44 protein-coding genes and 1 pseudogene (2 of these 45 running past the window's edge) are annotated in these 57,080 nt (G+C 73.3%); 16 read left to right on the top strand and 29 right to left on the bottom strand.

Going from position 1 to position 57,080, the window contains the following annotated elements; genetic code table 11:
* The 4 genes from glcF to P2H44_RS18890 all read right to left on the bottom strand — a co-directional run.
* On the bottom strand, positions 1 to 416 hold the beginning of the coding sequence (glcF, locus tag P2H44_RS18905) for a glycolate oxidase subunit GlcF (RefSeq protein ID WP_275765920.1). It extends 898 nt beyond the left edge of the window; only the first 416 of its 1,314 coding nucleotides appear in the window; the start codon lies at positions 414 to 416; its stop codon lies beyond the left edge, outside the window.
* A gap of 1 nt (position 417) precedes the next feature.
* Positions 418 to 1,575 (bottom strand): FAD-binding protein, encoded by a 1,158-nt coding sequence (locus P2H44_RS18900; protein WP_275766360.1) that lies wholly within the window; start codon positions 1,573 to 1,575, stop codon positions 418 to 420.
* Positions 1,576 to 1,720: 145 nt separating this feature from the next.
* Positions 1,721 to 3,154 (bottom strand): FAD-linked oxidase C-terminal domain-containing protein, encoded by a 1,434-nt coding sequence (locus tag P2H44_RS18895; protein ID WP_275765918.1) that lies wholly within the window; start codon positions 3,152 to 3,154, stop codon positions 1,721 to 1,723.
* 167 nt (positions 3,155 to 3,321) lie between these two features.
* Entirely contained in the window at positions 3,322 to 3,945 is a 624-nt protein-coding gene (locus P2H44_RS18890; protein WP_275765916.1) for a trimeric intracellular cation channel family protein, read from the bottom strand.
* A gap of 382 nt (positions 3,946 to 4,327) precedes the next feature.
* On the opposite strand from P2H44_RS18890, the gene P2H44_RS18885 reads away from it, so the two are divergent.
* Positions 4,328 to 5,053 carry a DUF599 domain-containing protein gene (locus P2H44_RS18885; protein ID WP_275765913.1) on the top strand — a complete coding sequence of 242 codons (726 nt, stop codon included), beginning with the start codon at positions 4,328 to 4,330 and terminating at the stop codon, positions 5,051 to 5,053.
* Between the two features lie 21 nt (positions 5,054 to 5,074).
* On the opposite strand, the gene P2H44_RS18880 is transcribed toward P2H44_RS18885, so the two are convergent.
* From P2H44_RS18880 to P2H44_RS18870, 3 genes are all read right to left on the bottom strand, one after another.
* The gene (locus tag P2H44_RS18880) at positions 5,075 to 5,965 is read right to left on the bottom strand and encodes a hypothetical protein (protein WP_275765910.1); all 891 of its coding nucleotides are present in this window, start codon (positions 5,963 to 5,965) and stop codon (positions 5,075 to 5,077) included.
* Positions 5,962 to 8,232, bottom strand: coding sequence for a phosphoenolpyruvate--protein phosphotransferase (gene ptsP, locus P2H44_RS18875; RefSeq protein WP_275765907.1), 2,271 nt, complete (start codon positions 8,230 to 8,232; stop codon positions 5,962 to 5,964). The genes P2H44_RS18880 and ptsP overlap by 4 nt, the downstream gene beginning before the upstream one ends.
* Before the next feature lie 181 nt (positions 8,233 to 8,413).
* Complete coding sequence (locus P2H44_RS18870; RefSeq protein WP_275765904.1) at positions 8,414 to 9,661, bottom strand: aspartate kinase; 1,248 nt, start codon at positions 9,659 to 9,661, stop codon at positions 8,414 to 8,416.
* Between the two features lie 511 nt (positions 9,662 to 10,172).
* Here P2H44_RS18870 and P2H44_RS18865 point away from each other — a divergent pair.
* A complete protein-coding gene (locus P2H44_RS18865) occupies positions 10,173 to 10,964 on the top strand; it encodes a hypothetical protein (protein WP_275765902.1) in 792 nt (263 codons plus the stop codon).
* A 376-nt stretch (positions 10,965 to 11,340) separates the two neighbouring features.
* On the opposite strand, the pseudogene P2H44_RS18860 reads toward P2H44_RS18865, so the two are convergent.
* Positions 11,341 to 12,210 (bottom strand): annotated as a pseudogene (locus P2H44_RS18860) (NAD(P)-dependent oxidoreductase); the annotation flags it as partial.
* Between the two features lie 268 nt (positions 12,211 to 12,478).
* Here P2H44_RS18860 and P2H44_RS18855 point away from each other — a divergent pair.
* Positions 12,479 to 15,001: a penicillin acylase family protein gene (locus P2H44_RS18855; RefSeq protein ID WP_275765899.1), complete on the top strand. Its 2,523-nt coding sequence runs from the start codon at positions 12,479 to 12,481 to the stop codon at positions 14,999 to 15,001.
* A gap of 279 nt (positions 15,002 to 15,280) precedes the next feature.
* On the opposite strand, the gene P2H44_RS18850 is transcribed toward P2H44_RS18855, so the two are convergent.
* Positions 15,281 to 16,225 (bottom strand): DMT family transporter, encoded by a 945-nt coding sequence (locus tag P2H44_RS18850; protein ID WP_275765896.1) that lies wholly within the window; start codon positions 16,223 to 16,225, stop codon positions 15,281 to 15,283.
* Positions 16,226 to 16,340: 115 nt separating this feature from the next.
* On the opposite strand from P2H44_RS18850, the gene purL reads away from it, so the two are divergent.
* From purL to grxD, 3 genes are all read left to right on the top strand, one after another.
* The gene (gene purL, locus P2H44_RS18845; RefSeq protein WP_275765893.1) at positions 16,341 to 18,536 is read left to right on the top strand and encodes a phosphoribosylformylglycinamidine synthase subunit PurL; all 2,196 of its coding nucleotides are present in this window, start codon (positions 16,341 to 16,343) and stop codon (positions 18,534 to 18,536) included.
* 124 nt (positions 18,537 to 18,660) lie between these two features.
* Positions 18,661 to 18,894, top strand: coding sequence for a BolA family protein (locus tag P2H44_RS18840; protein ID WP_275765890.1), 234 nt, complete (start codon positions 18,661 to 18,663; stop codon positions 18,892 to 18,894).
* 49 nt (positions 18,895 to 18,943) lie between these two features.
* Entirely contained in the window at positions 18,944 to 19,321 is a 378-nt protein-coding gene (grxD, locus tag P2H44_RS18835) for a Grx4 family monothiol glutaredoxin (RefSeq protein ID WP_275765887.1), read from the top strand.
* Positions 19,322 to 19,793: 472 nt separating this feature from the next.
* Here the strand turns inward: grxD and P2H44_RS18830 are convergent, their stop codons facing one another.
* The 4 genes from P2H44_RS18830 to secA form a co-directional block, all read right to left on the bottom strand.
* Entirely contained in the window at positions 19,794 to 20,987 is a 1,194-nt protein-coding gene (locus tag P2H44_RS18830; protein WP_275765884.1) for an LLM class flavin-dependent oxidoreductase, read from the bottom strand.
* Positions 20,988 to 21,113: 126 nt separating this feature from the next.
* Entirely contained in the window at positions 21,114 to 21,500 is a 387-nt protein-coding gene (locus tag P2H44_RS18825; protein ID WP_275765881.1) for a VOC family protein, read from the bottom strand.
* A 63-nt stretch (positions 21,501 to 21,563) separates the two neighbouring features.
* Positions 21,564 to 22,811 (bottom strand): multidrug effflux MFS transporter, encoded by a 1,248-nt coding sequence (locus tag P2H44_RS18820; RefSeq protein ID WP_275765878.1) that lies wholly within the window; start codon positions 22,809 to 22,811, stop codon positions 21,564 to 21,566.
* Positions 22,812 to 23,394: 583 nt separating this feature from the next.
* On the bottom strand, positions 23,395 to 26,286 hold the full coding sequence (gene secA / locus P2H44_RS18815) for a preprotein translocase subunit SecA (protein ID WP_275765874.1): 2,892 nt from the start codon (positions 26,284 to 26,286) through the stop codon (positions 23,395 to 23,397).
* Between the two features lie 552 nt (positions 26,287 to 26,838).
* Between secA and P2H44_RS18810 the strand changes: the two genes are divergently transcribed.
* The 3 genes from P2H44_RS18810 (at position 26,839) to mutT (ending at position 29,887) form a co-directional block, all read left to right on the top strand.
* Positions 26,839 to 27,768, top strand: a complete 930-nt coding sequence (locus P2H44_RS18810; protein WP_275765872.1) for a peptidylprolyl isomerase — start codon at positions 26,839 to 26,841, stop codon at positions 27,766 to 27,768.
* A 204-nt stretch (positions 27,769 to 27,972) separates the two neighbouring features.
* Positions 27,973 to 29,442 carry a bifunctional glutamate N-acetyltransferase/amino-acid acetyltransferase ArgJ gene (argJ, locus tag P2H44_RS18805; protein WP_275765869.1) on the top strand — a complete coding sequence of 490 codons (1,470 nt, stop codon included), beginning with the start codon at positions 27,973 to 27,975 and terminating at the stop codon, positions 29,440 to 29,442.
* 4 nt (positions 29,443 to 29,446) lie between these two features.
* Positions 29,447 to 29,887 carry an 8-oxo-dGTP diphosphatase MutT gene (gene mutT / locus P2H44_RS18800; RefSeq protein ID WP_275765866.1) on the top strand — a complete coding sequence of 147 codons (441 nt, stop codon included), beginning with the start codon at positions 29,447 to 29,449 and terminating at the stop codon, positions 29,885 to 29,887.
* A gap of 43 nt (positions 29,888 to 29,930) precedes the next feature.
* Here the strand turns inward: mutT and P2H44_RS18795 are convergent, their stop codons facing one another.
* The 5 genes from P2H44_RS18795 to P2H44_RS18775 all read right to left on the bottom strand — a co-directional run bounded on the left by P2H44_RS18795 (position 29,931) and on the right by P2H44_RS18775 (position 37,167).
* Entirely contained in the window at positions 29,931 to 30,674 is a 744-nt protein-coding gene (locus P2H44_RS18795; protein WP_275765863.1) for a hypothetical protein, read from the bottom strand.
* A 215-nt stretch (positions 30,675 to 30,889) separates the two neighbouring features.
* Positions 30,890 to 31,633: a cell wall hydrolase gene (locus tag P2H44_RS18790; protein ID WP_275765862.1), complete on the bottom strand. Its 744-nt coding sequence runs from the start codon at positions 31,631 to 31,633 to the stop codon at positions 30,890 to 30,892.
* Positions 31,634 to 31,859: 226 nt separating this feature from the next.
* The gene (locus P2H44_RS18785) at positions 31,860 to 32,852 is read right to left on the bottom strand and encodes an ArgK/MeaB family GTPase (protein WP_275765860.1); all 993 of its coding nucleotides are present in this window, start codon (positions 32,850 to 32,852) and stop codon (positions 31,860 to 31,862) included.
* Between the two features lie 5 nt (positions 32,853 to 32,857).
* On the bottom strand, positions 32,858 to 35,500 hold the full coding sequence (ppdK, locus tag P2H44_RS18780; protein ID WP_275765858.1) for a pyruvate, phosphate dikinase: 2,643 nt from the start codon (positions 35,498 to 35,500) through the stop codon (positions 32,858 to 32,860).
* Positions 35,501 to 35,967: 467 nt separating this feature from the next.
* Complete coding sequence (locus tag P2H44_RS18775) at positions 35,968 to 37,167, bottom strand: M24 family metallopeptidase (protein WP_275765855.1); 1,200 nt, start codon at positions 37,165 to 37,167, stop codon at positions 35,968 to 35,970.
* A gap of 415 nt (positions 37,168 to 37,582) precedes the next feature.
* Here P2H44_RS18775 and P2H44_RS18770 point away from each other — a divergent pair, with 415 nt between their 5' ends.
* On the top strand, positions 37,583 to 38,041 hold the full coding sequence (locus P2H44_RS18770; RefSeq protein WP_275765852.1) for a hypothetical protein: 459 nt from the start codon (positions 37,583 to 37,585) through the stop codon (positions 38,039 to 38,041).
* Between the two features lie 7 nt (positions 38,042 to 38,048).
* Here P2H44_RS18770 and P2H44_RS18765 read toward each other — a convergent pair whose 3' ends face one another.
* Together P2H44_RS18765 and purU are read right to left on the bottom strand one after the other, a co-directional pair.
* Positions 38,049 to 38,807 (bottom strand): SDR family NAD(P)-dependent oxidoreductase, encoded by a 759-nt coding sequence (locus P2H44_RS18765; RefSeq protein ID WP_275765849.1) that lies wholly within the window; start codon positions 38,805 to 38,807, stop codon positions 38,049 to 38,051.
* Between the two features lie 460 nt (positions 38,808 to 39,267).
* Positions 39,268 to 40,137: a formyltetrahydrofolate deformylase gene (purU, locus tag P2H44_RS18760; protein ID WP_275765847.1), complete on the bottom strand. Its 870-nt coding sequence runs from the start codon at positions 40,135 to 40,137 to the stop codon at positions 39,268 to 39,270.
* Positions 40,138 to 40,278: 141 nt separating this feature from the next.
* On the opposite strand from purU, the gene P2H44_RS18755 reads away from it, so the two are divergent.
* From P2H44_RS18755 to P2H44_RS18745, 3 genes are all read left to right on the top strand, one after another.
* On the top strand, positions 40,279 to 40,773 hold the full coding sequence (locus P2H44_RS18755) for an MOSC domain-containing protein (protein WP_275765844.1): 495 nt from the start codon (positions 40,279 to 40,281) through the stop codon (positions 40,771 to 40,773).
* Positions 40,774 to 40,912: 139 nt separating this feature from the next.
* Positions 40,913 to 41,173: a YjhX family toxin gene (locus tag P2H44_RS18750; protein WP_275765842.1), complete on the top strand. Its 261-nt coding sequence runs from the start codon at positions 40,913 to 40,915 to the stop codon at positions 41,171 to 41,173.
* Positions 41,174 to 41,575: 402 nt separating this feature from the next.
* Positions 41,576 to 42,535 (top strand): NADPH:quinone oxidoreductase family protein, encoded by a 960-nt coding sequence (locus tag P2H44_RS18745; RefSeq protein ID WP_275765839.1) that lies wholly within the window; start codon positions 41,576 to 41,578, stop codon positions 42,533 to 42,535.
* 78 nt (positions 42,536 to 42,613) lie between these two features.
* Here P2H44_RS18745 and P2H44_RS18740 read toward each other — a convergent pair whose 3' ends face one another.
* The gene (locus tag P2H44_RS18740) at positions 42,614 to 43,492 is read right to left on the bottom strand and encodes a LysR family transcriptional regulator (protein WP_275765836.1); all 879 of its coding nucleotides are present in this window, start codon (positions 43,490 to 43,492) and stop codon (positions 42,614 to 42,616) included.
* A gap of 125 nt (positions 43,493 to 43,617) precedes the next feature.
* Between P2H44_RS18740 and P2H44_RS18735 the strand changes: the two genes are divergently transcribed.
* Together P2H44_RS18735 and P2H44_RS18730 are read left to right on the top strand one after the other, a co-directional pair.
* Positions 43,618 to 43,842 carry a DUF1127 domain-containing protein gene (locus P2H44_RS18735; RefSeq protein ID WP_275765833.1) on the top strand — a complete coding sequence of 75 codons (225 nt, stop codon included), beginning with the start codon at positions 43,618 to 43,620 and terminating at the stop codon, positions 43,840 to 43,842.
* 193 nt (positions 43,843 to 44,035) lie between these two features.
* Positions 44,036 to 44,161, top strand: coding sequence for a hypothetical protein (locus P2H44_RS18730; RefSeq protein ID WP_275765830.1), 126 nt, complete (start codon positions 44,036 to 44,038; stop codon positions 44,159 to 44,161).
* A gap of 72 nt (positions 44,162 to 44,233) precedes the next feature.
* Here P2H44_RS18730 and thpR read toward each other — a convergent pair whose 3' ends face one another.
* The gene (gene thpR / locus P2H44_RS18725) at positions 44,234 to 44,773 is read right to left on the bottom strand and encodes an RNA 2',3'-cyclic phosphodiesterase (protein ID WP_275765825.1); all 540 of its coding nucleotides are present in this window, start codon (positions 44,771 to 44,773) and stop codon (positions 44,234 to 44,236) included.
* A gap of 234 nt (positions 44,774 to 45,007) precedes the next feature.
* Between thpR and P2H44_RS18720 the strand changes: the two genes are divergently transcribed.
* Entirely contained in the window at positions 45,008 to 46,159 is a 1,152-nt protein-coding gene (locus tag P2H44_RS18720) for an epoxide hydrolase family protein (protein ID WP_275765823.1), read from the top strand.
* Between the two features lie 34 nt (positions 46,160 to 46,193).
* Here the strand turns inward: P2H44_RS18720 and P2H44_RS18715 are convergent, their stop codons facing one another.
* The 7 genes from P2H44_RS18715 to P2H44_RS18685 all read right to left on the bottom strand — a co-directional run.
* Entirely contained in the window at positions 46,194 to 47,411 is a 1,218-nt protein-coding gene (locus tag P2H44_RS18715) for a cation:proton antiporter domain-containing protein (RefSeq protein WP_275765820.1), read from the bottom strand.
* 250 nt (positions 47,412 to 47,661) lie between these two features.
* Complete coding sequence (locus tag P2H44_RS18710; RefSeq protein WP_275765818.1) at positions 47,662 to 52,056, bottom strand: choice-of-anchor I family protein; 4,395 nt, start codon at positions 52,054 to 52,056, stop codon at positions 47,662 to 47,664.
* A gap of 316 nt (positions 52,057 to 52,372) precedes the next feature.
* Positions 52,373 to 53,143, bottom strand: a complete 771-nt coding sequence (locus tag P2H44_RS18705) for an SDR family NAD(P)-dependent oxidoreductase (protein WP_275765815.1) — start codon at positions 53,141 to 53,143, stop codon at positions 52,373 to 52,375.
* Complete coding sequence (locus tag P2H44_RS18700) at positions 53,140 to 54,609, bottom strand: FAD-binding oxidoreductase (RefSeq protein WP_275765812.1); 1,470 nt, start codon at positions 54,607 to 54,609, stop codon at positions 53,140 to 53,142. Before P2H44_RS18700 ends, P2H44_RS18705 begins: the two co-directional genes overlap by 4 nt.
* The gene (locus P2H44_RS18695; RefSeq protein WP_275765809.1) at positions 54,606 to 55,241 is read right to left on the bottom strand and encodes a GtrA family protein; all 636 of its coding nucleotides are present in this window, start codon (positions 55,239 to 55,241) and stop codon (positions 54,606 to 54,608) included. Before P2H44_RS18695 ends, P2H44_RS18700 begins: the two co-directional genes overlap by 4 nt.
* A 22-nt stretch (positions 55,242 to 55,263) precedes the next feature.
* Positions 55,264 to 56,847: a UbiA family prenyltransferase gene (locus P2H44_RS18690; protein ID WP_275765807.1), complete on the bottom strand. Its 1,584-nt coding sequence runs from the start codon at positions 56,845 to 56,847 to the stop codon at positions 55,264 to 55,266.
* A gap of 204 nt (positions 56,848 to 57,051) precedes the next feature.
* On the bottom strand, positions 57,052 to 57,080 hold the 3' portion of the coding sequence (locus P2H44_RS18685) for a C4-dicarboxylate TRAP transporter substrate-binding protein (protein WP_275765805.1). 1,093 nt of this gene lie beyond the right edge of the window; only the last 29 of its 1,122 coding nucleotides appear in the window; its start codon lies beyond the right edge, outside the window; it ends in the stop codon at positions 57,052 to 57,054.

The raw sequence follows: 57,080 nt of genomic DNA, 5'->3' as shown, positions 1-57,080 counted from the left end.
AGCTTCGCGCCAGCCAGCGCCAGGCGGAAGCGCTCGGGGTAGGGCAGGATCCGCGCCAGCAGCCAGCGCAGGGCGCGGTCGGCGAAGGGGCGCTTGTACGTCTTCTCGATATGCTCGCGGGCGTGGTCGACCAGGTGCATGTAATGCACGCCCGAGGGGCAGGTGGTCATGCAGGCGAGGCACGACAGGCACCGGTCGATGTGGCGCACGGTCTTCTCGTCCGCGGGGCGGCCCGACTCCAGCATCTCCTTGATCAGGTAGATGCGCCCGCGCGGGCTGTCGAGCTCGTCGCCCAGCACCTGGTAGGTGGGGCAGGTCGCGGTGCAGAAGCCGCAGTGCACGCAGCTGCGCAGGATCTTGTTGGAGCGGGCGACCAGCGGGTCGCTCAGCTGCTCGGGCGAGAAGGTCGTCTGCATCTCAGGCGCTCATCCTTCCGGGGTTCAGCACGCCGCGGGGGTCGAACTTCGACCGCAGCCCGGCGGAGAGGGCGGCGAGCGCCGGGGCCTCGGGCTGGAAGGCCCCTTCGGAGGCGCGCAGCGAGGCCGGGGCGCGGACCAGCGTGGCGTGGCCGCGCAGGCGCGCGGTCTCGGCGCGCACGGTCGACGCGGCGGCGTCCGTCTCCCCGGTCAGGAGCCACAGGAGCCCGCCGCCCCAGTCGTAGCGCACGGCCTGCGCGCCCGAGGCCGCGGCCAGCGCCGGCCCGTCCGAGGGCCTGACCGAGACGCGCCAGACCACGCCGGGGCGGTCGGCGAAGCCGCGCACGTCGCGCACGTCGGCCCACAGGTCCGCGGCGGCGGCGGGATCGTCGAGGATCTCGATCTCGCCGCGGGTCTGGGCGGTCAGCAGGTCGCGCAGGCGCCGGGCGCGATAGGCGACCGAGCCCGCGAAACCCTCGATCCGCACCAGCGTGCGGGCGGCGGCGGGATCGGCGGCGTCGGGCAGGTGCGCGGCGCCGGTGACGTCGTAGGGCGAGCCCAGCGCCGCGGTCATCGCGGCGACGGCGGAAGCGTCGTCGAGCCCGCGCGCGACCAGCGTCGCCGTCGCCTCGGGCATCGGCAGGACCTTGAAGGCGATCTCGGTCAGCACGCCCAGCGTGCCGTAGGCGCCGGCCATCAGCTTCACCAGGTCGTAGCCGGTGACGTTCTTCATCACCCGCCCGCCGTTCTTCACCACGCGCCCGGCGCCGTCGACGAAGCGCACGCCCAGCATCGCGTCGCGGCAGGCGCCCGCCTGCACCCGGCGGGGGCCCGAGACGTTGCAGGCGGCGACGCCCCCGATCGTGGGCTCCCCGCCCGAGCCCAGCAGGGGGCGATGATCCATCGGCTCGAAGGCGAGGCGCTGGCTCTCGGCGGCGAGCGCGGCCTCGATCTCGGCCAGCGGCGTGCCGGCGGCGGCGACCAGCGTCAGCGCGCCGGGCTCGTAGAGGGAGATGCCGCGGAGACCCCCGGTCGAGAGGGTCTGCGCCGCCTGCACCGGGCGGCCCAGGGCGGCGCGGGTGCCCCCGCCCTTCACCTCGACGGGGGCGGTCAGGGCGGCGACGGCCTCGGCCAGGTCGGTCTCGGAGCCCGGTTCGATCATCGCGCAACCCTCCGCCCCGGGCGCCCGCCGGCGGCAGGCCGGCGCGCCCGCGGGGCTCCCCCCGCCTGCGGGGGGAGACGGGTCCCGCGGGCGACGCGCCCGCCGGTTTCGCGCCCGGCCCGGGTCATGCGCCGCGGGCCGGTCATGCCCCGCGCCCCGCGCTGGCGGCGAGCGGAAACACCTTGGCGGGGTTCAGCAGCCATTTCGGGTCGAACACGTCCTTCACCCCCATCTGCGCGTCGAGGTCGACGGGGGCGTACTGGTGGACCATCAGGTCGCGCTTCTCGACGCCCACCCCGTGCTCGCCGGTCAGGCAGCCGCCCTGCTCGACGCACAGGCGCAGGATGTCGGCGCCCAGCGCCTCGGCCTTGCGCAGCTCCTCGGGGTCGTTGGCGTCGAACATGATCAGCGGGTGCAGGTTGCCGTCGCCGGCGTGGAAGACGTTCGCCACCCGCAGGCCGTAGTCGGCGGCGAGCTGGGTCATCCGCCCCAGCGTCTCGGGCAGGGCCGAGGTGGGGATGGTGCCGTCCATGCACAGGTAGTCCGCCACCTGCCCCGTCGCCCCGAAGGCCGCCTTGCGCCCGGCCCAGATCGCCTTGGACTGGGCCTCCGAGGCGCTCTCGCGCAGGGTGGTGGGGTTGTGGGTCCGGGCGATGGCCTTGATCTTGTCGAGCTGCTCCTCGATCTCGGCGGGGGAGCCCTCGACCTCGATGATCAGCAGCGCCTCGGCGTCCATCGGGTAGCCGGCGCCGACGAAATTCTCGGTCAGGTGGATGATCGGCTTGTCCATGAACTCGATCGCCACCGGCAGGACGCCGGCGCGGATGATGTCCGAGACGCAGGCGCCCGCGGTGACGGCCGAGTCGAAGGCCGCGAGGATCGGGCGCGCCCCCTCGGGCTTGGGCAGGATGCGCAGGGTCGCCTCGGTGACCACGCCGAGCTGCCCTTCCGAGCCGCAGATCACGCCCAGCAGGTCGTAGCCGGCGGGGTCCATGGCCGGGCCCCCGATCTCGACCACCTCGCCGTCGGCCATGACCATGGTCACGCCCAGCAGGTTGTTGGTGGTGACCCCGTATTTCAGGCAATGCGCCCCGCCGGAGTTCATCGCGATGTTGCCCGCGATGGCGCAGGCGAGCTGGGAGGAGGGGTCGGGCGCGTAGAAGAACCCGTCGGGCTCCACCGCCCCGGTGACCGAGAGGTTGGTGCGCCCGGTCTGCACGCGCACGTAGCGGTCGGCGTAGCTGGTCTCGAGCACCGCGTTCATCCGCGCGACCCCCAGCACCACCGCGTCCGCCGTGGGCAGCGCGCCGCCGGCGAGGCCGGTGCCCGAGCCGCGGGGGATCACCGGCACGCCCTCCTCGTGGCAGATCCTGAGGATCGTCGAGACCTCCTGCGTGGTGCGCGGCAGGCACACGGCCAGCGGCGGGCAGGAGTAGACGGTCAGCGCGTCGCAGTCGTAGGCGCGGGTCTCGCGCGGGTCGTCCACCAGCGCGTCGGCCGGCAGGGCGGCGGCGAGGCGGTCGACGATGGCCTGGCGACGGCCGAGGATCTCGGGGTTCGGCTGGGGCATCTGCATGGCGGTCTCCCTGGCGCGCCGCGCGGCCATGGCCCCTCCCGGCCGGACGCCGCGCGACAGCCGCACCATGCGCGCCCGCGCGGCCTTTGCCAACCGCCGGACGGCGCCGCAGGGGGCGTGCGGGTTCCACCCCTTGGAAAAGGCGGGGAGGCGAAGCCCCAGGCGCTTCAGCGCTTCGGGGGGCGGCTCCTGTATTCGGGCAGGCGCCAGCCGAAGCGCATCGAGCCGGCGCGAAGGCCGAAGGCGACGACGCCGCAGACCGCGGAGGCGAGCGCCGTGCCCAGCCCGAGCTCGAGCGCGACGGCCCCCGCCGCGGCGCCCGCGGCGGCGGCGGTGACGTAGAGCTCGCGGCGGCGCAGGACCATCGGCTGCTCGTTGCAGACCACGTCGCGCAGGATGCCGCCGAGGCAGCCGGTCATCACGCCCATGATGACGGTGACGGTGGGGCCCGCCCCCTCCCACCGCGCGGCGGTGATGCCGGCGCCGACCGCGACGGCGAGCGCCACGGCGTCGAGCCATTCCAGCGTCATGCGCCGCGATTCCAGCCGCGGCGCCCAGACGAAGCAGATCAGGCCGGCGGCGGCCGCGACGAGGATGTTGGAAGGCTCGCCCACCCAGAACACCGGCTGGCGGTCGAGGATCACGTCGCGCGCGGTGCCGCCGCCGACGGCGGTGATGGTGGCGAGGAACAGGAACCCCACCAGGTCGAGCTGCGCCCGGCTCGCCGCCAGCCCCCCGGTCAGGCCGAAGACGAAGACGGAGGCGAAGTCGAGCGCCTGGGCGGTGGTCATGGGGCGGCTCCTGCAAGGTCGCGCGCAGGATGCCGGGGCGGCCGGCGGGGGACAAGGCGGGGCGGAGCGGGATTGCGGCGGCGGGCCGACGTCGGCGGTTCGGCCGATCCGCCCTCCACCGCTCCGCCGCCCGGACCACGACCCTGCCCGGCGCCGGCCGGACCAGCCCCCTGCCTGACCCAGGCCGGAAGCCCCGCGCCCGCCGGCGCGGGAGGGCGCCGCAGCCGGCCGCGCCCCGCGCCGGGGTCGGCGGGCGGGCGCCTCGCGGGCGCAGCCCGCGACAGAGCCGTCCCGCCGGCGGCGGTGCGCGCTTGGAATGCCGCGGCGCGGGCGCCAGTGTAGGCGAGGATCGGCGACCGGCGCCGCGGGAGGGGAGATCGCGATGGAGACGGCCGTGGAGCTGCTGCCCCGGTTCTTCGGCTGGATGGACTTCGCGGCCTTCGGGCTGTTCCTCGTCGCCTGGCACGGGATGACCTGGCTGGTCGAGAGCCCGCCCCCCGGCCGCCCCTCGGTCCACACGATCATGGCCGCGCACCGGCTGAAGTGGATGATGGCGATGCTGCATCGCGAGCCGCGGATCATGGACGCCTCGCTGCTCAACGCCCTGCGCTCGGGCTGCGCCTTTTTCGCCTCGGGCTGCATGATCGCCATCGGCGGCGTGGTGGCGCTGCTGGGCCAGGCCGACCGGCTGGTGACGGTGGCCCACGACCTGCGGCTCGACACCGCGACCACCCGCGCGGGGTGGGAGGCGAAGCTGCTGGTGCTGGCGCTGGTGCTGGTCTCGGCCTTCATGAAGTTCGTCTGGGCGCATCGCCTGTTCGGCTACTGCGCGGTGCTGATGGGGACCATCGGCAGCGACGCCGAGGACCCCGAGAACCAGGCGCTGGCGCGCAAGGCCGCGGCGATCAACGTCAACGCCGCGCGCAACTTCAACCGCGGGATGCGCACCACCTATTTCTCGATGGCGCTGCTGACCTGGCTGCTGGGGGCGGTTCCGCTGGCGCTGGCGACGCTGGCCACCGCCCTGACCCTATACCGGCGGGAGTTCCGCTCCGCCTCCCGCGACGCGCTGCTGGCGAAGGACGAGCCGCCGGTGCCCGACAGCTGACGCGCCGCCGCCGCCCGGCCCTCAGAGCCGGCAGTCGCGCTTCAGGCGCTTGCGCACGAGGGGCATCGCCTCGGCCGCGGTCATGCCGGAGCGAAGCTCGGGCAGGTAGAGCAGGCGCAGGAGCGCGAGGTCCCGCTCGTTCACCGAGCGCGACAGGGCCGACAGCCCCTCGGCCGGGTTCGCGGCGGCGGGGACGCGCCGCCAGGCGTCGTCGAAGAAGCTGGCGTCGCCGTCGGGATCGGTCAGGCCGAGGGCGTTCCAGGTCTCCTCCATCATGCACAGCCCGGTGAGGTCGGGGTCGAGGTCGTCGCGCACCAACACCACGGCGGCGCGCACGTCGCCCCCTTCGTCCAGGATCGGGCGCACCCAGCAGGGGTTCTCGAGCAGCGCCATGCCATGGTCGCCCTGGCTGAGCAGGCCGCTCACCGCGTCGTCCTTCGCGGGCGCCTGCGAGCCGTCGAGGACCGCCAGCGGCCGCACGAAGATCAGGAACGGGGCGAAGCGCTCGCCGCTCTCGAATTCCCCCAGCGAGACCTCGAGCCCCACCCGCGTCGCCGCCTTGCCCGTCTGCATCAGCCCGGCGCCGACGGCGAGGCGGCGGGGATCGTCGGGGCCGAGGGTGGGGGCGCTGAGCACCGCGCGGACCTTGCGCTCGACCCGCCGCAGCTTCATCTCGCAGCGCCCGCCGGTCGCGAAGCAGAACTCCTCGTGGAAGACGACGTCCTCGAACAGGTCGAGGAAATCGTCCTTCTCCGGGCGCGCGTCGTAGGCGGCCACGGTCTCGCACAGCCAGGGTTCGAGCCGGGCGGCGGGATCGACCTCGGGCGAGAGCGTGATCGGGTCCGCGGCGCCGGCCGCGACCGGGGCGAGCGCCGCGAAGGCGGCGGCGAAGACGAGGCCCGCGCGCCTCACAGCAGCTCGCTCAGCCCCGCATCGCGCGCCCAGCCGGCCAGCGCGCCGCGCAGGTTCACGTCGCCGCGCGCGATGCCCGCGTCGATCACGCCCCGCGCCTCGCGCAGGTCGGCCGAACGCAGCAGGCGCTTCACCGGACCGATGGAGGCCGGGCGCATCGAGAGCGTGCGCAGCCCCATCGCCGACAGCGCCAGCGCCTCCAGCGGGCGGCCCGAGTCCTCGCCGCAGTAGCTCAGCGGCGTGCCGTGGCCGTCGCAGCGCTGCACGATCATCTCGATGAAGCGCAGGTAGGAGGCGTTGAACATGTCGTAGCGCTTGCGCACCCGCTCGTTCTCGCGGTCGGCGGCGAAGAAGAACTGCTTGAGGTCGTTGCCGCCGATCGAGATGAAGTCGGCCTCGCGGAAGAAGCGGTCGGGCGCGAAGGCGAGGCTGGGCGTCTCCAGCATCGCGCCGATCTCGAGCCGGTGGGGCGCGGGCCAGCCGTTGCGGATGTGCCGCTCGAGCTGTTCGAGCACCACGTCGCGCGCGATGGTGAACTCGGTGGCCTGGGCGATCATCGGGAACATGATCGCGAAGGGCCGCCCCGCCGCGCCGCGCAGCAGCGACTGGACCTGCATCTTCAGTATATTGGGCCGGTCGAGGCTGATGCGGATCGCCCTCCAGCCCAGCGCCGGGTTCGGCTCGTCCTGCTTCTTCATGTAGGGCAGGACCTTGTCCGACCCGATGTCGAGCGTGCGGAACACCACCCGCTTCCCGCGGGAGTGGCTGAGCACCCGGTCGTAGAGCGCCGCCTGCTCGGAGCGCATGGGCACGCGGGCGCGGATCAGGAACTGGAGCTCGGTGCGGTAGAGGCCCACGCCCTCGGCGCCCGAGCCCTCGAGCGAGGGCAGGTCGGTCAAGAGGCCGGCGTTCATGTGCAGGCCGATGCGGTGGCCGTCGAGGGTCAGGGCCGGCTCGTCGCGCAGCGCCCGCCAGGCCTCGGCGGCCTGGGCGCGCATGTCGAGCTTCTCGCGGAAGGCGCCCAGCACGGTCTCGTCGGGGCGCAGGTGCACCGCGCCGACGTCGCCGTCGACCAGGATGCGGTCGCCGTTGCGCGCCTCCATGGTGATGCGGTCGGCCTGGATCACCAGCGGGATCGCGAGCGCCCGCGCCACGATGGCGGCGTGGGAGCCGATGGCGCCTTCCTGCAGCACCACGCCCTTGAGCTGGTCGCCGTAGTCCAGCAGCTCGCCGGGGCCGATGTTGCGCGCGACCAGCACCGCGTTCTCGGGCACCTGGCGGGGGCCGCGGTCGCCCTGCAGGTGGCGCATCAGCCGGTTGCCGAGATCGTCGAGGTCGTGGGCCCGCTCGCGCAGATAGGGATCGGCGATGCGCGACAGGCGCGCGCGCACCGCGGTCTGCTCGCGCTCGACCGCCACCTCGGCCGCGAGGCCGCTGTCGACCGAGGCCAGCATCCGCTTCAGCCAGCCCTTGTCGTGGGCGAACATCCGGTAGGCCTCGAGCACGTCGCGATGCTCGCCCGTGCCGCCCAGCAGCTCGCCCGAGAGCATGCCGTCGACCTCGCCGCGCAGGGATTCGATGGCCTCCAGCAGGCGGCGGCGCTCCTCCTCCACGTCCTCGGCGACGGGGTTGGGGGTGGCCTCGCGCGGCTCGTGCAGGTGCACCACGCCCTCGGCCGCGCCCTCCTGGGCCGAGAGGCCGCGGGCGTAGAACGGGCGCACATGGGCGCCGGCCAGTTCCGCGTCGCCCTCGCTCAGGAAGGCGCCCAGCTCGGTCATCTCGGCGAGCAGCATCGCCACGACCTCGAGGCCGTGGACGTCGTCCTCGGAATAGTCGCGGGCGTCGCGGTTCTGCACGACGAGCACGCCCATCACCTCGCCCAGGCGCTGGATGGGCACGCCGAGGAAGGCGTTGAACACCTCCTCGTCGGTGCCGGGGATGTACTGGAAGCCGCGGGTGCGCTGGGCGTCTGCGGTGTTGATCGGCTCGGAGCGCAGCGCGATCTGGCCGACCAGGCCCTGCCCGACCCGCAGGCGGGCGTTGTGCACGGCGGCGGGGTTGAGGCCCTCGGTCGCGCAGAGCTCCAGCGTGCGGTCGCCGCGGCGCAGGTAGATCGAGCAGACCTCGGCGTTCATCGAGCGCGAGATCAGGGTGACGATGCGGTCTAGGCGCTGCTGGCCGTCGCCGGCCTCGGCCATCACCCCCGCCAGCCGCCGGAGCAGGAGGCGCGACCCGCCGCCCTGATCGATGCTGCCCGCCTGGTTCATGGCCGCCGTTCCGTCCCTCGCCCTCGCCCGGCGGCGCGACGTCGCGCGGCCCGGCCCTCCCTCTCTAGCACGGCGTCCGGCCGCTCAACGACCCCCCGCGACGCGGGTTCCGCTGCGTCTTCGGCCGCGCGGCGGCCGCCCCCCGCGCGCCGGCCCCTCCCCGGCCGGCGCGCGGACGGGCTCAGTCCTTCTCGAGCTCGAAGGCGTCGTGCAGCGCCTGGACGGCGAGCTCCATGTACTTGCGGTCGACCAGCACCGAGATCTTGATCTCGGAGGTGGCGACGACCTTGAGGTTCACGCCCTCTTTCGCCAGCGCCTCGAACATCTTCTTGGCGACGCCCGCGTGGGAGCGCATGCCGATGCCCACGACCGAGACCTTGGAGACGTCGGTGTCGGCGATCAGGGTGCGGAACTTCAGCGACCCCGACTCCTGCGCCGCCTCCAGCGCCTTGCGCGCCTTGGCGATGTCGTCGGTGGGCAGCGAGAAGGTCATGTCCGTCAGACCCTCGGCCGAGATGTTCTGGACGATCATGTCCACGTTGATGCCGGCCTCGGCGAGCGGGCCGAAGATCGCGGCGGCGACGCCGGGGCGATCCTCGACGCCCGCCACCGTCACCTTGGCCTCGTCGCGCGAGAAGGCGACGCCGCTGACCACCTTGGATTCCATGATCTCCTCCTCGTCGCAGACGAGCGTGCCGGGTTCGTCGTTGAAGCTGGACCGCACCATCAGGCGGACCTTGTAGCGAAGCGCCAGTTCGACCGAGCGGGTCTGGAGCACCTTGGCGCCCAGCGACGCGAGCTCCAGCATCTCCTCGTAGGCGATGCGGTCGAGCTTGCGGGCCTTGCGCTCGACCCGCGGGTCGGTGGTGTAGACGCCGTCGACGTCGGTGTAGATGTCGCAGCGCTCGGCCCCGAGCGCGGCCGCGAAGGCCACGGCGGAGGTGTCCGAGCCGCCCCGGCCCAGCGTCGAGATGCGCCCGTCCGGCCCGATCCCCTGGAAGCCCGCGATCACCGCGTGCAGCCCTTCGGCGAACTTCTGGTCGAGCTTGGTGGTGTCGATGTCCTCGATCCGCGCGGCGCCATGGGCGCCGGTGGTCTTCAGCGGCACCTGCCAGCCCTGCCAGGAGCGCGCGGGCACGCCCAGCTCCTGCAGCGCCAGCGCCATCAGGCCGGAGGTCACCTGCTCGCCCGACGCCACGACGGCGTCGTATTCGCGCGCGTCGTAGAAGCCGCCGCCGTTGGCGCCGGGCGGGTTGGCGGCGTCGCGCACCCAGGCGACCAGCTCGTTGGTCTTGCCGGACATGGCGGAGACCACGACGGCGACCTCGTAGCCGGCGTCGACCTCGCGTTTCACCTTGAGGGCGGCCGCGCGGATGCGGTCGAGGTCGGCGACGGAGGTGCCGCCGAATTTCATCACGAGCCTGGGCATGGGCGCCGGTCACCCCCCTCGAAGGGACGTCGGAATAGGTCGGGCGCCTCTTACGGGAGGGCGCGGGCGCGCGCAAGGCGGCGCGCGCGCGGCGGCGGGGCGGAGAGGCCGGTTTCCGCAGGGCCGAGGCGGGTTCGGGACGGCGGAGCGGGGAGGCGAGCTCGCGGCGGGCCGGGCGAGGCCCGCGCCGCGCGGGCGGGCGAGGGGGGCGGAGGGGTTCGGGGGGCCGCTTAACCCTTCCGCAACCCTTCCCGGCGCAATGTTTCGTTCACCCTGTTTCGATCCCGATGCCCCGCCAGGACCGTCCGCGATGCCTGCCGTCCCGTCCGCATTTCCGTCCGCCCGCCCCGGGCCCGCCCGCCGACGCGCCGCCGCGGCCTGGTTCCGGACCGCCGCCCCCGCCGGCCCTGCGCCCGGGCCGGGGGACCGGCCGACGCCCGACCGCGGCGGCCTGCGCGCCGTCTTCGCGCAGAGCGACGGGGCCGCGGCAGGCGAAGCGCCCCGGCGGGAGGTGGAGACGCGCCTGCCCCAGCTCCTCGACCTCGCCCGGGCGCTGATGACCCGCGGCGAGGGACGGGCGCGGGCGACCGCGGCCCATGTCGGCGCCCCCGACCAGCCCGGCGGCTGGACCTACGCCGCCGAGCGCCGCGCCGACGGCCTGCGCGCCGTGGCCTGGAGCGACCGCCTCGCCGAGGCGCGCGCCCGGGCGGCCGCGCAGGCGGCAACTAAGATCGGGGAAGGGGTTGAGGACGCTGAGGCGGCGGCCTCCGAGGGCCTCGCGGACGCCGAAGCGCCCCCCGCCCTGCCCGAGGTCTCCGATTTCGCCGCAGCCGGGGCGGATCCTTCGGGCGCTCGCCGCCCCGAACCCGCGTCAGCGTCGGCGATGGGTGTTCAACCGACCCAGTCTCCGAACGACCTTGCGCCCGAGCCGGGGCCGGCGGCGCCGCCGCCGAAGGGCGACGACGCCCGTTTGCAGTCCGAGAAGCTCGCCGAGGACCCCGTCCCCTTCCGTCTGGCGTCGCGGGCGGCGGCCATGGTGATCGGTCCCGCCTTCGGACGCGGCGTGATCGAGGTCGCGCCCGGCCAGGCCTTCGCGCTGGCCTTCGCGGAGGCGCGCGCCGCAGACCTGTGCGCCGTCGACATCGCCGCCGAGGGGGAGGAGATGCGCCTGTCGCTCGCGGACGGCAGGGCGGTGCGGCTGCGGGGCCTCGACCGCTCCGGCCGGGTGACGCTCAGCCTCGGCGGCGCGGAGATCGAGCTCGCCCCCGGCGCCGGCCCCGCCGCCGTCGACGCCCGGATCTGAGACGGGATCGAAAGGCGCGGCGCCGCCGCCGAGGGTCGGGCGAACCGGGATCAGGTCATGTCGCGCCTGAGACCCGTCGCCCTCGTAGACCCTTCGGGACTTTGAGCCCGCGCGCCCTGCGTCGCCTCGCGCCCGGACGGGCTTACGCCCAACGGGTGTGGCTGCGTGCAACGGCCATGGAGGATCGCGCCATCACGAACCCCGCTCCTCCGCCGCCCCACGCAGGGCGCGCAGCACATGGCCTCCACTGGTCGCCACGCCCGCGCCTCGCCCCCGGGCGACCGGCGCGACGCCCGCCCTGCGCCGCGGGCGCGACCGGCCCCCGGGCGGGCGGGCCGACGCGGCGCCCCCGCAGGGGCCCCGCGCCGCGGAGGGATCAGGCCAGGCGCTTGATCAGGGAGGAGGTGTCCCAGCGCCCGCCGCCCATCTGCTGGACCTGGGCGTAGAACTGGTCGACCAGCGCCGCCACCGGCAGCGAGGCGCCGTTCTCGCGCGCCTCGGCGAGGCAGATCCCGAGGTCCTTGCGCATCCAGTCCACCGCGAAGCCGAAGTCGAACTGGTCGGCCAGCATCGTCTTGTGGCGGTTCTCCATCTGCCACGACCCCGCCGCGCCCTTGGAGATCACGTCGACCACCGCCTCGCCGTCGAGCCCGGCCTTCTGCGCGAAGGCGAGCCCCTCGGCCAGGCCCTGCACCAGCCCCGCGATGCAGATCTGGTTGACCATCTTGGTCAGCTGCCCCGAGCCCGACGGCCCCAGCAGGCGGCACGACCGGGCGAAGCAGCCGATCACCGGCTCGGCCTTGGCGTAGGGCGCCTCGTCGCCGCCGCACATCACCGTCAGCACGCCGTTCTCGGCGCCGGCCTGGCCGCCGGAGACGGGGGCGTCGATGAAGTCGGCGCCATGCTCGGCCGCGGCCGCGTGCAGCTCGCGCGCCACGCCCGCCGAGGCGGTGGTGTTGTCGATGAAGATCGCGCCCGCGCCCAGCCCCTCGAAGGCGCCGCCGGGGCCGGTGGTCACCTGGCGCAGGTCGTCGTCGTTGCCCACGCAGGCGAAGACGAACTCGGCCCCCTCGGCCGCGCCGGCGGGCGAGGCGGCCATCTTGCCGCCGTGGGTCTCGACCCATGTCTCGGCCTTGGCGTGGGTGCGGTTCCACACCGTCACCTCGTGGCCCTTGGCCTGAAGGTGGCCGGCCATGGGGAAGCCCATCACCCCCAGTCCGATGAACGCGCATTTGGCCATGGGGAGTTCCTCCGTCCGATGATGGCGCGCGACCTCGCCGCGCGAAGATGCCTGGCGTCTTGGCGGTCGGGCCGGCGCGCGGCCCCGCCGCGGCGTCGCCCGCCCCTCAGGGCTGGAAACTGTCCGCCGGGGATGGTCAGGTCAAGCCGCCGGGGAATCGCCCCGTCCCGCCGACGCCGCCGCGCCCCCCTTTCGCGCCGGGCGCGGGCGGAGACGACGGCGGCGGGACCGGCGATGAACCTAACGAACGCAACGCGCGGCGCGGGACGGCGGATTGGCCCAGCTTTTCAAATGGCTTTCGCGCCTGTTCGGCGTCATGGCGGCGCTCGCGCTCGGGGCGCTGGCGCTGACCTGGGTGCTCGTCTCGGGCTCGATCCCCGACTACGACCGCGACTTCGAGGCGCCGGGGCTGAGCGCGCGCGTCGACGTGCTGCGCGACCTGCACGCCGTCCCCCACATCCGCGGCGAGACCGAGGCCGACGTCTACTACGGGCTCGGCTTCGCCCATGCCCAGGACCGGCTGTGGCAGATGGAGACCTCGCGCCGCGCCGCCCAGGGCCGGCTGTCGGAGCTGTTCGGCGAGGTCACCCTGCCCGTCGACCGGATGATGCGCGCGCTCGACCTCTACGGCCTGGCGCGCGAGGGGCTCGCCCACCAGACGCCCGAGGCGCAGGCCGCGCTCGAGGCCTATGCGAAGGGCGTGAACGCCTACATCCGCGCCGTGGGGCGGGAGGCGCTGGGGCGGGGCGCGCCGGAATTCTACCTCTTCTCCTCCTCGATCGCGCCCTGGACGCCGGCCGACAGCCTGTCGATCGCCAAGCTCGTGGCGCTGCGCCTGACCGACCAGGCGGCGGTCGAGGTGCGGCGCGCGGCGCTGTCGCTGCTGCTGCCGGGCGCGCGGCTGCGCGACATCCTGCCCGACTATCCCGAGGGGGCGGAGATCGAGCCCCTGAAGCAGGCGCTCGCCCCGGGCGACGCGCGGCGGTCGAGCTACGCCAACCTGTTCCCGGGCGGGCGTTTCGCGGGGCCGCAGGGCCCCTCCGGGCGCCAGATCCTGTCGCCGCCGGGCGAGGGGGGCGCCTCGAACGCCTGGGCGCTGGGCCCCTCGCGCACCGCGGCCGAGGCGCCGGTGCTGGCGAACGACCCGCACCTGTGGTTCTCGGCGCCCTCGCTTTGGTATCTCGCGCGGCTGCAGCTGCCGTCGGGCGGGGTGATCGGGGCGACGGTGCCGGGGATGCCGCTGGTGCTGATCGGGCGGAATTCGGACCTCGCCTGGGGGCTGACCTCGGCCTATGTCGACGACGCCGACGTCTACATCGAGAAGCTCGATCCCGAGGACGAGGGCCGCTACCTGACCCCCGGCGGCTCGGAGCCGTTCCGCGAGCGGACCGAGTTCATCGGCCTCGCCGGCGGCGACCGGGTCGAGACCACGCTGCGCTGGACCCGCCACGGCCCGGTGCTGCCGCCCGAGCAGATGGGAGTGGGCGACGTCACCCCCGCGGGCCACGTGGCGGCGCTGAGCTGGACGGCGCTGACCGGCGACGACACCAGCTTCTCGGCCGGGTTCGCGCTGATGCACGCCCGCTCGATCGACGCGGCGCACGAGGCGATGCGCGCCCACGTGGCGCCGGCGCTGAACATCACGGTCGCGGACCGCACCGACGTGGGCATGTTCGTCACCGGCCGCGCGCCCCTGCGCAGCCCGACCAGCCCCGGCCAGGGCCGCCTGCCCGCCCCGGGCTGGATCGGGGCGAACGACTGGCGCGGCTACCTCCCCTACGACGACATGCCCAAGGTGATGCGGCCCGAGAGCGGCGCGGTCGCCAACGCCAACAACCGCACCACCGACGCCGCCTACCCCGAGCACCTGAGCTTCCACTGGGGCGACCCCTACCGGATGCGCCGCCTGCGCAAGCAGCTGGCCGCGCGCGAGTTCCACAGCCAGGACAGCGCCGTGGCCCTGCAGAACGACGCGGTCTCGGAGATGGCGCGCGCGGTGCTGCCGCTGATCGCCTCGGACCTGTGGTGGACCGGCGCCGCGGCGCCCGAGGATCCGGTGGTCGCGCGCCGCCAGCAGGCGCTGGAGATGCTGGGCGACTGGAACGGCGAGATGTCGGAGCATGCGCCCGAGCCGCTGATCTTCTCGGAATGGATGCGCCGCCTGACCGTGCGGCTCGCGGGCGACGAGCTGGGCCCCGCGATCAGCCGCGTCGAGGGTCCGCGCCCGGAGTTCGTCGAGCGAGTGTTCCGCGACGTCGACGGCGCGGCGGTGTGGTGCGACATCGACAAGACGAGCCGCGTCGAGACCTGCCCCGAGATCGCGGCGCTGGCGCTGGACGACGCGTTGAACACGCTGTCGGAGACCTACGGCTCGGACCCCCGCGGCTGGCGCTGGGGGGAGGCGCACGAGGCGCGGATGGACCACGAGGTCCTGGGCGGCTTCGGCCTGCTGGGCCTGCTGGTCAATATCCGTCACGAGGTGTCGGGCGGCGACTACACGCTGATGCGCACCGCCTCGGTCGGGCGGGGGGACGAACCCTATGTCAGCCGATTCGGCGCCGGTTTCCGCATGGCGGTGGACTTCGCCGACCCCGACGGCTCGGTTTTCGTGATCGCGACGGGACAATCCGGTCATCCGTTCTCGCGCTTCTACGACGACCTGACCGAGCTGTGGCGGCGGGGCGACGCGATCCGCATGTCGCTGGATTTTCAGGACGCCGAGGCCGGCTCGGTCGGCCTGACCCGGCTGCTGCCCGGTCCGGAAGGGACCGGCGGGGGGGCCTCGCGGCCTGAATGAGGCTCGCGGGATCGTGCGCAGACCCTTGTGTCGACGGCTCCGAATGCGGATATTGTCTATGTCCGCGGTCCGAACGCGGCCGGATCCCCCTCGGCGGCGGCGCAGCACCCCCCCAAGGAACCCCGCGCCATCGTCACCGGCCGCAAGCGTTTCCCCACACTACGGGCCGCGGACACCCCACGACAGGACCTGAGAGACCCGCGCTCTCCCCGACGGGCGAGGCGCATGGGCCATGGCCCGCGTCCCCCGCGCATCGGCGGATGGGACGAGGGCGCGGCGTCAGGCGCGGCGCCGGCGGCGCAGCCCCTCGAAGGCCCCGTTGACGGTGGCGACCCCGAGGCAGGCGGCGCAGACCGCGGTCCAGCCGAGCGGGCCGGGATGCTCGCCCAGCGTGGCCCAGCCGCCGATGGCGGCCCCCATCGGCACCAGCGAGGTCCAGGCGGAGGTCTTGGCCACCCCCAGCGCCCGCACCGCGTAGCCGAAGGCCGCGACCGAGATCACGCCGGCCAGAACGCCCTGGAAGACCAGGTAGAAGGCCCATTCGCCCAGCGTCGCCTCGGGCAGCGCGCTGCCGTAGATCAGCGACACGACGATCAGGAAGGGCGTGGAGTAGAGCGAGACGTAGGCCGTCGCCTCGAGCCCGGTCAGCGTGGTCGAGCGATAGGCCAGCGTGAAGGCCGTCCACCCGCAGGCCGCGCAGACGAGGTAGGGCAGCCCGGTCACGAAGCCTGCGTCGGCCCGCGCGAAGGCCGGCCCCACGATCAGCGCGATCGAGGCCGCGATCAGGACCAGCCCCAGCAGGCGCGCGCCGCGCACCGGCACGCCGTTCACCGCCCGGTCGAACAGCGCCACCAGCAGCGGCAGGGTCGCGGGCACCATCGGCCCGAAGAGCGAGGCGGGCACCGTCTCGAGCCCCTTGGAGATCAGCATCACGAAGGGCCCGCCCCAGCCGACCGCCATGATCGCGAGCGATCCCAGCGGCTGCCCCTTCGGGACCAGCCCGCGCTTCAGCCACACCGGGGCCAGCACCAGGGCGGGAACCGCGAAGCGCAGCAGCGCCACGTCCGAGGGCGGGATCGCGGTGACCTGGACGCGGGTGATCACGATCCAGCTCGCCCAGATCGCCACCGCGGCCGCGACCGCCAGATATCCCCGCCACGCGCCGGGCGGGGGCGGCGAGATGTCCCCCGCGGATCGGGCCGCGACGGGGGCCTGGGATGACATGCGATCTTTTCCTCGCCTCTGCGCCGGGATAGAAGGCCCGCGCCTTTCGCCTTTCCGCACCGGGAGGCCCCGGCGCGCGGGGCCATGGTAAGGCGACCTTCGTTCAGGAGGGACCATGTCCGCAGAACCCGCCGTCACGCAAGCCCTCGCCGCGGACCATGGCCTGACGGCCGAGGAATACCAGCGGATCCTGGACCTGATCGGCCGCACGCCGAGCTGGACCGAGCTGGGCATCTTCTCGGCCATGTGGAACGAGCATTGCTCGTACAAGTCCTCGAAGAAGTGGCTCCGCACCCTGCCCACCGAGGGCCCGCAGGTGATCTGCGGCCCCGGCGAGAACGCCGGCGTCGTCGACATCGGCGACGGGGACGCGGTGATCTTCAAGATGGAGAGCCACAACCACCCCTCCTACATCGAGCCCCACCAGGGGGCGGCGACCGGCGTCGGCGGCATCCTGCGCGACGTCTTCACCATGGGCGCCCGGCCGATCGCGGCGATGAACGCGCTCAGCTTCGGCCGGCCGGAGCATCCGAAGACCAAACGCCTGGTCGCGGGCGTGGTCGAGGGCATCGGCTCCTACGGCAACTGTTTTGGAGTCCCGAACGTGGGCGGAGAAGTCCGGTTCCACGCGGGCTATGACGGCAACTGCCTCGTGAACGCCTTCGCCGCCGGCATCGCCAAGGCGGACGCGATCTTCTACTCGGCGGCCTCCGGCGTCGGCATGCCGGTGGTCTACCTCGGCGCCAAGACGGGCCGGGACGGCGTCGGTGGCGCGACCATGGCGTCCGCGGAATTCGGCGAGGGCGCCGAGGAAAAACGCCCGACCGTGCAGGTCGGCGATCCCTTTACGGAAAAACGCCTGCTGGAGGCGTGCCTGGAGCTGATGGCCTCGGGCGCGGTCATTTCGATCCAGGACATGGGCGCCGCGGGTCTGACCTGCTCGGCCGTCGAGATGGGCGACAAGGGCGGGCTGGGCATCGAGCTCGACCTCGACGCCGTCCCCCAGCGCGAGACCCACATGACGGCCTACGAGATGATGCTCTCGGAAAGCCAGGAGCGGATGCTGATGGTCCTCAAGCCGTCGATGGAGGCGGAGGCCCGCGCCATCTTCGACAAGTGGGACCTCGACTTCGCCATCGTCGGCAAGACCATCGCCGAGGACCGCTTCCTGGTGAAGCTGGGCGGCGAGGTGAAGGCCGACCTGCCGCTGGCGGCCCTGTCGGGCACCGCCCCCGAATACGACCGCCCGTGGGAGCCGACGCCGGCCTCGCCCCGGGTGACGGACCTGCCCGCCTGCGCCGATCCGGCCGCCGACCTGCTGGCGCTGATCGGGCGGCCCAACTTCTGCTCGCGCGCCTGGGTGTGGGAGCAGTACGACCACACGGTGGGCGCCGACACCGCCCGCGGCCCCGGCTCCGACGCCGCGGTGGTGCGGGTGCACGGCACGAAGAAGGCGCTGGCCTTCTCGTCCGACGTGACGCCGCGCTACTGCTTCGCGGACCCCGTCGAGGGCGGCAGGCAGGCCGTGGCGGAGTGCTTCCGCAACCTCTGCGCCACCGGCGCCCGGCCGCTGGCAACCACCGACAACATGAACTTCGGCAACCCCGAGAAGCCGCGGATCATGGGCCAGTTCGTCGGCTGCATCCAGGGCATCGGCGAGGCGTGCACGGCGCTCGACATGCCGATCGTCTCGGGCAACGTCAGCCTCTACAACGAGACCGACGGCCAGGCGATCCAGCCCACGCCGACCATCGCCGCGGTGGGCCTGCTGGAGGACCTCTCCCAGGCGATCCCGATGGCGGGCCGGCGCGGCGACGTGCTGATCCTGCTGGGCGAGACCTCGGGCTGGCTCGACCGTTCCGCCTGGCTCTACGAGCTGCACGGGCGCGAGGAAGGCCCGCCGCCGCCGGTGGACCTCGCGGCCGAGCGCAAGGCGGGCGAGCTGGTGCGCGCCCTCAAGGCGGACGGCCTGCTGTCGGCGGCCCATGACCTCTCGGACGGCGGCCTCGCGGTCGCGGCGGCCGAGATGGCGCTCGCCTCGGGCTGCGGCGCCGCGGTCTCGGGCCCGCCCAAGGGCGTGGGCGCCGCCGGCTGGTTCTTCGGCGAGGACCAGGGCCGCTACCTGCTCGCCTGCCCCGCCAAGGCCGCGATGGGCGCGCTCGACGCCGCCGCGCGCGCGGGCGTCGCCGCCCGCCAGGTCGGCACGCTGGAGGGCGACGCGGTGATCCTGGGCGGCGCCTCCGCCCCGCTCGCGGCCCTGCGCGAGGCGCATGGCGCAGGCTTCGCGCGGATGATGGGCGAGGTCGCCTGAGCCTGGCGCGCGGCGGCCCTGCCCGCCGCGCCGCCCCTTCGCCTGCCCGGCCGCCCTCCCTTGCAGGCGGGCGCGGCAGGTTCTACTTCTAGGCGGGAACGGCAATGAATCCGGAGCCTGCCCGATGCCCATGGAATCCCGCGAGATCGAGCGTCTGATCAAGGAGGCGTTCCCGAACGCGTCGATCGAGATCAACGACCTCGCCGGCGACGGGGACCACTACGCGGCGACCGTCATCGCGCCGGAGTTCAAGGGCATGAACCGGGTCCAGCAGCAGCGGGCGGTCTACGCCGCGCTGAAGGGCCGGATGGGGGGCGAGCTGCACGCCCTCGCGCTGACCACACGGGCGCCGGACTGAGCCGGGCTCTGCGCCCCCGACCCGAAATCGTCCCCCGAGGAGGACGCGAATGACCGAAGCCGCGACCAATCCCGCCTTCGCCACGATCGAGGCCGACATCAAGGCCAACGACGTGGTCCTGTTCATGAAGGGCACCAAGTCGATGCCGCAGTGCGGCTTCTCGGCCCGCGTGGCCGGGGTGCTGAACTTCATGGGCGTCGACTTCAAGGACGTGAACGTCCTGGCCGACGACGCCGTGCGCCAGGGGATCAAGGATTTCTCCGACTGGCCGACGATCCCGCAGCTCTACGTGAAGGGCGAGTTCGTGGGCGGCTGCGACATCATCACGGAGATGACGCTGTCGGGCGAGCTCGACCAGCTGTTCGAGCAGAACGGCGTGGCCTTCGACAAGGCCAAGGCCGAGCAGATCCGCGAAGCCAACCAGTAAGCCGCGCGCGCCCCTCCCGGCGCCCGCGTCCCGCCAAATCCCGAACGGGCCGGTCCTCCCCGACCGGCCCTTTCCGCATGCGCGCTCCTGCCCGCTCACGCCCCGACCGACGCCCCGGGCGCGCCCTGCGCGACGCCCGCAGGCCCGCACGAAGCGCCTGTTCTTCGGAGCCGTCTCTCGCTGATGCCGTAAAGAGCGAGTCGCCGGGAGGGGTCAGGGATCGCGCAGCGACCCCCGAAGGGGGCTTGTCCTTGACCCCTCCCGGCGACTCGCTCAGGCATCGTCAGCGAGAGACGGATCCGAAGGACAGGCGCGGCCCCTGTTCTTTGGTGAGTCAGGAGCGTCCGCGACGCCCGCCCCCCGCGCCTCCGCCCGACCGGGAAGCGCCCGGCCGGCTCAGGGAGGAAGCCCGCCCGCAGGGCGCCTCCCTCCCCCGCGCGCGCCCAACGGGCGCGCGCTTCGACGGCTGGCCTCAGCCCGCGTCGACGCCCTCGGGCTTCTTCGCGCGGCCGGCGACCTCGGCCTCGTAGCGGGCCTTCATGTCCTCGACCGCCTGCTCGTGCTTGGCCGCCAGTTCCGGGCGCAGCTTCTCGGCGCGGGCGGCCGAGTCCATCGTCGGCAGGAAGTGGCCCTGGAAATGGGGCATCACGTGCCGGGCGATCAGCTCGTAGCTCTTCTTCGTGGCCTCCGGGTTCGCCCAGTTGTGGGCCAGCATCAGGTAGGCGCCGAAGCCGCCGTTCGACTGCTTCATCAGCCGGTCGATCTGGGCCACCGCCATGTCCGGGGTGCCGATGGCGCCGAAGCCGCTCTCGTTGATGAAGGCGATCATCTCGTCGAGGTTGTCGCCGGGGACCGCCATCTGCGGGAAGGCGGCGACGGCCTGGAAGTAGTGGAACCACTGCTCCATGCCGTAGGCGACGTCCTTCTTGGCCTGCTCCTCGGTCTCGGCGATGTGCACGAGGCCGACGAGGCGCCACTTGTCCCGGTCGACGGTCTTGCCGTGGGCGGCGGCCTCGGCCTCCATCACGTCCCAGTGCAGGGCGAGCGCGTCGAAGCCCGCGGCCGAGGTCGCGCCGATCGACAAGAGCCCGATGCCGTGCCGGCCGGCCAGCCGCGGCCCGGCGGGCGAGGCCACGGCCGCCGCGCAGACGTCGAAGTTCGAGTAGGGGCGCAGGTGCAGGCGCGCCTCGCGCAGGTCCCAGCGGTCGTTCTTGAAGGTGACCGGCTCCTCGCTCTCGAGCAGCTTCATGATCACGCCGAGGCTGTCTTCCAGCAGGCCGCGGGTCTGGGAGGGGTCGATGCCGATCATCTTGGCGTCGGTGGGCAGCGCGCCCGGGCCCGCGCCGAACATCACCCGGCCGCGGGTCATGTGATCGAGCTGCACCATCCGCTCGGCCACCCACAGCGGGTTGTGGTAGCTCAGCGAGGTGACGCCGGTGCCCAGCTTGATGTGGCGGGTCCGCTCGGCGGCGGCGGCGATGAAGATCTCGGGGCTGGCGATGATCTCGGAGCCGGCGGAGTGGTGCTCGCCGATCCAGGCCTCGTCATAGCCGCAGCGGTCGAGCCACTGCATCAGCTCCAGGTCGTTCTGCAGGGCGAGGGTGGGGTTCACGCCCGGCTTGTGGAACGGGGCGAGGAATACGCCGAAGCGCAGTCGGTCGGTCATGGATTTCCTCCCAATCGAACGGTGAGCCGGCGGCGCCGGCGCCCGAGCCTTTCTGGCCGCGGCCAGAATGGGCGCTCGCGCTCCCGCCCGTCAACGGTCAGGCGGCCATAGGATCGGAGGATCGCCTCACGGTTGCGGGAGGAAAGCGCCCTGGTGGGAGAGGATGTTGACCAGCCGCCCGCCGGGTTCGCGCAGGAAGAAGCGGCGCACGCCCCAGGGCTCGTCGGTCAGGGGGCGTTCGATGGTCAGGCCCATGGCCAGCGCGCGGGCGTGGACGACGTCGAGGTCGTCGACCTCGATCGACAGGTCCGGGATCGGCGCGCCGCCCCCGCCCTCGGCGGCGATGGAGAGCTGGGGGCGCTGCTCGGGCTCGTCGAGATGGGCGGGCGGCGCCCAGGTGACGATCCAGCCCAGGTCCATGATCGGCTCGAGCCCCAGCAGCTCCTGCCAGAAGGCCCGGCCGGCGGCGGGGTCGGGGTGGGCGAGGTTGGGAACGATGCGCAGCACGGTCATGGGAGCCTCCGCGGACAGGATCGCGCCGCGGGGGCGTGGCGTCAACGAACGACGGCGCGCGGCTCAGCGCGGCTCGCGCGCCTGCGATCCGCCCATGCCGAGCGCGAGGCCCCCGGCGGCGGCCTCGCGCCGGTCGACCTGGCGCACCCAGGCCGCGGCGAGCAGGCCCAGGAAGGACAGCGCCAGCATCAGCCCCAGCAGCACCGAGGCGCGGGGGTCGAAGGAGATGGCGGCGGTGACGCCGGCGGTGATCGCCGCGCCCCCGCCCACGTTCAGCGCCCCCGCCAGCCCCGCCGCGCTGCCGGCGAGCCGCGGGCGGACCGAGACGGCGCCGGCGTTGGCGGACGGCATGGTCAGCCCGTTGCCGAAGCCCACGAAGAGGGTGGCGCCGAAGACCGAGGCGACGCTGACGTGGCCCGAGAGGGCGAGCAGCAGCCCCCCCGCAAGACCCGCGCAGGCCGCGACCCGCCCGGCGAGCATCATCCCCGTCAGCCCCACCCGCGCGGCGTAGCGCCCCGACAGGAAGGCGCCCGCGGCGAAGCCGGTGGTGATCGAGCCCAGCGCGATGCCCAGCGCCGCGGGGCTGATCCCCAGCGCCTCGCGCGCGATCAGGGGGGCGCCGGCGATGAAGGCGAAGAAGGCCCCGACCGAGCAGGCCATGCACAGCGCGCAGCCCCAGAAGCGGCGGGAGCGGAGCAGCTCGGGATATTCGCGGAACTGGCGGCCGAAGTCGGCGGTGCGGCGGGCGTTGGTCTCGCCCAGGTCCCGCCAGACCACGCAGATCAGCCCCAGGGCGATGAGGGCGTAGAGCGCGAAGGCGGCGCGCCAGCCGAAGCCCGCGTCGAGCAGCCCGCCGATCGAGGGGCCCAGGATCGGCCCCAGCGCCATGGCGGTGCCGATGTAGCCGATGCGGCTGGCGGCCTCCGCCGGGGGGAGCATGTCGCGCACGATGGCCGGCGCCAGGGCCGAGCCCGCGATCATCGCCCCCTGCAGCAGGCGGAAGGCGAGCAGCGTGCCGAAGTCCTGCGCCAGCAGGCAGCCCAGAGAGGCCGCGAGGAACGCGCCCAGGCAGGTCAGCAGCACCGGCCGGCGTCCGAAGCGGTCCGACAGCGGGCCGATGATCAGCTGCAGCACCGCCGTGACCCCGAGGTAGCCCGACACCAGCCACCCCGCCGCGGCGTAGGAGACGCCGAAGTGCTCGGCGATATGCGCGAGCGAGGGGACGAACAGGTTCAGCGTCACCGCGGTTCCTGCGGTCAGCAGGATCAGGGTCAGCAGACGGGGGGGCGTGGTCGCGGCGGGAAAGCGCATGGGCGGGAGGTCCGGCGGAAGGATCGCCCAGCGATGCGGGCGGATCGTTGATCAGGCAGACAGACGATTTTTGCGCGCCCGACGCAAGCCCGCCTGCGCGACGCGCCTCTCGAAGCGCCCCCGGCGTGCCCGTCGCGCGCCTCTGTCCGAGGGACCGAAAGAAAAGCGCGCCCCCAACCGCCCGGCCTGCCTCCACCGTCCCGCGCTGCGCCCCACGCCCGCCTCGACCGCCTCCGCGCGTCGCGCTTCGCGCAACGCCCCCCGCAGCCGCCCAGCGTCCGCGCTCCCGCCTGCAGAGAGGCGAGTCGGGTCGCGGGTCAAGGCTCGCGCAGCGACCCGGCGAAGCCGGGCTTGGCCTTGAGGCGCGGCCCGACTCGGCCAGCACGCTCGCCAGAGGCCGGCCCTGCCGGCCGTCTCAGCATATCGCGAAAAGCCTGAGGAAGCGCGACGCCGAAGGTCTCCCCCCGGCCAGCCCCAAGAAACGGCGCCCAAACGCGAACCGCCCGCGGCGCGCCGCGGGCGGGGGATCGGGATCTTCGGAACGCCGGCCGCGGCGCCTCCGTCGCGGAGGCGCCGCGGGGGATCAGGCGACCTTGCCGTGGCAGTTCTTGTAGCGCTGGCCCGAGCCGCAGGGGCACGGCTCGTTGCGCCCGACCTGGCCCCAGGTGGCGGGGTCGGTGGGGTCGATCTCGGCGGCCTGGATCGGCGCCGGGGCCGGCGCGGGCGCCGCGTCGGCCGATGCGCCGGCGCCTTCCAGCGCGGGCTCGGGGGCCGGCTGGCGGGGCTGGGCGGCGGCCTGGAGCTGGTCGGCGGCGGCGGCCATGGCGGCGCGCTGGCGGGCGGCCTCGTCCTGGCTCATCACCTGCACGTAGGCGATCTGGCGGGTCACGTCGCGGCGCAGGCGGCCCAGCAGGGCCTGGAACAGCTCGAACGCCTCGGTCTTGTACTCGTTGAGCGGATCGCGCTGCGCGTAGCCGCGGAAGCCGATGACCGAGCGCAGGTGCTCGAGCGTCACCAGGTGCTCGCGCCAGTGGTGGTCGATGGTCTGCAGCAGCACCGACTTCTCGATCTGGCGCATCACGTCGGGGCCGAAGGCGGCGGCCTTCTCGGCGATCTGCTCGTCGGCGAGCTTGTAGAGACGCTCGCGGATGTGCTCGTCGTCGACGCCTTCCTCCTGCGCCCAGGCGATGACGGGGATCTCGCGGCCGAAGTCCTGGAGGAGCTTGGCGTAGAGGCCCTCGACGTCCCACTGGTCGGCGTAGGCGCGCTCGGGGATGTGCTCGGCGACGAGGTCGTCGATGTGCTCGTGGCGCATGTCGCGCACGGTCTCCTGCACGTCCGCCGCCTCCATGATCTCCCGGCGCTGGGCGAAGATCGCCTTGCGCTGGTCGTTCATGACGTCGTCGAACTTCAGCAGGTTCTTGCGGATGTCGAAGTTGCGCGCCTCGACCTTGCCCTGGGCCTTCTCGATGGCCTTGTTGACCCAGGGGTGGACGATGGCCTCGCCCTCCTGGAGCCCCAGGGTCTTGAGCATCTTGTCCATGCGGTCGGAGCCGAAGATGCGCATCAGGTCGTCGTCGAGCGACAGGTAGAACGAGGACCGGCCCGGGTCGCCCTGGCGGCCGGAGCGGCCGCGCAGCTGGTTGTCGATGCGCCGGCTCTCGTGCCGCTCGGTGCCGATGACCCACAGGCCGCCGGCCTCCAGCGCGGCCTGCTTGTCGCGCTCGGCCTGGGGCGCGATCTCCTGCATGACCTGGGCGAGGCGCTCGTCGGTCACCTCCTCGCCCGCGTCCAGCAGCTTGCCGCGGGCCATCAGCTCGACGTTGCCGCCCAGCTGGATGTCGGTGCCGCGGCCGGCCATGTTGGTGGCGATGGTCACCGCGCCGGGCAGGCCGCCCTTGGCGACGATGTAGGCCTCGCGCTCGTGGTGGCGGGCGTTCAGGACCTCGTGCGGGATGCCCTTGCCGGTCTTGGCGACGGCCTCGAGATGGGCGGCGGTCGCCTCGAGGTATTCCTTGCGCTCGACCTCCTTCTTCTTCGCCTGCTCGGCGAACTTGCGAAGGACCTCGGCGGTCTTCAGCAGCGCCTGCGGCTGGGAGAGGAGGTGGGAGAGCTGCTCGGACTTCTCGATCGAGGTGGTGCCGACCAGCGCGGGCTGGCCGCGGCGGTGGGCGTCGGCGATGGCCTCGATCAGGGCGAGCGTCTTCTCGTCGCCGGAGCGGAAGACCTGGTCGTCCTCGTCCTGGCGGGCGATGGGCTTGTTGGTGGGGATCTCCACCACCTCGAGCCCGTAGATCGAGCCGAACTCCTCGGCTTCCGTCATCGCCGTGCCGGTCATGCCCGAGAGCTTCTCGTAGAGCCGGAACAGGTTCTGGAAGGTGATCGAGGCGAGGGTGACGTTCTCGGGCTGGATCTGGACGCCTTCCTTGGCCTCCAGCGCCTGGTGCAGGCCGTCGCCGAAGCGGCGGCCGTCCATCATGCGGCCGGTGAACTCGTCGATGATCACGACCTTGCCGCCGCGCACGATGTAGTGCGTGTCCTTCTTGAACAGCTTGTGCGCGCGCAGGGCCTGGTTGACGTGGTGGACGTAGGAGACGTTCTCGGGATCGTAGAGGCCGGTCCCCTCGGGCAGCAGGCCCGCGGCGGCCAGGCGCTGCTCGATGAACTCGTTGCCCTCGTCGGTGAAGTTCGCGGAGCGCGCCTTCTCGTCGATGTCGAAGTGCTCGTCGCGGATCTCGGGGATGATCGCGTCGACGGCGCGGTAGGTCTCGGAGCTGTCCTCGGCCGGGCCGGAGATGATCAGGGGCGTGCGCGCCTCGTCGATCAGGATCGAGTCGACCTCGTCCACGATCGCGAAGGCGTGGCCGCGCTGGACCATGTCCTCGAGCCGGAACTTCATGTTGTCGCGCAGGTAGTCGAACCCGAGCTCGTTGTTGGTGCAGTAGGTGACGTCGCAGGCGTAGGCGGCCTTGCGCTCGGCGTCGCCGACGCCCGGCGTCACGATGCCGGTGGTCAGGCCGAGGAAGCCGTAGACCTTGCCCATCCACTCCGCGTCGCGGCGGGCGAGGTAGTCGTTCACGGTGACGACGTGGACGCCCTTGCCGGCGATGGCGTTGAGATAGGTGGGCAGGACCGCGACCAGGGTCTTGCCCTCGCCGGTCTTCATCTCGGAGATCTTGCCCTGGTGGAGGACCATGCCGCCCACCAGCTGCACGTCGAAGGGCCGCATGCCCAGGGCGCGCTTGGCGCCTTCGCGGGCGACGGCGAAGGCCTCGGGCAGGAGGTCGTCGAGGCTCTCGCCCTTGGCGTGGCGGTCCCGGAACTCCTGCGTCTTGGCGCGCAGCGCCTCGTCGGAGAGGGCGGAGATCTCGGGTTCGAGGTCGTTGATCGCGCGCACCTTGCGCATCAACGCCTTCACCTGACGATCGTTGGCGGTCCCGAAGACCTTCCTGGCGGCGGCGCCCAGTCCCAGCATGTCTCGCCTTCATCCTAGCTGCCGGCCGGGAGCGCCGTAGAGCCCGCTCCGCATGCCGTTCCGAGCGCCCCATGTAGGCGGCGCCAGCCCCGGGTGCCATGCGGTTCGCGGCCGCCCGGGCGGAAATCCAATACGATCGGGGCGCGAAACGGCCCGCTCAAGCGCCATCACCGGGGGGAGAGGGGCGTCGGCGCCCTGCTTGCCCGCCGGTCGGGGGCGCGTTAAACGGGGCCTGACCCGCGCCGCGACGGCCCGTCATGAGCCCAGCGGACAGTTAGGCGGCGGGCGGGGCGCTGTCAACGCGCGCCCCTGTCCCGCCCTGCGCGCGCCCGGCCCGCGACCCGCATGGGAGAGCGAACAGACGGCCCGATCCGCCCCCCTGCCCTGCGCCGCGCGGCGCGCTCGACCGGCGTGGCCGGATCTGGGCGAAGCCGCGGCGGTTTCCCGCCCGGGGTTGAACCCGGGGCGGGGAGGGGACAGGTCCCTCAACCGAAACCATCCGAAAGACCGTCGTCCGGGACCGGACGGCGTCTGCACCAAAGGGAGCCATTCATGCCCATCGCCCGTACGGGCCGCGCCGCGGTCCTCGCCGTCGCGGCCGCCGCGCTGATCCCCGCCTCGCTCGCGCCCTTCGCGGCCGCGGCGCAGGACGCCAAGCCCGCGGCCGAGACCGCCGCCGAGACGACCCCTGCGCCCGAGCCCACGGTCGACACCGTGGTCGCCACGGTGAACGGCAAGCCGGTGACGCTGGCCGAGGTGATCATCGCCCGCGCCTCCCTGCCCCAGCAGTACCAGCAGCTGCCCGACGCGCAGCTGCTGCCGGCGCTGATCGACCAGGCGGTGGTGCAGGAGCTGCTGGCCCAGCAGGCGCAGGAGGCCGGCCGCGGCGACGATCCGATCGCGGCGCTGCACGCCGAGATCGCCAAGAAGTCGTTCCTGGCCGAGTCCGAGATGGCGAAGGTGATCGCCGAGGCCACCTCCGAGGACAAGCTGCGCGCCCTCTACGAGGAGAAGACCGCCTCGATGGAGCCGACGCCGCAGATCCGCGCCTCGCACATCCTGGTGAAGGAGAAGGAGAAGGCCGACGCGCTGAAGGCCGAGCTCGACGGCGGCGCCGACTTCGCGGAGCTGGCGCGCGCGAACGGCACCGACGGCACCAAGGACCGCGGCGGCGACCTGGGCTGGTTCGACGAGGAGCAGATGGTCCCCGCCTTCGCCGAGGCCGCCTTCGCCGCGGACGAGAACGTGGTGGTCGGCCCCGTCGAGACGCAGTTCGGCTGGCACCTGATCCTGGTCACCGGCAAGCGCGAGGCGCCCGTTCCCACCTTCGAGGAGATGCGCGCCGAGCTGGCCCAGGAGGCCGCCCGCGCCGCCGCCACCGAGAAGGTCGAGGAACTGCGCGCGGGCGCGGACGTGCAGATGTCCGACCCGCTGCCCGACGCCTCGGCGATCCGCCGCGACGACCTGCTGTCGCCGAAGTGATCGCCCCTCGGGCGAGGCCGTGGAACGCGGCCCGCCCGGTGCGGAAAAGACCGCGGCGAGGGCCCTGAACGGGCTTCTCCCGGCCGCGCGGACATGGCAAGAGGGCGGGGACGCGTGGGCGCGTCTCCGCCCTTTTTCCGTATCGGGCCGGGGCCCGCGGCCCGCGCCACGGATCGAGCCGGCACGACGAGGCAGGGGACGCGCATGGCCAAGGACGACAAGAAGAAGAAGTCGAAGAAAGCCAAGGCGGCGGCCGCGGCCCCCGCGGGCACGCTGGCCGGCGCGCTGGAGCGCCTGGCCGCCCTGAAGGCCGAGGTCGCCTCGCTGGAGACGCTGCTCGCCCAGGCCGCGCCGGCCGACGCGACGCCCGCCGAGGTGGCGCTGGCGCCCGCGCCCGCAGCCCCCGAGGCCGCGCCCGCGCCGAAGAAGAAGACCCCGCCCCCCGTCTCGCCGCTGGCGCCCGCCGCCTTCCCCGACCTGCCGCCCGTGGCCGGCGTGCGCTTCGCCGCCGTCGAGGCCAACGTGCGCTACAAGGGTCGTCGGGACGTGATGCTGGCGATGCTCGCGCCGGGAACCTCGGTGGCCGGCGTCTTCACCCGCTCCTCCACCCGCTCGGCGCCGGTGCTGTGGTGCGAATCCCTGCGCGACGCGGCCCCGGTGAAGGGTCCGCAGGCGATCCTGGTGAACTCCGGCAACTCCAACGCCTTCACCGGCAAGGCGGGCGTCGCCTCGGTCGAGGCGCTGGCGGCGGCGGTGTCGAAGGCCACCGGCGCGCCGAAGTCGGGCGTGTGGATGGCCTCGACCGGCGTGATCGGCGAGCCCCTGCCCCACGAGAAGATCGCCGCCAAGCTCGAGGAGCTGAACGCCGCGCTCGACGAGGACGCGGGCGAGGATGCGGCCCGCGCGATCATGACCACCGACACCTTCCCCAAGGGTGCGTTCGAGGTGCTGCCGCTGGGCGGCTCGCGCGTGACCATCGCGGGGTTCTGCAAGGGCTCGGGCATGATCGCGCCGGACATGGCGACCATGCTGGGCTTCGTGTTCACCGACGCGGCCATCGAGCGCGACGTGCTGCAGAAGATGCTCTCGGAGGCGACCGAGCGGACCTTCAACGCGGTGACGGTCGACAGCGACACCTCGACCTCGGACACGGTGCTGGTCTGCGCCACCGGCCGCGCGCCGATGGAGCCGATCACGTCGCGCCGGGACCCCCGCGCGGCGGAGTTCGCCGCGGCGCTCGAGCGGGTGCTGCGCGACCTCGCCCAGCAGATCGTGCGCGACGGCGAGGGGGCGACGAAGTTCGTCGCCGTCACCGTCACCGGCGCGAAGTCCGACAAGTCGGCCAAGAAGGTGGCGCTCGCCATCGCCAACAGCCCGCTGGTCAAGACCGCCATCGCCGGCGAGGACCCCAACTGGGGCCGCGTGGTGATGGCCGTGGGCAAGTGCGGCGAGCCCGCCGACCGCGACCGCATCGGCATCCGCTTCGGCGACATCGTGGTGGCCGAGGGGGGCTGGGTCTCGCCCGACTACAAGGACGCCGACGGGGCCGCCTACATGAAGAACCCCGAGCTCTCGATCACCTGCGACCTGGGCATCGGCGAGGGCAAAGCGACCGTGTGGACCTGCGACCTGACGCACGGCTACATCACCATCAACGCCGACTACCGGAGCTGATCGGGTGAGCGGAAGCCCACCCGAAGCTCCCCCGGCCTCGCCTGCGAAGAAGATCGTCCTGGTCGCGGCCTGCGCGCTGATCGACCGGGACGGCCGCGTCCTTCTGGCCCAGCGGCCGGAGGGCAAGTCGATGGCCGGCCTGTGGGAATTCCCCGGCGGCAAGGTCGAGCCCGGGGAGACGCCCGAGGCCTGCCTGGTGCGCGAGCTGCACGAGGAGCTGGGCATCGGCACCTGGACGAGCTGCCTGGCGCCGCTGACCTTCGCCTCCCACGCATACGACGACTTCCACTTGCTGATGCCGCTGTGGATCTGCCGCAAGTGGGAGGGGACGCCGCAGTCGCGGGAGGGGCAGAAGCTCGCCTGGGTGCGCCCGGCGGCGCTGCGCGACTATCCCATGCCCCCCGCCGACGTGCCGCTGGTGGCCATCCTGCGCGACTGGCTGTAGGGCCCGGCCTGCCTCCCTGCCTTCGCTCCCGCGGCGCGGGGCGTCAGGCCACCTGGGCGACCCGGCTGTCGCAGCGACGCTCGTAGAGGCGCCGGTCGACGTCGGTCGCCTCGCGCAGGGCGGCGCGGGCGGCGGGGCCCAGCGCCTCGGGCTCGACCAGGGGCGCGGGCACGGCGTCCAGCAGGCCCGGGCGCGGGGGCGACCAGCCGAAGATCCCGCACAGGTAGTCGAGGAAGGAGTCGAGCCGCGGCTCCACCCCGCACAGGAAGTTCACCCGCGCGAGGTTCGCCTCCGCCGCGCGGAGCTGCGTCTCGTCCGCGGGCCCGTCCCCGATGGCGGGCAGACCGGCGCAGAGCCGGGTCAGCGCGCCCAGCCGCAGGCGGCGCACGCTGGGCGAGGCCAGCAGGCGGGCGACCATCGCATCGGGATCGTCGAAGGGCAGCGCCTCTCGCGGGGCGCCGGTCATGCGCAGCGCCGTGCCGGCCGGCATCTCCCGCAGCTGGGCGGCGAAGCGCAGGAAGGCGACCTCCGGATCCGACATCACGCAGACATGCACGATCCGCTCATGCAGCCCGTCGAAGTAGCCGAAAGGCAGCAGGCCCGAGACCAGCCGCGTGTCGGGGGGCAGCGGCTCCATTTCCTCGGGGTAGCGGGTGCGCGCGCCATGCATCGGATCGTCCAGGCGCAGGCGCCGGCTTTCCGCAATGCGCGGCGCGAAGAACGCCTCGTCCAGGACCCGCCCCACGTAGCCGGGCAGACGACCATGCGATATCAAGAGCTTGGACAAGGAATGGGCCTCCGGTCACCGACAATGTGAACATCGCATGACGATATTCATAATGTTCCTGAAGGCTTGTCAACCACAGGTTGATTTCGATTCGCCATCCCAACCAGAACCGCGCGCGGCTTCGGGAGCCGCGCGCGGAAAAAGGATTTCGCGATGGGACTGAAATCGCCCGCGCCGACGGGGTCCGGGACCGGCGGCGCCGGTCCCGTCGCGCCTCACTTGCTGGCGATGGTGTCCGGGCGCCGGTAGAAGATGTGCGGCCCGATCTCGGCCGTCTCTTCGAACTTGCGGGCCCAGCGGGGGCGCACGGCGTTGGTGTGGTAGTAGGTGGCGCCCCGGGTCAGGGTGCGCGCCCAGCCGTCGAGCATCACGCGGGCCACGCGGCCGACCTGGTCGAAGGCCCCCGGCTCGTTGATGTGCTCGGGCTTGCCGTCGCAGTTGTAGGAGAACTGGCAGGCATGGAGCTTGCCGGAGGCCGCGCCCTGCTTGACCACGCCGCAGACGCTGTCGGGGAACACCGCGGCGTCGACCCGGTTCAGGATCACCTCGGCCACCGCCACCTGCCCCGCGAGGCTTTCGCCGCGGGCCTCGAAGTAGAGCGCCTCGGTCAGGCAGCGCCATTCGGGCCCGCCGGCGGCCTTGGCCTTGTCGAAGGCGTCCCACGACTGCTGGCCGGCGGCGACGCCGGCGAGGCCGAGGTTGGTGCGGCTCTCGCCCCGCTGCAGCGAGGCGAGCGTGTTGCGGTCGGCGAGGTCCAGGCTCGCCAGGTCGCCCGCGCCCGAGGAGCGCGGCATGACGCGGCCCTGGACCGCGTCGAGGTCCACCGCCCCGCGGCGCTGCATGACGCCGGCCAGCGCCGCCCGCTCGGCCCCGAGGGCGGCGGTGACGAAGCTGGGCGCGTCGGCGCGGGCTGCTTGAGTCGTCGCGAGCGCCCCCGAAAGGGCGACTCCTGTGATCATCGCGGCTCCCAGGAGAGCTCGCGGACGAAGGATCGCGGCCGCCAGGCGGCCGGCGGTCCAGCGATGAAGCTTGCGCGCCATCGGGCCTCTCCGGTCGTGTGCTGATCTCGTCTCGAACGGCCTGTTGTCACGTTCGGCGCCCTTGAATCCAGCAGGAATGCCCTTGCCGCAGGCAGGGACCCGGAGAGGTTATCATCTAATTGTATGAAATCGCTCTATAAAAGAGTTAATGACGCAAGACCCCATTTACGCTGTTTTCCAGCCTTGCCATCGCCTGACCGGCCGTTTGAAAGGGAGACTCGGCGAATCGCGGTGATTCGAGGTCGCCGGCCGCCGCCTCCAGCCCCCGCCGCCCCCACTGGGCCCTCAGCGCATGCTCCGCCCAGGCGCGGGCGTTGCGGTCGCGCTGGGCCTTCAGCGTGTCCCAGGGCACGTCGGCGACGCGCGCCTCCAGCGCCTCGACGGCCGTCTCCGCCCCGTCGAGCTCGGTCGAGGAGCAGGCGATCGCCCGGGGCGTGGAGCCGTCGGGACGCGGCGGCGCCAGCGAGAGCGCGCCCTTGAGGTCGGCCAGCGCCCGGCGGGCGGGCTGGCCGAGGTCGGCCTTGGTGACGATCAGCAGGTGGGGCACCTCCATCACGCCGGATTTCATGAACTGCAGGCTGTCGCCCGAGGCCGGCTGCACGCACAGCGCCACGGTGTCGGCCATGTCGGCGATCTCGGTCTCCGACTGGCCCACGCCCACCGTCTCGACCAGCACCCGGTCGTAGAGGGCGCGCATCAGGGTCATCGCGGGGTAGGTCAGCTCGGCGAGCCCCCCCAGCCGGTCGCGGGCGGCCATCGAGCGCACGAAGACGCCGCGGTCCTCGGGATCGGTCTCGATCCGGGTGCGGTCGCCCAGCAGCGCGCCCCGCGAGCGGCGCGAGGACGGGTCCACCGCGATCACCCCCACCGTCCGGCCCCGGCCCCGCCAGGACGCCACCAGCCGGTTGGCGAGCGAGGACTTGCCCACCCCCGGCGGCCCGGTCAGGCCGACCACGTGGCCCATCGGGTTCTGGTGGGCGGCGTCGAGCAGGGCCAGCGTCTCGGGCGCCTCGGGGCGCGCCTCGATGCGGGCCAGCGCCCGGGCGAGCGCCGGCTTGCCGCCGTCGCGGATCGCGCGCAGCAGGGCGGCGCCGTCGGGCGCCTCGGCGGAGGGCTCGGGGCGGGTCTCTGTCGTCACGGGGATCAGGCCTCGGCTTCTTCCTGGAGGCGACGCTGCAGCACGGTGGCCTGGGCGCAGGCCAGCCGCGCGATGGGCACGCGGAAGGGCGAGCAGGAGACGTAGTCGAACCCCGCCGCCTCGCAGAAGCGGATCGACGCGGGGTCGCCGCCATGCTCGCCGCACAGGCCCAGCGGGATGTCGATGCGCGTCTCGCGGGCGCGGTCGCGGGCGATCATCATCAGCTCGCCCACGCCCTCGACGTCGAGCGAGTGGAACGGATCCTCGGCGAAGACGCCGGAGTTGACGTAGTCGCGCATGAAGCGCCCGGCGTCGTCGCGGCTGAGGCCGTAGGTCATCTGGGTGAGGTCGTTGGTCCCGAAGCTGAGGAAATCCATGTCGCCGGCCAGGTCGCCTGCGCGCAGCGCCGCGCGCGGCGTCTCGACCATCACGCCCACCTTGTAGGAGAAGGCCTTGCCTGTCTCCTCCGACACCGAGGCCGCAATCTGGTCGATGTCGCGGCGGATCAGGCTGGCCTCGCGGCGGGCGGAGACGAGGGGGATCATGATCTCGGGGCGCACCAGGGGGCCGTCGGTCCAGCTCTGCGCCAGCGCCTCGAAGATGGCGCGGGCCTGCATCTGGTAGATCTCGGGCATGGTGATGCCCAGCCGGCAGCCGCGCTTGCCGAGCATGGGGTTGAATTCCTGCATGTCGGCGATGCGCCGGCGCAGCTGGCGCAGGCTGAGGCCGGTGACCTCGGCGAGGTCGTCGATCTCCTCGTCGGGATGGGGCAGGAACTCGTGCAGGGGCGGGTCGAGCAGGCGGATGGTGACCGGCAGGCCCTGCATCACCCGGTAGAGGCCCATGAAATCCGCGCGCTGCATGGGCAGCAGCACCTCGAGCGCCGCGCGCCGGTCGGCCTCGCGATCCGCCAGGATCATGCGGCGCATGGGGGTGATGCGGCCCTTCTCGAAGAACATGTGCTCGGTTCGGCACAGGCCGATGCCGTCGGCGGCGAAGCCCAGCGCCACGCGGGCGTCCTGGGCGGTGTCGGCGTTGGCGCGCACCCGCATCCGGCGCAGCTTGTCGGCCCAGCCCATCAGCTCGGCCAGCGCGCCGGAGAATTCCGGCTGCACGGTCGGCGCGGCGCCCGCCAGCGCCTCGCCCGAGGCGCCGTCGACGGTGATCGCGTCGCCCTCGCGGAAGACGCGCCCGTCGGGGGCGGTCAGCTCCCGCGCCTCGAGGTCGAGCGAGAGGCCCGAGCAGCCCACCACGCAAGGCGTGCCGAGGCCCCGCGCGACCACGGCGGCGTGGGAGGTCATGCCGCCGCGCACGGTCAGCACCGCGGCGGCCGAATGCATGCCGCGGATGTCCTCGGGCGAGGTCTCGACGCGCACCAGAACGGCGGGGATCCCGCGGGCGGCGGCGGCGTCGGCGGCCTCGGCCGAGAACACGATGGGCCCCGAGGCGGCGCCGGGGCTCGCCGGCAGGCCGCGGGCCAGCAGGTCGCGCGGGGCCATGGGGTCGATGGTGGGGTGCAGCAGTTCGGACAGCATCCGCGGCTCGACCCGCAGCACCGCGTCCTCCTCGCCGATGGCGCCGGACTTGGCGAGATCGACGCAGATGCGCACCGAGGCGCGGGCGGAGCGCCGGGTGGGCTCGGCCCCCAGCACGAAGAGCGCCCCGTTCTCGAGCGTGAACTCGAGCGTCATGGCGTCCTCGAAGGCGCGCTCGGCCTTGGCGCCCAGGGCGCGCAGGCGGTCGGCGACCTCGGGGGCGGCCTCCTCCAGCGAGGGGTCGCGCACGCCGGCCTCGCCGCGCTCGGCCGCGCCGATCAGGCGGGGGGTGCGCAGGCCGGCCAGCGCGTCGTTGCCCTGGGCCTGGAACAGCATCCGGCCCGAGAGGCCCGGCGCGCCCGACCGCTCGGAGCGGAAGGCGACGCGCCCCGCGCCCGAGAGGCCCGCGCCCAGGCCCAGCGCCATCTCCTGCACGATCAGCGCCAGCCCCCCCTGCTCCGGCCCCCCGCGGGAGACGCGCAGCAGGCGGGCGGAGGTCGAGGCCCAGGCGCGGGCCATCGCGCCCATGGCGGCGGCGAGCTGGGCGGCGGGGGAGGCGGGGAACGGGTCGCCCGTCTCCTCCTCGTGCAGGTCGAGGAAGGTCTCGATCAGCTCGTCGAGCTGGTCGGCGTCCAGGTCGTGCTCGCTGTCCGCGCCATGGGCCTTCAGCAGGTCGTGGAGCGCGTATTCGAAGGCCTCGGGATCGGCGCCCCCGACATGCACGGCGAAGGCGTGGATCAGGCGGCGGGTGGCGTCGCGGGCGGCGCGGGCGCCGATGCGCGGCTCCAGCCCCTCGACCGAGGCGCCGAGGTTGAGCAGGGTCGCGGGCCCGCCCCATTCCTTGCGGCCGGGCGAGGCGCGCAGCGCCAGCAGCGCGCCGGGGGCGAGGCCGGCCAGCGCCGCCTCGAACCCCGGCCCCAGGGCGGCGGCGCCGCGGTCGGCGAGCTCGGAGACCGCGGCGGCGGCGACCGCGAAGCCGGGCTTCACGGGCATGCCGAGGGCGGCGAGGCGCGACAGGGTGGCCGCCTTGCGCCCGAAGCGCTCGGCGTCGAGGGCCCCGTCGGGGCCGATCTGCGCGTAGATCTCGCGCGAGAACTCGGTTTCGGCGCGCAAGGGCGCCTCCCTTCTGCGTTTTGTGCTTTGCAGCATTCGTATCGTCGCATCCGCGGCGAAGGAAGGAAAGCCCCGCCGCCCCCGCGGACGGGCTCGCCCCCCCGCCCCGCCCTCCGCCTGCGTCTTTCGCGCATCGGCCCGCGCCCCGGCGCCCGGTCGCGCGGCCTGCGGCCCTCGCAAAGCGCCTGTTCTTCGGAGCCGTCTCTCGCGGATGCCGTAAAGAGCGACTCGGCGGGAGGGGTCAGGGATCGCGAAGCGACCCCGCGCTTGCGCGGGGCTTGTCCTTGACCCCTCCCGCCGAGTCGCTCAGGCATCGTCAGCGAGAGACGGATCCGAAGGACAGGCGCGGGGCCCTGTTCTTTGGTGAGTCAGGAGCCCGCCGGAGGCTCCCGCCCTCCGAAGTCCGGGTGCGTCCGAACCCAGAAGTCCAAGCCCGCCCGCAGGGCGCCTCCTCTCCCGCCCCCGGCTCAGGCCTTCACGAACAGCTCCCGCGGCCGGTCGCACAGGCACTGGGCCGGGCCGTCGTCGGCGATGACGATGGTCTCGGTGATCTCCAGCCCCCAGGCCTCGGTCCAGATCGCGGGCATGAAGTGGAAGGTCATCCCCGCCACCAGCGGCGTGTCGTCGTTCAGGCGCAGCGAGATCGTGCGCTCGCCCCAGTCGGGGGGATAGCTCAGCCCCACCGCGTAGCCGCAGCGCCCGTCCTTGTGCAGCCCCGCCCGGTGCAGCGCCGAATAGAGCCCGCGCGCCACGTCCGAGGCGCGCGCGCCGGGCCGCCCGGCGTCGAGCCCCGCCTCGATCCCCTCGGCCACGGCCTTGGCGGCGTCGACCATCTCCTGCGGGGGCTTGCCGAGGTAGACCGTCCGGCAGAAGGGCGCATGGTAGCGGCGGTAGCAGCCCGAGAGCTCGAAGAAGGTCGGCTCGCCCTCCTTGAACGGGCGCCCGTCCCAGGTCAGGTGCGGGGCGGCGCTGTCGGGGCCCGAGGGCATCATCGGCACGATGGCGGCGTAGTCGCCCCAGATGTCCTCGCCGTCCTCGGTCTTCAGGCCGCGGATGGCAGTCGAGAAGATCTCGGCGGTCAGGCGGTTCTTGGGCAGGCCCGGCTCGATCATCTCGAGCGCCACGTCCTGCAGCGCCTCCGAGATGCGGGCGGCGCGGCGCATGAACACCAGCTCCTCGTCGGACTTCACCGCGCGCAGCCAGTTCACCAGCGCGGTCGCGTCGTAGAGCTCGGCCTCCGGCAGCTCGTGCAACAGGGTCAGGTGGGCGCGGGCGGAGTAGTAGTAGTTGTCTAGCTCGACCCCGATGGCCGAGCGGCCCAGCCCCAGCTCGCGCAACAGGGCGGCGAGGTCCTGCATCGGGTGGCGGTCGACGGCCTGCACGAAGTCGTCGTTGTAGGAGCGCAGCCGGTCGTCGCCGATCCAGCAGGTGCGCTTGGCGCCCTCGGCGTCCATGCGCCGGCCCCACCAGATCGGGTCGCCGTCGTGCAGCACCAGCACCCCCTGGTGGACGTAGAAGGACCAGCCGTCGTAGCCGGTCAGCCAGGCCATGTTCGAGGGATCCTGGACGTAGAGCGCGTCGAGCCCGCGCTTGCGCATCTCGATCCGCGTCAGCGCGAGGCGGCGGGCGTATTCGGCGGCGCTGAAGGCGGGATCCTCGGCGGGCATGGGGGCTCCATCAGGCGGGTCGGGCGGCGGCATCCTGAACGGGTATGGTTTCGCCCGCGTGAACGATGTTTCTCCAAGACCCTGCGTCGGCGCGCCCGAGGGTTCAAGCGCCGCCGACTGCGGCGGGGCCGCGCGGGGCCCTCGCCCGGTCCGGGCGCGCGAGGGCAGGCCGCGTCGCCGACGGCGCCCGAGGGCCCTTGCCCGCAGGCGGCCCGCGTCGGAAGGTCGGGGCCCCCGCCGCCGCCGGGAGCCGCCCGTGCCGCCGAGACCGCCCGCCCCGCCCCGCGCCGCGACCTGCCCCCGCCCCGGCCCGCCCGGGCGGGCGCGGGCGGGCGTCGCGGTCCTCGGCGCCGCCCTGCTCGCCGGATGCGCGACCTCGCCTTGCCTGCGCGGGAAGGCCGACGACGCCCCTTACATGGAACGCCTGAACGTCACGCGCGTCGACGTCGCCCCGGCGGCGGACGACGACCCGCGGGTCATCGCCCTGCGCAAGGACTGGTCGGACCCGCAGAGGTGGAGCGACGGCCGCGCCGCGCTCTACGCGGAGGCGCCGGCCTGGCGGGCGCGGTGGATCGTGCGGGACCCGCGGCTCGGACAATGCGCCGGAGATGCGCGCCTCTACGAGTCGCTCCTCCTCCTCTCCTGCGACCTCGGCCTGGCGCTGGGCGTGGCGAGCGAGACGCTGCGGATCGCGGGAGAGGAGGTCGCCCTGCCCGCCGGCGACCGGGTGATCGAGGCGATCCTGATCGACCCCTCGCTCGCGCTCGACGACGCGCCCGCGGACCGCGTCGCGCAGGTCTGCCCGCTGCTGCAATACAGCGAGACGCTCTCGGTGCGAAGCTTCGACCTGCCGCCGGCGACCCTGCCCGACTGAGCCGTCTTCAGCCCGCGGTCCAGCCCCCGTCCACCTTCAGCGCCGAGCCGGTCATCATCCGCGAGGCGTCCGAGCACAGGAACACCGCCGCCGCCGCCACGTCCTCGGGCGTCGCGGGCTTGCCCATCGGCATCCGCCGGCCGACGAACTCGACGAAGGCGGGGCTCTCGAAGAAGGGGGCGGTCAGCGGCGTGACCACGAAGGTGGGACAGAGCGTGTTGGCGCGCAGCCCGCTGTCCGCGAAATCCACCGCCATGGCCTTCGTAAACCCCTCCATGGCGTGCTTGGAGGCGCAGTAGACCGACCGCTCCGGTCCGCCGACATGGCCCATCTGGCTGGAGACGTTGACGATCGAGCCCGCGATCCCCTCCGCCGCCATGCGCCGGGCGGCGGCCTGGGCGGTGAAGAAGGCGGCGCGGACGTTGAGGGCGAAGACCGCGTCGAAATCCGCCTCCTCGACCTCGAGGAAGCGGCCGTGACGGGCGGAGCCGGCGTTGTTGACCAGCGCGTGGAAGGCCGGGCGGCCGTCGAAGAAGGCGCGCACGGCGGCGAGGTCGGTGACGTCCAGCGCCACGGCCTCGGCCTGGCCGCCCTCGGCGCGGATCCCTGCGGCGGCGGCCTCGACCTCGTCGCCCGAGCGGGCGATCAGCGCGACCTCGGCGCCAGCGTCGGCGAGCGCCCTGGCCATGGCCAGGCCCAGGCCCCGCCCGGCGCCGGTCACCGCGGCGCGGCGGCCGTCGAGGCGGAAGGAGGGGAACGGGGTCATGGGCGAGCCTCCGGCGCGGCTAGGGAAACGGACGCGCCCAGAGAGCCGGAAGGCGGGGCCGGGTCAAGCCATGGGCGGGAAGCGAGGGACGGGACGCGAGGGGCGGAGGCGCCCTGCGGGCGGGCTTGGGCCCGCGGCGGGCGGCGCGCGTCCAGAGGGGCGGCGGCGGCGGGGCGGCGGGAGGAGGAAGGGCGCTTCGGGAGCTCACCAAAGAACAGAGGCCGCGCCTGTTCTTCGCAGCCGTCCGTCGCTGAAGATGCCTGAGCGAGTCGCCGGGAGGGGTCAAGGACAAGCCCGCGCAAGCGCGGGTCGCTTCGCGATCCCTGACCCCTCCCGCCGACTCGCTCTGATCGGCATCAGCGACGGACGGCTCCGAAGAACAGGCGCTCGGCGGCGGGCTCGGGCGTCGCGCCGGGGCCTGGGGCGGGCGGGGGCGCCCAGGCCCCCGGCCGGAGGGGCGTCACTTGGAGAAGACGACGGTCTTGTGGCCGTTGAGCATGACGCGCCGCTCGAGATGCGCCTTCACGGCGTGGGCGAGGACGCGGGATTCCACGTCGCGGCCCTCGGCCACGAAATCCTCGGCGGACATGGCGTGGGTGACGCGCACCGTCTCCTGCTCGATGATCGGGCCCTCGTCGAGGTCGGGAGTGACGTAGTGCGCGGTCGCGCCGATCAGCTTCACCCCCCGCTCGTAGGCCTGGTGATAGGGCTTGGCGCCCTTGAAGCTGGGCAGGAACGAGTGGTGGATGTTGATCACCTTGCCGTAGAGCCGCTTCGAGAGCTGGTCCGACAGCACCTGCATGTAGCGCGCGAGGATCACCAGGTCGGCGCCGGTGTCCTTCACCAGCTCCAACAGCTTGCCCTCCTGCTCGGCCTTGTTGTCCTTGGTGACCTTCCAGCAGTGGTAGGGGATGCCCTCGCGCTCGGCGTCGGCGCGGCTGTCCTCGTGGTTGGAGACGATGGCCGCGATGTCGGCGTCGAGCCAGCCGACGCGGCGCTGGTAGAGCAGGTGCTGCATCGCGTGGTCGAATTTCGAGACCATCACGATGATCTTCGGCCGGCGCGCGCTGTCGCCCAGCGCGATGCGCATCTCGTAGCGGTCGACCACCGGGCGCAGGGCGCGGTCGATGTCGTCGACCGTCAGATGCGCGGGCGCCCAGAAGGCGATGCGCATGAAGAAGCGGTTCATGGCCGGGTCGCGGAACTGGTTGGATTCCTCGATGTTGCCGCCGATCGAGGCCAGCTCGGTGGTGATCGCTGCCACGATGCCCGGCTTGTCGTCGCAGCTGAGATTCAGCACGAACTGGCGGGGGTCGGCGGGTCCGGTCATGGCGGGTCCTCTGCGGTTGCGGGCGGCGCGGGGCGCGGGTGGCGGGACTATGACGATCCCCGGCCCCGGCGCCAGAGCCATGAGCGGCGGGCGGCGCTACGGAAGCGACCTCGCGCGTCGCCGATGAAGAAGGAACGACCGATGGACGGACGCCTCGCCGCGATGCTGGCGCGCCACGCGGGCCCGGGCCGGATCGTGTGGATCGGCCTGCGCCCGGAGCGGCGCGCGCCGATGCAGGCCATGGAGGCCGCGGAGATCGGGCCCCACGGCCTGCTGGGCGACCACGCCCGCCCCGGCCGGCGCGCCGTGACCCTGATCCAGGCGGAGCACCTGGAGGCGATCCGCTCGCTCGCCCGCGCGCCGGAGGCGGGCTTCGCCGACCTGCGCCGCAACCTCGCGGTCGCGGGGCTGAACCTCCTCGCCCTGCGGGGGACGGACCTGCGCGTGGGCGGCGCGGCGCTGCGCATCTCCGGCCCCTGCCATCCCTGCTCGCGGATGGAGGAGGCGCTGGGCCCCGGCGGCCACTCCGCCCTGCGCGGCCACGGGGGCGTGACGGCCGAGGTCCTCGCGCCCGGGCCGTTGCGCCTGGGCGACGCCGTCGTCCCCATCGAGCCCGACGCGCCGCCCGCCGCTTGATCCGCGCCCGGCGCATCCCCATTCTCCGCCCCGCAACCAGGGAGCTTGGATGCTGGAGATTGTAGCCCGCTGACCGCCTCGCCCGCCGCCCGTCCCACGACGGCGCGGCCCGATGGACTGCGTCTGCGGATCTCCTTCCATGAACATTTCGAAACGCGAGCAGCGCGTGCTGCACGCCCTCGCCCGCGGCGGGGCGCTCGTCGTCGAGCGCGCGCCCAACGGCAAGCCCCTCTCCGTCGACTGTCTGACGCGGGAGGGCTGGCGGCTCGAGGACGGCACGATGGCCGTCTTCCGCCGCCTGGTGCGCCGTCGCTGGATCGTCTCCCACGCCGGCGGCCCCTACCGGCTGACGCGGGCCGGCCGCCTGGCCGTGCGCGCCCAGCCCGACAACCGCGCCTGACCCCGGAGGGACGCGCCCCGCGCGCGTCCCTCCCCCGGGCTCCGTGCGCCCCCCGGGAGCGCCTGTTCCCCGGAGCCGTCCGTCGCCGATGCCGGAAAGGGTCCGGGCGACGAGTCGGTCCAGGATCGCGAAGCGACCCCGCGCCCCGCGCGGGGCTTGTCCTTGACCGACTCGGCGTCCGGGCCCAGGCATCGAGGCGACGGACGGATCCGGGGAGCAGGCGCGGGCGCTTCTGTTCCCGGGTGAGTCAGGAGCACCCCCTGCGCCCCTAGATGGCGCTCCGCGCGAAGCGCCCCCCGAGCGAGCCCCGCCTCGCGAGGCTCCCCGCGCGCCCCCCTTCCAACGCCGGCCGCCCCGTTGCACCCTCGGCGGAGACCGAGACGCCCCCCGGGAGGACCCCAGATGCGCGCCATGCGCCTTCACGCGCTGAACGAGACCCTTCGCCTCGACGAGCTGCCCGCGCCCGAGCCCGGCCCCGGCCAGGTGCGCCTGCGGGTCGAGGCCTGCGGGCTGAACTTCGCCGACACGCTGCACGTGAAGGGGCGCTACCAGGAGAAGAAGACCCTCCCCAGCGCGCTGGGCGGCGAGGTCTGCGGGATCGTGGACGCGCTGGGCGAGGGCGTCGCCGGCCTCGCTCCCGGCGACCGGGTCGCGGCGCTGGTCGAGGAGGGGCTGGCCGAGCTGACGCTGGCCGACGCGCGCCTGTGCACGCCGGTGCCCGCGGGGATGAGCCCGGCCGACGCGGCCTCCTTCCAGGTGGCCTACGGGACCTCTCACGTGGCCCTCGACCACCTCGCGAAGATGCAGCCGGGGGAGCGGCTTCTGGTCACCGGCGCGGCCGGCGGCGTGGGGCTGACGGCGGTGGAGATCGGCAAGCTGATGGGCGCCGAGGTGATCGCCTGCGCCCGGGGGCCGGAGCGGCTGGAGATCGCCCGGCGCGCGGGCGCCGATCACCTGCTGGATTCCGAGAGCCAGGACATCCGGGAGGTCTGCCTCGGGCTCGGCGGGCTCGACGTGGTCTACGACGCGGTGGGGGGCGAGCAGTGGACGGCGGCCTTCCGGTCCTGCCGTTTCGGGGCGCGGCTGCTGCCGATCGGCTTCGCCTCGGGCGAGGTTCCGCAGATCCCCGCGAACCACCTGCTGGTGAAGAACCTGACCGCCATCGGCTTCTGGGTGGGCGCCTACAAGACCCACGCGCCGACGGTGCTGCGCGACAGCCTCGCCCAGCTCTTCGCCTGGTGGGTCGAGGGCAAGCTGAAGCCCCACGTCTCCCACCTCCTGCCGCTGGAGGAGGCCGAGGCGGGACTCGACCTGCTGCGCACGCGCAAGGCGACCGGCAAGGTCGTGGTGACGATCGGCTGAGGCCGGCCCCGGGCGCCCCGGGCCTGACCCGGGGCCTCGCCCCGCCGGCCCCGGGGCGCGGCGTGGCGAGGGGGATGGCTACTCGGCGGCGAGCGCCCGGTCGGGGATGCCGCGGTAGGCGTCCTCGACGAACTCCGCAAGTCGGTCGACCAGCGGGTTGGGGCCGCCGTCGGCGCGATACATGTTGATCAGGTATTCGGGCAGCTCGGGCAGCGCGCCGCCGTGGCGGATCACCTCGAGGTGGCGCTGCGCGGCGGTCTCGATCACCGCGTGGACGGCGAGGTCGGCGGAGACCGAGGCCTCGATGGTGCGCGTGGTCTCGGATTCCACCGCCATCTCCCAGGGGATGCCGGCGTCGTCGAGCGCCTCCTGCACCGAGGCGCGGAAGATGCAGTTGTTCTCGAAGGCGAGGCGCAGAGGGCGGGCCTTCCAGGCGTGGCCGCCGGGCGCCCCGACCCAGACCAGGGAGGCGCGCTCCAGCAGCTCGGCGCCGGGGCGGGGGGTGTGCTCGGTGGTCAGGATCAGGTCGGCCTCGCCGCGCTCGCGCAGCGCGTGCAGGCGGCGGGTGTAGGAGCTGACGAGGGTGACCTTCACCCTGGGGAACTCCCGGCTGAAGCGCTGCAGGACCCGCGGGATGTGCGGGTAGACGATGTCGGCGGGCACGCCCAGCGTGATCTCGCCCTCGAACGCCTGCCCGGTCAGGCGGCCCCAGGCCTCGTCGTTGAGCGCGATCATGCGGCGCGCGTAGGACAGCAGAAGCTCCCCCTGGGAGGTCAGCTGAGGGGCCCGGCCGGAGCGGTCAAGCAGCGGCAGACCGATGGATTCCTCCAACCGTTTCAACTGCATGGAGACGGCGGACTGGGTCAGGTGCAGCCGCGCCGCGGCCTTGGTCACGCCGCCGGCCTCCGCGACCATGGCGAAGCTGCGCAGGGCGGTGATGTCGAGGTTGCGAGGCATATCAAGCTCCGTGATGAGCGCCGTCAAAACCATTCGTTTGCGGAATGTAACACGCCCAACCATATGCATCAACGACGGTGATGCAGCGCTTGTTAAGCATCACGATCGGTGAATGGAGACATGACATGACCAACACGGCTATCGCGACCCGCGCGCCCGCCGCCGCGTCCCGCGGCGTGGGCGTCTTCGGCTTCGTTTCCCGCTTCATGGAGATGCGGGAAGTGGCTCGGCAGCGCAAGGCGCTGGCCCGGCTGACCCCGGAGCAGCTGCGCGACATCGGCCTCGACGGCGACCTCGCGCGCAGCGAGGCGGACCGCCCTTTCTGGGACGCGCCGCAGGGGTGGCGCTGATCGTCGCCGGATCGGGCGCGCCCCGATGGACGCAGGCCGCCGCGTGCGGCGCCGACGCAACGGCAACCAAAATTTAACCGGACGTGAAAGATAGTCGGGCGCGTGAGATCTTCACGCGCCCGTCGCTTTTGGGTAATGCGGCCGGCCTAAACATGAGCGCGCCAAGGACGAGTGGTGTGGGGAGCGCATGATGATGAACGGTCGGACGAACATGTGGAGACGCGTGCAGCGCGACCGGCGGGTCGGCCGCTGGAGCGTGCGCCTGACCCTGGCCGAAGCGAAGATGCGCCGCGAGATCGCCTGGCGCTACGGCTGGTGACCGGCCGAGGCGCCCTCGCCCGCCGGGCCTGAGGGCGCGTCGCGAGGGCCGGGGCGTCCTCGCAACCTCCCGCTAGAGCAGCGGAATCTCCATCAACTCCTGATAGATCGGCCCGTCCGGGCCCAGGTCCGAGCGGTAGACGACCGCCGTCTGCGCCGTGAAGGGCGGGGCGGCGAAGGCGGCGTTGCGCGCGAGCCAGCGCGCCAGCCCCTCGCCCGCCGGCGCCCGGGTCGAGAAGCGGGCGACGGTGACATGGGGCGTGAAGCGCTCATGCGGCAGGTCGAGCCCGCCGCGCCGGCAGGCCCGCCGGATCGAATCGCGCAGCTCCGACAGCGCGGGATCCGGGCGCACCACGACATGGGCCGAGCGGGGGCGCGCGCCCCCGAAGGCGCCCACGCCGCGAAGCTCGACCGTGGGGGCGGGGGGCGAGATCCCCTCGAGCTCCACCGCCACGTCCTCCAGCAGCTCCGGGCGCCGCTCGCCGAGGAAGGCGAGCGTCAGGTGCAGGTTCTCCCATGAGGTAGGGCGGCCCTCGTCGACGTCCTCGCCCAGCTCTTCCAGGCGGTCGCGGAGGGGATCGGGAAGGGGGAGGGCGACGAAGGCGCGGATCATGGGCGGTTCCCGGCGTCGGGCGGCTTTGATGCGGGCGCGCAGATGACCGCGCCCGCCCGCCCCGATCAACCCCCGCGCGCCGCGGGGCGACGATCGCCCGCGGGGACGCGGCGCCGTCGCCTCGGGGCGCGGCCGCCCTCGCGAGGCTTGAGCCCGTCCCGCGCCCCGGTCCATGATCCGCGCCGAGAACAACGGGCGCCCGGATCTTGCGGCGCGCCCACCGGGAGGATTTCGATGACCGACGCGACCCGGGACGACGCCGTCGTCCCCTGGCCCATCTCCGTGCCCCAGTCCGCGCTGGACGACCTGAACGCCCGTATCGACCTGACCCGCTGGCCCGAGGCCGAGCCCGCCCCCGGCGGCTGGGTGCAGGGCGCGCCGCTGGCCAAGGTGCGCGAGCTGGTCGACTACTGGCGCAACGACTACGACTGGCGGCGGTGCGAGGCGATGCTGAACGGCTTCGGCTCCTACCGCACGGTGATCGAGGGCCTGGGCATCCACCTGCTGCACGCCCGCTCCCCCCATCCGAACGCGAAGCCGCTGCTGATCACCCACGGCTGGCCCGGCTCGGTCATCGAGTTCGCGCAGATCATCGGGCCGCTGACCGATCCCGCCGCCCATGGCGGCGATCCGGCCGACGCGTTCCACGTGATCGCCCCGACGCTGCCGGGCTACGGCTTCTCGGACAAGCCGACCGAGACGGGCTGGGGGGTCGAGAAGATCGCCAAGGCCTGGGAGGAGCTGATGCGCCGCCTGGGCTACGACTCGTGGCTCGCGCAGGGCGGCGACTGGGGGGCGGCGGTGACCACGCAGCTCGGGCACATCCGCGCCAAGGGGCTGGAGGCGATCCACCTCAACATGCCAAGTTTCGTGCCGGAGCGGGACGATCCGAACCCGGGGCCGGAGGAGAAGCGGGCGCTGGAGCGCAACCGGGCGCATCGGCACGAGCACACCGGCTATTCCCGCATCCAATCCACCAAGCCGCAGACCCTGGGCTATGCGCTGGTCGACAGCCCCGTGGGACAGGCGGCCTGGATCTACGAGAAGATGCACGCCTGGACCGACAACGACGGCGATCCCGAGAGCGTGGTCTCGAAGGACGAGATGCTCGACAACATCATGATGTACTGGCTGCCGGGGGCGGGCGGCTCCTCGGCGCGTCTGTACTGGGAGAGCTTCCGCAGGCGGCCGCCGCAGGTGGACATTCCCGCCATGGCGACGGTCTTCCCGCGGGAGATCGTGCCGGCGCCCCGCTCGTGGTGCGAGAAGGTCTACACCGACCTGCGCCGCTGGACGGAGGTCGAGAAGGGCGGGCATTTCGCGGCCTTCGAGCAGCCCGAGATCTTCGTGCGCGAAGTGCGCGACGCCTTCCGTCCCTTCCGCTGAGCGACGGGCGGGGGGGCCCTCGCGCCCCCCTGCCCTACCCCTCCAGCTTCGGCCCCCAGCGGCGCGCCGCCGGCGCGGCCGAGGCGCCGTGCAGGATCGCCGAGACCGCCACCGCCAGCCCCGCGATCGCCAGGATGTCCTCCCCGTGGGAGAGGTCGCGCCCCTCGACCGCGACCAGCGCGAACAGCGCGGTGGCCAGCCCCCGCGGCCCGAACCAGCCGAGGAACAGGCGCGCGCGGGGCGGCGCGCCGGTCCCGCTCAGCGACAGCCAGATCGCCAGCGGCCGCACCAGGAACAGCGAGACCAGCACCAGCGACAGCTCCAGCCAGCCGGCCCGGTCGAAGGCCTGCGGCAGCATCGAGGTGCCGATCAGCACGAAGGCCGCCAGCACCAGCACCTGGCCCTCGCCGTCCAGGAACTCCGCCAGGAAGCCGCCGGGCGGCTGACGGGGGCCGGTGAGCGAGAGGGCCGCGCCGAAGCCGAGCCCGGCGGTGAAGCAGGCGACGAAGGCGTTGCCCCCCGCCGCCTCGGCCGCGAAATAGGCGAAGCCGACGATGGCGAGCGCGGCGATGCCCTCGGATTCCTCCTGCGGCCAGCGGCGCGCGCGGGCGAGCCCCAGCAGCGCGCCCCCCGCCAGCCCCGCCCCCAGCCCGGTCAGCGCGCCGAAGCCGATCTGGGCGGCCATGAACTGCACGAAGGCTCCCAGGCCTCCGCCGGGCCCCGCGCCCTCGGCCGCGCCGGCGAGCGTGGCGAAGAGCAGGACCAGCGGCAGGGCGAGCCCGTCGTTCAGCCCGCTCTCGACCACCAGGGCGCGGCGCACCCGCTCGGGCAGCAGGGGGGAGGTGGCGACGGCCTGGCCCAGCGCCGCGTCGGTGGGCGCGAGGATGGCGGCGACCAGCGCGACCTCGAGCAGGGGCCAGTCCGGCAGCATCAGGGCGCCGGCGGCGAAGCCGATCAGGATCGCCAGCGGCAGGCCCAGCGCCAGCATCCGCGTGGGCCACAGGTGGGCGCGCAGCAGCGCGCGGGCATCGGTGCGCGCGGCGTCGGAGAAGAGCACGACGGCGAGCGCGATCTCGGCCACGATGTCGAGCCGGGCGTCGAGCGCGCGGGGCGCGAGCCCGACGCTCCACAGCCCCAGCCCCAGCGCGAGGCAGATCACCGGCATGGTCAGCGGCGTCTCCGCCAGCCGCCGCGCGGTGGCGGCGTAGGCGAAGACCCCGATGGCCAGGATCAGCATGGTCGGCTCGTGCATCGTCGCCCCCCCTCGGGCGCCGGCGCGGGGCCGGCGCAGGGGCTCAGGGAACGACGGGGGGCGGCGGGCCGCAAGGGGGGACCGGCCCTCGCCGCGCAGTCGCCCGCGTCGGTCGCATGTCATTGCGCCGTCCCGTCCCCGAGGCCAGGCGCCCGCGAGCGCCGGGCGGCGGCGCATCGACATGCGCCCGACGCGAAAGGGCCGGGGCGTCGCCGCCCCGGCCCTTCCGGTTCGTGGATCGCCCGAGGGGTCAGGCGAACATCAGGTCGTCGGTCGAGAGGTGGTCGAAGTCGTCCGAGGTGACCTTGGCCACCTTGTCGTGGTCGACGATCACCCAGGCGTAGTCCTTCTTCTTGTGTTCCTTGAAGGACACGTCCTCGAAGCCGACCGCGGGCTTGAAGCCCTCGACCAGGATCGTGTCGACGCCGGCCTCGAAGTCGGTGATCTCGTCCCAGCCGCCCTTGCGCTGCACGACGAAGACGTCCTCGCCCTCGCCGCCGGTCATCAGGTCCTTGCCGAGGCCCCCGACCAGCAGGTCGTCGCCCGCGCCGCCGCGCAGATCGTCCTTGCCGCGGCCGCCGTAGAGCGCGTCGTCCCCGGCGAGGCCCTTCAGCAGGTCCTTGCCGTTCTTGCCGTAGATGAAGTCGTCGCCGGCGGTCCCGATCAGCTCCTGCTTGCCGTTGCCGCCCACGATCACCTCGCCCGGCACGAAGCCGAAGTCGAAGAGCGCCAGCACCGGGTCGTGGTCCGAGGCCTGTTGCGCCTGGTCGGCGTTGACGTGGACATAGTCCACCTCGACCCCGCCCAGCAGGTTCGACGTGGCCAGGATGTGGTCCAGCGCCTGGGCGTTGCCGTCGAAGATGTAGGACCACACGTCCCCCTCCTCGGCGAACTCGGCCAGGTGCGTCAGCACCTTCTCGGCGCCCGTGCCGGCCAGGTCCTCGGCCACCTCGTCGGTGAACTCGAAGGTGTTGAGGTCGCCCATCACCACCACCTTGGCGTCGGCGTTCGCCGCCACCAGGGCGTCGACCACCTCGTTCACCGCCTTGGAGGCCGCCTCGCGGTCGGCCTCGCCGCCCTGCTCGAAGGGCTGCTCGGCGCCGAAGATCGGGTCGGAGCCCGAGCGCGAGGGGAAGTGGTTGTTGATGAGGACGATCTCTTCGCCGTCGAACGAGAAGACCGCGAGCAGCGGCTCGCGGGTGCCGGCGAAGGCGTCCGGGTCGCTCACCCCGTAGGCGGCGAGCGCCTCGGCGTCCAGCGTCTCGGAGGCGACCAGGTCCACCCGCTCGGCGTTGTAGAGGAACGCGTTGCGGATGTTGCCGCCGGGCACGCCGCCGTGGCTCTGCTCGGTCCCGTAGTCGGAGTCGATGAAGCTGTACTCGGGCCCGCCCGCCGCCACGATGGCGTCGATCAGGGCCTGCAGCGTCTCGTCCGCCGCCACGATCCCGTCCATCAGCCCGTCGGAGACGCCGGAATTGTCCTGGATCTCCTGCAGGCCGATGATGTCGGGCGAGTTCAGGTTGGCCACGATCTGCTGGGCCAGCGCCTGGATCTGGGCGGCGTCGTCGTCGTCCGAGTCGCCCGTCCCCGTGGCCGAGGTCAGGTTGAGGACGTTGAAGGTCGCGACCGACAGCTTGTCGGACGTGCCCTCGAGCTCGGAGACCTCGGGCGCGTTGGTCGAGGGCGTCTCGACCGTGAATTCCTCGGTCACCGCGATCTGGTAGTTGCCGAAGTCGTAGCCGACCACGCCGGTGACGTCCGAGAGGATGTCGCCCACGTTCAGGTCGGGCGCGTCGAACCCGTCGGGCAGCAGGCCCGAGTCATACTGCAGCTGGATCCGCTCGGGGTTCAGGTCGCCGTAGCCGTCGGCGTCGGCGTTGATCTGCAGCACGCCGCGGTCGGTCAGGCCGGGGGTCGTGCCCGCGCCCTCGTCCGAGACCACCCAGGTCTCGTCGAAGCGGTTGGTCGGCGAGATCACCGCGCCGCCCTCGACCGTCACGCGCATGCCTTCCAGGCTCTCCCAGAAGTCGATGGCGTCCTCGGTCGGGTCGAAGTGGACCGGATCCTCGTTGAGGTTCACGGGCAGCTCGTCGTCCGAGATGATCTGGTCGGGGATCTCGCGGCCGCCCGCGCCGATGACGATCGCCGCCGGCAGTTCGTTGCCCGAGGACAGGACCTCGACGGTGGGCGAGGTCAGCTCGGTCAGCGCGAGGTTGCCCGAGCCGGCGACATACTCGGTCACCGTGCCCTTCACCTTCGCCTCGTCCCCGACCACGACCGCGGGGGCGGAGCCGGTGTAGACGAAGATCGCGTCCGAGGTGGCGTCGTCGCCGTCGCCCTCGGGGTCCTGCAGGTAGAAGCCGTTGCTGTCCACGGCGGTGACGATGCCGGTGGTGGTCACCGTCATCCCCTCGAACGCCGACATGTGGCCGGCGCCCTGGATCTGGCCGATCGAGGCCTCGTCCGGCAGCAGGTTGAACAGCGAGGTCGTGCCGGTCACCTCGTAGGACACCGCGATCTGCGCGAAGCCGGTGGAGCTTTCGGCCTCGGGGATGAACTCGATGACCTCGGGGGCGAGGTCGCCGGCGCCGAAGCCGGGCATGTAGTCGACCAGCGACACGTTCGTCGGATCGGTGATGTCCATCACGAACACGCCCGAGTCCCGCTCCATGCCGATGAAGGCGAAGGTCTTGCCGTAGGCCTGGCCGATCTCGATCGCCTCGGGCTCCGGCCCCTTGGCGTCGGAGCGGTTCTCGCCGTCCTCGCCGTCGTCGTCGTTGAAGCGCTCGGGGTAGTTGGCGGCGATGAAGGTCTCGAACAGCGAGCCGGAGTCGTACACCAGCGTCCCGTCCTCGGCGAAGATCGAGAAGGAGCGGGTGTTGAGCGCGTGCAGGACGTCGATGTCCCCGTCGCCGTCGAGGTCGCCGTCGACGGTCGAGACGGCCAGGCGCTCCAGCCCCTCGATGTCGACCGAGGGGTCGATCAGGCCGGCGTCGGCCAGCTTGCCCACCCGCTCGGCGTCCCAGCCGCGGTCGTCGCCCTCGTTGGCGGTGACGAAATAGGTCTGACCGTCCACCTCGTAGGAGGCGACGGCGTCGGGCATGAACAGGCCCACGAGATCGTCGAAGGTCTCGAGCTCGATGATCCCGTTGTCGTTGGCGTCGAGCTCATTGCCCTCGGTCGAGTAGTCGCGCGTGCCCAGCCCGATCACCTCGGTGATGGTCATCGAGGCGAGGTCGAGCACGGCGACGGCGTTGTTCTCCTGCAGCGTCACGAAGGCGGTGGCGCCGTCGGGCGAGAGGGCGATGTATTCCGGCTCCATGTCCTCGGCGAAGGAGACGCCGGGGGCGATGCGCACGCCGGCCTCGCGGGCCAGGTCCTCGAACCCGTTGAAGGCGGCGAAGTCGAGCACGGTGGTGGCCGGCGCGGTCGGGTCGGACACGTCGATCACCGCGATCCCGCCCAGCGGGTCGTCGTCGTGGTCGGAGTCCTCGTTCTTCTCGCCCTCGAGCGCCACCAGCACCTTCGTGCCGTCGTCGTTGAAGGTGATCATGTCGGGCAGCACGCCCACGTCGGCGGTCGAGATCAGGGCGCCGCTCTCGGCGTCGAAGATCGCGACGAAGCCGTTCTGCGACTGGGAGACGGTCGTGCCGAACAGGTCGACGTCGACGGCCGGGCGGGCGATGGCCGCCACGATCAGGCCGTTCTTGATGTCGACCGACTGCACGCCGTCGTAGCCGGGCAGCGCCGAGAGGTCGATCGACAGCAGCAGCGACCCGGTGGCCGCGTCCAGCACGTCGACGCTGTCGTCGGCGCCGTTGGTGGTGACCAGCTTGCCGTCGTCGTATTGCACCACCTCGGAGCCGCCCTCGCCGGCGCCCGAGTCATGCTGCCACACGCGCGACAGGCGCACGGCGCCCGAGGGCTCGGGCGCGTCGATGCCGGCGCCCGGCTCCTCGATGGTCGCGCCGGACTTCACCACGATGTTCTGGAAGGCGAAGGCCTCGGAGCCGCCGTCCGTCGAGCCGCGGAAGGTCAGCGTCAGCTGGGAGCCGGCGCCGGCCACGGCGGCGGCGAACTCGGTCAGCTCGTTGGTCAGGGCGATGCCGCCCACGGTCAGGGGATCGTCGAGCGAGACCTCGGCGCCGCCGGCGAGCGTGTAGGTCAGCGCGGCGTCCTCGTCCACGACCGCCTCGAACAGGATCGTGGGCGCGGCGCCGTCGATCGAGACCTCGAAGGCGAACGCATCGTCGCTCTCGAAGTCGCCCATCGCGCCGAGGTCGATGGAGATCGAGAGGTCGCTCCGCCCGGCGATGTCGAAGACCCAGGCGGCCGAGACCTCGCCGGCGGGGTTGTCGCCGTTCACCGTGTCGGTGACGCCGAAGAACGGGTCGAGGTTGGTGTCGTCGACGATGCCCAGCGTGTCGGCCGGGAAGGTGACGAGGCTGTCGTCGAGCACCGCGAACGGGATCGAGGGGGAGGCGTCGCGGTCGTAGATCTGCGCGCCGTCGCCGGAGGAGGAGAAGGCGTCCGTGAACGCGTTGGCGTAGGAGACCAGGTTGACGGAGGCGCCGCCGGTCAGGTCGGAGGCGACGACGGTTCCGCCGACGGCGGTGGGCGCGGACGGGGTCGGAAGGACGGCCACGAGCGTTTCCCTTCGGAAGGGCGACCCCGGGGAGCGGGGCGCGGATCGAACGACGCCCGCGCGCGGGCGCGTGCGGACGGGCCCGACCGCGTCCTGCGGCCGGGTCGGCCCGCCGGGTCGCGGCGGAGCCGGGCCAGCGGTCCATATCAGCGGAAATCGCAGCGATCTTCGCGGATTAACGAAGTTTAGGTTTCGGAAACGTGACGGTTCTGCGACCGGTTCGAGTTGACCTTGCGGCCGCAATGGGGCCTCCCGCAGACCGGGATTCATCCCCGTCGCAGGATCGCCCTGCGCGAGGGCGCCGGACCCGCGGCGCTCAGAACCGGGTCTTGAGGAAGATCGCCTCGGGCAGGTTGCGGATGACCGTCATCAGCAGCGCCCATTTCCAGTGGATCACGTGGTGGCGGCGCTTCTCGATCCCGTCGACGATCAGCTTCGCCTGGGCCTCGGCCGAGATCACCAGCGGTTTCGGCAGGTCCATCCCCTCGGTCATCGAGGTGGCGACGAAGCCGGGGCGCACCAGGGTCACCAGCAGGTCGGTCGCCGCGTAGCGCTGGCGCAGGCCCGAGAGCATCGTGGCGAAGCCCGCCTTGGCCGCCCCGTACCAGTAGTTGCGCGCCCGCCCCCGGTCGCCGGCGACCGAGCCGATGCCCACCACCGCCGTCTTGCCCGGAAGCGTCGCGAGGCGGGCGGCGGCGGCCTCCAGCGTCACGGCGGGGCCGGTGAAGTTGGTCGCGACGATCTCGGCGATCTTCGCGGGGTCGTCCTGCGTCTCCTCCTGCTCGCCCAAGAGGCCCACGGCGCAGAGCACGATGGCCGGCGTCTGAGGCAACGCGTCGAGGAAGGCGCCGGCGGAGGCGAGGTCGGTCGCGTCCCAGGCATGGGTGGTGACGGGCACGTCGAAGCGGGTGCGCAGGTCGGCGGCGTCGCGCTCCAGCGCCTCGGGCCGGCGGCCGGCGAGCTGGATCGGGCGGCCCTTCGCGGCCAGCAGCTTCGCGACCTCCCGCCCCATGTCGGAGCCCGCGCCCAGGATCAGCGCGGGGCGGCGGTCGGCGGCCCGGGAAGCAGGGGGCGTGGCGTCGGTCAAAGGTCCAGTCTCCGGGCGAGGGCGGTGGCGAAGGCGCGCGCCCGGGCGGGCGAGGCGCGGAAGGCGGGGGCCCGGGGCTCGAGCGCCTCGAACTCCGCGGCGGTCATGCGGGCGTCCTTGGCGAGGTAGATGCGCCCGCCATGCTCGGCGGTCAGGCGGTGCAGCCGCTCGATCACGAAGAAGGCGCGGGGCGTGGCGGGGAAATCCAGCGCCAGGGTCCAGCCGCGGCGGGGGAACGACAGCGTCGCCCCCTCCCGCCCCGGGCCCAGCGCCTTGAGCACCGCGAGGAAGCTGCCCTGCCCCGCGGCGGAGGTCGTCTCGAGCATCGCGCGAAGGCCGGCGCGGGCGGTCTCCGGCGGCAGAGCGCACTGGAACTGCACGAAGCCGCGGCGGCCGTAGATGCGGTTCCAGCCCAGCACGGCGTCGAGCGGGTGGAAGCACTTGCCCCAGTCGACATAGGCAGGCCCCGCCCGCTCGGCCCGCCCGCCGCCGGCCCAGTAGAGCGCGTTGAAGGCGCGCATGGTCAGCAGGTTCAGGGCGAAGCCGGGGACCAGATCGGGCGGGGGCCCGAGGCGCTTCTCCTGCGCCTTCAGCGCCCAGCGGTCGAGCTTCTGCGTGGCCGGCAGCTCGTCGTAGGCCGCATCCTCGGCGCGGTAGAGGATGGCGCGGCCCAGCGCCCGCCCCCCCGCCAGGCAGTCGATCCAGGCGGAGGTGTGGGTCCAGCCGTGGGACGCCTCGATCAGGTCCATCGCGGCGTCGAGGCCGGAGGCGCGCCGCGTCTCCTGCCGCAGCCAGCCGCTGTCCACGCGACGCAGGCGGAGGGCGGCGCGGGCGATGAAGCCGGTCAGGCCCATGCCGCCGCAGGTCTCGGCGAAGCCGGGATCGCCGGGGGCGAGGCGGCGCACGGTGCCGTCCGCGCCCATCACCTCGACCCACTCGAGATGGTCGCCGAAGGCGCCGCCGCCGGGCGCGTGGTGGTTCTTGCCGTGGACGTCCGCGGCGATGGCGCCGCCGAGGCTGACGAAGCGGGTGCCGGGGACCACCGCCGGGAACCAGCCGCGGGGCAGGAAGGCCGTGGCGATCTCGCCAAGCGAGACGCCGGATTCCGCCACCAGCACCCCGGTCTCGGGGTCGAAGGCGTGCAGGCGGTCGAGGCGCGCGGTCTCCACCGCCAGCCCGGGGCCGGAGGCGGGCGGCAGGGCCGCGTCGCCGTAGGCCCGCCCCAGGCCGCGGGGGGCGATGCCCTCGCCCTGGCGGCGCAGCGCCTCGGCGGCGGCGGGGAGGTCGGCGGGGGCGACGCGATGGGCGGGGACCACGGGGCAGCGGCCCCAGCCCGACAGCGACGCCGGCGGCGGCGGGCCGTCGGCGCGCAGGGGGGCGGGGGCCTCGGCGCGGCGGGCGTCGCCCGCCCGCCCGTCGGCGGGGGCGCGCGGCAGGGCGAGGCTGGGGACCGGCCGGCGGGTCATCCCCGCCGCGGCCTGTCGGAGGGCGTGAAGACGAAGCGGCGGTCGAACTGGTACTTGGCGACGTAGCCCACCATCAGGCCCAGCACCGCGCCGGTCTCCCGCGCGAGGTCGCTGCGCCACAGCCACCAGGCCAGCGCCTCGGAGCCCCAGAAGATCGCCGTCGTCGCCACCCCCATCAGGGTGTAGAGGGCGAAGCGCCGGGCATGGGCCTTCGCGCCGGTCGAGCGGTCGAAGAAGATCCAGCGCTTGTCGAGCAGGTATTTCACCACCAGTCCCACCGCCGTGCCCAGGCCGATGGCGAGGATCAGGGCGAGGGGGCCCTGCCACTCGGCCCGCCAGCCCAGGCGCCCGCCCGCGGCGACCACGCCCAGCAGGTCGTCCAGCACCCAGTCCAGCAGGTCGGGCGCCCAGCCGAAGGCGACCGCATCCTGCTGGCGCAGGGCCGAGAGCACGAGGCGCTGGGCGGCGAGGTTGCACACCGTCGCCAGCACCGCGAAGGCCACGTAGCGCACGGCGATCTGCAGGGCCGTCAGCTGCGGCCCGCGGCGCAGCCCGCCGCGCCCGTAGGCGGGGAAGCCCGCCGGTCCGGCGTCGCCCTGGGCGGCGTAATCGGGGGGGTCGATGCGTTTCAACGGCGCGCTCGATTCCATGCGGCTAGAGGACCGTCGCCGCGACGCCGATCAGCAGGATGCCGAAGCCGCAGGCGATCGAGACCCCGTCCTTCACCGCGAACAGCACCGGGTCGTCGTCCATGCCGCCGCGATGGGCGATCATCACCATGCGCGACACCCAGTAGAGCAGGATCGGCGGCGCCCCCCACAGCATCATCGGGGATTCGTAGAGGCGCTGCACCGCGGGCGAGTAGATGTAGAGCGCCAGAACCAGCACCGCCGTGTAGCCCGCCGCGATCGCCATCATGGTGACCACGTTCAGGTCCTCGGCCCGGTAGGCGCGCCCCGAGCTCTCGGTCCGCCCGGAGGCGGCGAGGTCCACCAGCTCGGTCTGCCGCTTCATCGCGGCCAGCGACAGGAACAGGAAGGTCGAGAGCGCCAGCATCCACGGCGAGGGCTGGAGCTCGACCGCCATCGAGCCCGCGATCACCCGCAGGGTGTAGAGCCCGGCGAGCAGGCAGATGTCGATCACCAGCTCCCGCTTGAGGGCGAGGGAATAGAGCAGCGTCGCCCCGAAATAGACGCTCAGCACCCCGAGCGTCATCGCGTTGACCAGCGAGGCGAGCGCGAAGCCCGCCGCGAACAGCCCCCCCGCCATGGCGATCCCGTGCATCGCGGGGACCTGGCCCGAGGCGAACGGCCGGTTGCGCTTGCGCGGATGGGCGCGGTCGGCGTCGAGGTCCAGCAGGTCGTTGATGCAGTAGACCGAGGAGGCGACCAGCGAGAAGGCGACGAAGGTGGTGGCCACCGCCAGCACCTCGCCCCCCGCCTCGCGGTGGGTGGCGAGCAGGGGCAGGAACACCAGCAGGTTCTTCAGCCACTGGTGGGGGCGCAGGGCGCGGAGATAGGCGCGCGCCCGCTTCGGCAGGGAGGGGCGCGGATCGACGATCACCGGAACCGGGGCGCCCGCCTCAGCCGCCCGCTCGCGGGCCTGGCGCGCCACCCGGGGCGCGGCGCCGACCACGATGGCGCGCCGCGCGCGCGCCCACACCGGCAGGTCGGCCGCCTGGTCGCCGGCGTAGTCGAAGCCGCGCTCTCCGAAGCGCTCGACCAGGAAGCGGGCCTTGGCCTCGCCGCCCAGGTTCAGCCCGACGCGCGAGCCGTGGGCGCTGTCGAAGAGGCCGATGTGCGCCGCGACCGCGTCGGCGATGCGCTGGTCGGCGGCGGTGACGAGATGCACCTCGCGCCCCGCTGCGCGGGCGGCGCGGATCAGCTCCAGCACCTCCTCGCGGTAGGGCAGGCAGGTCACGTCGAGCTCGACCCGGTCGGCGACGGCGGCCTTCACCGCGGCCTTGCCGCCGGGCGCGGCGCGGGCGACGCCGATGAACTCGGGCAGGCCGCAGGCGAGCAGGCCGACGGCGCTTTCATGCAGGGTGTCGACGCGGGTCAGCGTGCCGTCGAGGTCGATGATCAGGGGCGGCTCGGCCCGGGCGAGGCCCGCATCGGATGCGGCGCCGTCCGGCGCGGTCTCGTCGCGGGGCGCGCCCTCCGTCCCGTCGAGGAAGGCGGGGTCCTGCGCGTCGTCCGGGGCCGGACGCGGGGCGAGATTCCGGTCGCCTGGGGACATGTTCCGCTTTCCCGCTGCCGCACGCGTCCGTCGCGTCGGCGCGCCGACGGTCCCGACACGGTCGGGAGGGACGCAATGACTCTGCCCACATGAACGGAATCTTGCAAGAACAAGGGCCGCCCAGCTGGGCGGCCCCCGGTCGCATATCCAACGAAGCCCCGGGCGTCGCCCCGCCCCGGAGACCGGAGCGGGACGGCGCGCCGATCACGCGCCGTAGTCGGCGGGCAGCTTGT

The organism is Albimonas marina (genome assembly GCF_029223255.1).
Lineage (GTDB): Bacteria > Pseudomonadota > Alphaproteobacteria > Rhodobacterales > Rhodobacteraceae > Albimonas.
The sequence above is the reverse complement of the archived record's forward strand: the minus strand, read 5'-3'. Positions and strand labels throughout refer to the sequence as shown.

What these genes read in the sequence shown, in the direction of transcription:
- P2H44_RS18765 (WP_275765849.1), bottom strand. Translation starts at nt 38,807, where the DNA reads ATGACCCCGTTCCCCTCCTTCCGCCTCGACGGCCGCCGCGCCGCGGTG.
- P2H44_RS18790 (WP_275765862.1), bottom strand. Translation starts at nt 31,633, where the DNA reads ATGATCACAGGAGTCGCCCTTTCGGGGGCGCTCGCGACGACTCAAGCA.
- P2H44_RS18895 (WP_275765918.1), bottom strand. Translation starts at nt 3,154, where the DNA reads ATGCAGATGCCCCAGCCGAACCCCGAGATCCTCGGCCGTCGCCAGGCC.
- P2H44_RS18830 (WP_275765884.1), bottom strand. Translation starts at nt 20,987, where the DNA reads ATGACCGACCGACTGCGCTTCGGCGTATTCCTCGCCCCGTTCCACAAG.
- P2H44_RS18890 (WP_275765916.1), bottom strand. Translation starts at nt 3,945, where the DNA reads ATGACCACCGCCCAGGCGCTCGACTTCGCCTCCGTCTTCGTCTTCGGC.
- P2H44_RS18775 (WP_275765855.1), bottom strand. Translation starts at nt 37,167, where the DNA reads ATGCCCGCCGAGGATCCCGCCTTCAGCGCCGCCGAATACGCCCGCCGC.
- P2H44_RS18730 (WP_275765830.1), top strand. Translation starts at nt 44,036, where the DNA reads ATGAACGGTCGGACGAACATGTGGAGACGCGTGCAGCGCGACCGGCGG.
- P2H44_RS18690 (WP_275765807.1), bottom strand. Translation starts at nt 56,847, where the DNA reads ATGTCCCCAGGCGACCGGAATCTCGCCCCGCGTCCGGCCCCGGACGAC.
- P2H44_RS18745 (WP_275765839.1), top strand. Translation starts at nt 41,576, where the DNA reads ATGCGCGCCATGCGCCTTCACGCGCTGAACGAGACCCTTCGCCTCGAC.
- P2H44_RS18770 (WP_275765852.1), top strand. Translation starts at nt 37,583, where the DNA reads ATGGAACGCCTGAACGTCACGCGCGTCGACGTCGCCCCGGCGGCGGAC.
- P2H44_RS18755 (WP_275765844.1), top strand. Translation starts at nt 40,279, where the DNA reads ATGGACGGACGCCTCGCCGCGATGCTGGCGCGCCACGCGGGCCCGGGC.
- P2H44_RS18870 (WP_275765904.1), bottom strand. Translation starts at nt 9,661, where the DNA reads ATGCCCAGGCTCGTGATGAAATTCGGCGGCACCTCCGTCGCCGACCTC.
- P2H44_RS18735 (WP_275765833.1), top strand. Translation starts at nt 43,618, where the DNA reads ATGACCAACACGGCTATCGCGACCCGCGCGCCCGCCGCCGCGTCCCGC.
- secA (WP_275765874.1), bottom strand. Translation starts at nt 26,286, where the DNA reads ATGCTGGGACTGGGCGCCGCCGCCAGGAAGGTCTTCGGGACCGCCAAC.
- P2H44_RS18820 (WP_275765878.1), bottom strand. Translation starts at nt 22,811, where the DNA reads ATGCGCTTTCCCGCCGCGACCACGCCCCCCCGTCTGCTGACCCTGATC.
- thpR (WP_275765825.1), bottom strand. Translation starts at nt 44,773, where the DNA reads ATGATCCGCGCCTTCGTCGCCCTCCCCCTTCCCGATCCCCTCCGCGAC.
- purU (WP_275765847.1), bottom strand. Translation starts at nt 40,137, where the DNA reads ATGACCGGACCCGCCGACCCCCGCCAGTTCGTGCTGAATCTCAGCTGC.
- ptsP (WP_275765907.1), bottom strand. Translation starts at nt 8,232, where the DNA reads ATGAACCAGGCGGGCAGCATCGATCAGGGCGGCGGGTCGCGCCTCCTG.
- grxD (WP_275765887.1), top strand. Translation starts at nt 18,944, where the DNA reads ATGACCGAAGCCGCGACCAATCCCGCCTTCGCCACGATCGAGGCCGAC.
- argJ (WP_275765869.1), top strand. Translation starts at nt 27,973, where the DNA reads ATGGCCAAGGACGACAAGAAGAAGAAGTCGAAGAAAGCCAAGGCGGCG.
- P2H44_RS18885 (WP_275765913.1), top strand. Translation starts at nt 4,328, where the DNA reads ATGGAGACGGCCGTGGAGCTGCTGCCCCGGTTCTTCGGCTGGATGGAC.
- P2H44_RS18840 (WP_275765890.1), top strand. Translation starts at nt 18,661, where the DNA reads ATGCCCATGGAATCCCGCGAGATCGAGCGTCTGATCAAGGAGGCGTTC.
- P2H44_RS18825 (WP_275765881.1), bottom strand. Translation starts at nt 21,500, where the DNA reads ATGACCGTGCTGCGCATCGTTCCCAACCTCGCCCACCCCGACCCCGCC.
- P2H44_RS18715 (WP_275765820.1), bottom strand. Translation starts at nt 47,411, where the DNA reads ATGCACGAGCCGACCATGCTGATCCTGGCCATCGGGGTCTTCGCCTAC.
- P2H44_RS18740 (WP_275765836.1), bottom strand. Translation starts at nt 43,492, where the DNA reads ATGCCTCGCAACCTCGACATCACCGCCCTGCGCAGCTTCGCCATGGTC.
- P2H44_RS18850 (WP_275765896.1), bottom strand. Translation starts at nt 16,225, where the DNA reads ATGTCATCCCAGGCCCCCGTCGCGGCCCGATCCGCGGGGGACATCTCG.
- P2H44_RS18810 (WP_275765872.1), top strand. Translation starts at nt 26,839, where the DNA reads ATGCCCATCGCCCGTACGGGCCGCGCCGCGGTCCTCGCCGTCGCGGCC.
- purL (WP_275765893.1), top strand. Translation starts at nt 16,341, where the DNA reads ATGTCCGCAGAACCCGCCGTCACGCAAGCCCTCGCCGCGGACCATGGC.
- P2H44_RS18700 (WP_275765812.1), bottom strand. Translation starts at nt 54,609, where the DNA reads ATGACCCGCCGGCCGGTCCCCAGCCTCGCCCTGCCGCGCGCCCCCGCC.
- P2H44_RS18750 (WP_275765842.1), top strand. Translation starts at nt 40,913, where the DNA reads ATGAACATTTCGAAACGCGAGCAGCGCGTGCTGCACGCCCTCGCCCGC.
- P2H44_RS18720 (WP_275765823.1), top strand. Translation starts at nt 45,008, where the DNA reads ATGACCGACGCGACCCGGGACGACGCCGTCGTCCCCTGGCCCATCTCC.